Annotated in this window: 44 protein-coding genes and 1 rRNA gene (1 of these 45 running past the window's edge); 26 read left to right on the plus strand and 19 right to left on the minus strand. The window is 33.2% G+C overall.

Annotated elements, in window-relative coordinates:
- Nucleotides 1-190 precede the first annotated feature (190 nt).
- A 5S ribosomal RNA gene (rrf, locus tag ACFFVB_RS08675) occupies nucleotides 191-298 on the plus strand.
- Between the two features lie 1,336 nt (nucleotides 299-1,634).
- Here the strand turns inward: rrf and ACFFVB_RS08680 are convergent.
- The 4 genes from ACFFVB_RS08680 to ACFFVB_RS08695 form a co-directional block, all read right to left on the minus strand.
- Nucleotides 1,635-3,863, minus strand: a complete 2,229-nt coding sequence (locus ACFFVB_RS08680) for a TonB-dependent receptor (protein ID WP_382382330.1) — start codon at nucleotides 3,861-3,863, stop codon at nucleotides 1,635-1,637.
- A gap of 469 nt (nucleotides 3,864-4,332) precedes the next feature.
- Nucleotides 4,333-5,262, minus strand: a complete 930-nt coding sequence (locus ACFFVB_RS08685) for a YeiH family protein (protein ID WP_382382331.1) — start codon at nucleotides 5,260-5,262, stop codon at nucleotides 4,333-4,335.
- 75 nt (nucleotides 5,263-5,337) lie between these two features.
- Complete coding sequence (locus ACFFVB_RS08690; RefSeq protein ID WP_382382332.1) at nucleotides 5,338-6,219, minus strand: LysR family transcriptional regulator; 882 nt, start codon at nucleotides 6,217-6,219, stop codon at nucleotides 5,338-5,340.
- Between the two features lie 117 nt (nucleotides 6,220-6,336).
- Nucleotides 6,337-6,834 carry a hypothetical protein gene (locus ACFFVB_RS08695; protein WP_382382333.1) on the minus strand — a complete coding sequence of 166 codons (498 nt, stop codon included), beginning with the start codon at nucleotides 6,832-6,834 and terminating at the stop codon, nucleotides 6,337-6,339.
- A 622-nt stretch (nucleotides 6,835-7,456) separates the two neighbouring features.
- On the opposite strand from ACFFVB_RS08695, the gene ACFFVB_RS08700 reads away from it, so the two are divergent.
- The 4 genes from ACFFVB_RS08700 (at nucleotide 7,457) to ACFFVB_RS08715 (ending at nucleotide 10,233) form a co-directional block, all read left to right on the plus strand.
- Nucleotides 7,457-7,966, plus strand: a complete 510-nt coding sequence (locus ACFFVB_RS08700) for a hypothetical protein (protein ID WP_382382334.1) — start codon at nucleotides 7,457-7,459, stop codon at nucleotides 7,964-7,966.
- Nucleotides 7,963-8,496: a nuclear transport factor 2 family protein gene (locus ACFFVB_RS08705; protein ID WP_382382335.1), complete on the plus strand. Its 534-nt coding sequence runs from the start codon at nucleotides 7,963-7,965 to the stop codon at nucleotides 8,494-8,496. The genes ACFFVB_RS08700 and ACFFVB_RS08705 overlap by 4 nt, the downstream gene beginning before the upstream one ends.
- 24 nt (nucleotides 8,497-8,520) lie before the next feature.
- On the plus strand, nucleotides 8,521-9,639 hold the full coding sequence (locus ACFFVB_RS08710) for a BamA/TamA family outer membrane protein (protein WP_382382336.1): 1,119 nt from the start codon (nucleotides 8,521-8,523) through the stop codon (nucleotides 9,637-9,639).
- A 126-nt stretch (nucleotides 9,640-9,765) separates the two neighbouring features.
- Nucleotides 9,766-10,233 (plus strand): CBS domain-containing protein, encoded by a 468-nt coding sequence (locus tag ACFFVB_RS08715; RefSeq protein WP_382382337.1) that lies wholly within the window; start codon nucleotides 9,766-9,768, stop codon nucleotides 10,231-10,233.
- Between the two features lie 10 nt (nucleotides 10,234-10,243).
- Here ACFFVB_RS08715 and ACFFVB_RS08720 read toward each other — a convergent pair whose 3' ends face one another.
- A complete protein-coding gene (locus ACFFVB_RS08720; RefSeq protein ID WP_382382338.1) occupies nucleotides 10,244-10,594 on the minus strand; it encodes a hypothetical protein in 351 nt (116 codons plus the stop codon).
- 9 nt (nucleotides 10,595-10,603) lie between these two features.
- Nucleotides 10,604-11,176, minus strand: a complete 573-nt coding sequence (locus ACFFVB_RS08725) for a hypothetical protein (RefSeq protein ID WP_382382339.1) — start codon at nucleotides 11,174-11,176, stop codon at nucleotides 10,604-10,606.
- Nucleotides 11,177-11,418: 242 nt separating this feature from the next.
- Here ACFFVB_RS08725 and ACFFVB_RS08730 point away from each other — a divergent pair, with 242 nt between their 5' ends.
- From ACFFVB_RS08730 to ACFFVB_RS08755, 6 genes are all read left to right on the plus strand, one after another.
- Nucleotides 11,419-11,751: a single-stranded DNA-binding protein gene (locus ACFFVB_RS08730; protein WP_382382340.1), complete on the plus strand. Its 333-nt coding sequence runs from the start codon at nucleotides 11,419-11,421 to the stop codon at nucleotides 11,749-11,751.
- 569 nt (nucleotides 11,752-12,320) lie between these two features.
- Nucleotides 12,321-14,906, plus strand: coding sequence for a phosphoenolpyruvate carboxylase (locus ACFFVB_RS08735; protein WP_382382777.1), 2,586 nt, complete (start codon nucleotides 12,321-12,323; stop codon nucleotides 14,904-14,906).
- A 400-nt stretch (nucleotides 14,907-15,306) separates the two neighbouring features.
- Nucleotides 15,307-15,891, plus strand: a complete 585-nt coding sequence (locus tag ACFFVB_RS08740) for an RNA polymerase sigma-70 factor (protein ID WP_382382778.1) — start codon at nucleotides 15,307-15,309, stop codon at nucleotides 15,889-15,891.
- A 63-nt stretch (nucleotides 15,892-15,954) separates the two neighbouring features.
- Nucleotides 15,955-17,118 (plus strand): FecR family protein, encoded by a 1,164-nt coding sequence (locus ACFFVB_RS08745; protein WP_382382341.1) that lies wholly within the window; start codon nucleotides 15,955-15,957, stop codon nucleotides 17,116-17,118.
- Between the two features lie 145 nt (nucleotides 17,119-17,263).
- Nucleotides 17,264-20,794: a SusC/RagA family TonB-linked outer membrane protein gene (locus ACFFVB_RS08750; RefSeq protein WP_382382342.1), complete on the plus strand. Its 3,531-nt coding sequence runs from the start codon at nucleotides 17,264-17,266 to the stop codon at nucleotides 20,792-20,794.
- 9 nt (nucleotides 20,795-20,803) lie between these two features.
- Nucleotides 20,804-22,564: a RagB/SusD family nutrient uptake outer membrane protein gene (locus ACFFVB_RS08755; protein ID WP_382382343.1), complete on the plus strand. Its 1,761-nt coding sequence runs from the start codon at nucleotides 20,804-20,806 to the stop codon at nucleotides 22,562-22,564.
- A 77-nt stretch (nucleotides 22,565-22,641) separates the two neighbouring features.
- Here ACFFVB_RS08755 and ACFFVB_RS08760 read toward each other — a convergent pair whose 3' ends face one another.
- The 5 genes from ACFFVB_RS08760 to ACFFVB_RS08780 form a co-directional block, all read right to left on the minus strand.
- The gene (locus ACFFVB_RS08760; RefSeq protein WP_382382344.1) at nucleotides 22,642-22,857 is read right to left on the minus strand and encodes a hypothetical protein; all 216 of its coding nucleotides are present in this window, start codon (nucleotides 22,855-22,857) and stop codon (nucleotides 22,642-22,644) included.
- 45 nt (nucleotides 22,858-22,902) lie between these two features.
- Complete coding sequence (locus tag ACFFVB_RS08765; protein WP_382382345.1) at nucleotides 22,903-23,421, minus strand: ferritin; 519 nt, start codon at nucleotides 23,419-23,421, stop codon at nucleotides 22,903-22,905.
- Between the two features lie 57 nt (nucleotides 23,422-23,478).
- Nucleotides 23,479-24,366, minus strand: coding sequence for a DMT family transporter (locus ACFFVB_RS08770; RefSeq protein WP_382382346.1), 888 nt, complete (start codon nucleotides 24,364-24,366; stop codon nucleotides 23,479-23,481).
- Between the two features lie 201 nt (nucleotides 24,367-24,567).
- Nucleotides 24,568-25,473, minus strand: a complete 906-nt coding sequence (locus ACFFVB_RS08775) for a histone deacetylase family protein (RefSeq protein WP_382382347.1) — start codon at nucleotides 25,471-25,473, stop codon at nucleotides 24,568-24,570.
- 1 nt (nucleotide 25,474) lies between these two features.
- Nucleotides 25,475-27,598, minus strand: a complete 2,124-nt coding sequence (locus ACFFVB_RS08780; protein ID WP_382382348.1) for a Tex family protein — start codon at nucleotides 27,596-27,598, stop codon at nucleotides 25,475-25,477.
- A 341-nt stretch (nucleotides 27,599-27,939) separates the two neighbouring features.
- Here ACFFVB_RS08780 and ACFFVB_RS08785 point away from each other — a divergent pair, with 341 nt between their 5' ends.
- A complete protein-coding gene (locus ACFFVB_RS08785; protein ID WP_382382349.1) occupies nucleotides 27,940-28,410 on the plus strand; it encodes a hypothetical protein in 471 nt (156 codons plus the stop codon).
- Nucleotides 28,411-28,603: 193 nt separating this feature from the next.
- On the opposite strand, the gene ACFFVB_RS08790 is transcribed toward ACFFVB_RS08785, so the two are convergent.
- Nucleotides 28,604-29,362: a copper resistance protein NlpE N-terminal domain-containing protein gene (locus ACFFVB_RS08790; protein ID WP_382382350.1), complete on the minus strand. Its 759-nt coding sequence runs from the start codon at nucleotides 29,360-29,362 to the stop codon at nucleotides 28,604-28,606.
- Between the two features lie 37 nt (nucleotides 29,363-29,399).
- Complete coding sequence (gene metG / locus ACFFVB_RS08795; RefSeq protein ID WP_382382351.1) at nucleotides 29,400-31,499, minus strand: methionine--tRNA ligase; 2,100 nt, start codon at nucleotides 31,497-31,499, stop codon at nucleotides 29,400-29,402.
- A gap of 103 nt (nucleotides 31,500-31,602) precedes the next feature.
- Here metG and ACFFVB_RS08800 point away from each other — a divergent pair, with 103 nt between their 5' ends.
- Nucleotides 31,603-32,565, plus strand: a complete 963-nt coding sequence (locus tag ACFFVB_RS08800; protein ID WP_382382352.1) for a S66 peptidase family protein — start codon at nucleotides 31,603-31,605, stop codon at nucleotides 32,563-32,565.
- Nucleotides 32,566-32,584: 19 nt separating this feature from the next.
- Here the strand turns inward: ACFFVB_RS08800 and ACFFVB_RS08805 are convergent, their stop codons facing one another.
- The 3 genes from ACFFVB_RS08805 to ACFFVB_RS08815 all read right to left on the minus strand — a co-directional run bounded on the left by ACFFVB_RS08805 (nucleotide 32,585) and on the right by ACFFVB_RS08815 (nucleotide 35,243).
- The gene (locus tag ACFFVB_RS08805) at nucleotides 32,585-32,938 is read right to left on the minus strand and encodes a hypothetical protein (protein ID WP_382382353.1); all 354 of its coding nucleotides are present in this window, start codon (nucleotides 32,936-32,938) and stop codon (nucleotides 32,585-32,587) included.
- Entirely contained in the window at nucleotides 32,935-33,243 is a 309-nt protein-coding gene (locus tag ACFFVB_RS08810; RefSeq protein ID WP_382382354.1) for a hypothetical protein, read from the minus strand. The genes ACFFVB_RS08805 and ACFFVB_RS08810 overlap by 4 nt, the downstream gene beginning before the upstream one ends.
- 92 nt (nucleotides 33,244-33,335) lie before the next feature.
- On the minus strand, nucleotides 33,336-35,243 hold the full coding sequence (locus ACFFVB_RS08815) for a dipeptidyl-peptidase 5 (protein WP_382382355.1): 1,908 nt from the start codon (nucleotides 35,241-35,243) through the stop codon (nucleotides 33,336-33,338).
- A 193-nt stretch (nucleotides 35,244-35,436) separates the two neighbouring features.
- Here ACFFVB_RS08815 and ACFFVB_RS08820 point away from each other — a divergent pair, with 193 nt between their 5' ends.
- The 9 genes from ACFFVB_RS08820 to ACFFVB_RS08860 all read left to right on the plus strand — a co-directional run bounded on the left by ACFFVB_RS08820 (nucleotide 35,437) and on the right by ACFFVB_RS08860 (nucleotide 48,891).
- Complete coding sequence (locus ACFFVB_RS08820) at nucleotides 35,437-35,796, plus strand: YraN family protein (protein WP_382382356.1); 360 nt, start codon at nucleotides 35,437-35,439, stop codon at nucleotides 35,794-35,796.
- Nucleotides 35,797-35,867: 71 nt separating this feature from the next.
- Nucleotides 35,868-36,830: a D-2-hydroxyacid dehydrogenase gene (locus tag ACFFVB_RS08825; protein WP_382382357.1), complete on the plus strand. Its 963-nt coding sequence runs from the start codon at nucleotides 35,868-35,870 to the stop codon at nucleotides 36,828-36,830.
- Between the two features lie 337 nt (nucleotides 36,831-37,167).
- Complete coding sequence (locus ACFFVB_RS08830) at nucleotides 37,168-38,058, plus strand: BPSS1187 family protein (protein WP_382382358.1); 891 nt, start codon at nucleotides 37,168-37,170, stop codon at nucleotides 38,056-38,058.
- 134 nt (nucleotides 38,059-38,192) lie between these two features.
- Complete coding sequence (locus ACFFVB_RS08835; protein ID WP_382382359.1) at nucleotides 38,193-39,626, plus strand: transcriptional regulator; 1,434 nt, start codon at nucleotides 38,193-38,195, stop codon at nucleotides 39,624-39,626.
- A gap of 326 nt (nucleotides 39,627-39,952) precedes the next feature.
- Nucleotides 39,953-43,108, plus strand: coding sequence for a SusC/RagA family TonB-linked outer membrane protein (locus tag ACFFVB_RS08840; protein ID WP_382382360.1), 3,156 nt, complete (start codon nucleotides 39,953-39,955; stop codon nucleotides 43,106-43,108).
- A gap of 11 nt (nucleotides 43,109-43,119) precedes the next feature.
- Nucleotides 43,120-44,559 carry a SusD/RagB family nutrient-binding outer membrane lipoprotein gene (locus ACFFVB_RS08845; RefSeq protein WP_382382361.1) on the plus strand — a complete coding sequence of 480 codons (1,440 nt, stop codon included), beginning with the start codon at nucleotides 43,120-43,122 and terminating at the stop codon, nucleotides 44,557-44,559.
- Nucleotides 44,560-44,898: 339 nt separating this feature from the next.
- Nucleotides 44,899-46,491 (plus strand): sulfatase, encoded by a 1,593-nt coding sequence (locus ACFFVB_RS08850; protein WP_382382362.1) that lies wholly within the window; start codon nucleotides 44,899-44,901, stop codon nucleotides 46,489-46,491.
- Nucleotides 46,492-46,500: 9 nt separating this feature from the next.
- Nucleotides 46,501-48,075 (plus strand): sulfatase, encoded by a 1,575-nt coding sequence (locus tag ACFFVB_RS08855; protein ID WP_382382363.1) that lies wholly within the window; start codon nucleotides 46,501-46,503, stop codon nucleotides 48,073-48,075.
- Nucleotides 48,076-48,087: 12 nt separating this feature from the next.
- Nucleotides 48,088-48,891: an aspartate/glutamate racemase family protein gene (locus tag ACFFVB_RS08860; protein WP_382382364.1), complete on the plus strand. Its 804-nt coding sequence runs from the start codon at nucleotides 48,088-48,090 to the stop codon at nucleotides 48,889-48,891.
- Between the two features lie 92 nt (nucleotides 48,892-48,983).
- Here ACFFVB_RS08860 and ACFFVB_RS08865 read toward each other — a convergent pair whose 3' ends face one another.
- Together ACFFVB_RS08865 and mfd are read right to left on the minus strand one after the other, a co-directional pair.
- Nucleotides 48,984-50,282 (minus strand): TlpA family protein disulfide reductase, encoded by a 1,299-nt coding sequence (locus ACFFVB_RS08865; protein WP_382382365.1) that lies wholly within the window; start codon nucleotides 50,280-50,282, stop codon nucleotides 48,984-48,986.
- Between the two features lie 5 nt (nucleotides 50,283-50,287).
- Nucleotides 50,288-53,635, minus strand: a complete 3,348-nt coding sequence (gene mfd, locus ACFFVB_RS08870; protein WP_382382366.1) for a transcription-repair coupling factor — start codon at nucleotides 53,633-53,635, stop codon at nucleotides 50,288-50,290.
- Nucleotides 53,636-53,813: 178 nt separating this feature from the next.
- Between mfd and ACFFVB_RS08875 the strand changes: the two genes are divergently transcribed.
- Nucleotides 53,814-54,236: a tellurite resistance TerB family protein gene (locus tag ACFFVB_RS08875; protein ID WP_382382367.1), complete on the plus strand. Its 423-nt coding sequence runs from the start codon at nucleotides 53,814-53,816 to the stop codon at nucleotides 54,234-54,236.
- A gap of 68 nt (nucleotides 54,237-54,304) precedes the next feature.
- Here the strand turns inward: ACFFVB_RS08875 and fbp are convergent, their stop codons facing one another.
- Complete coding sequence (fbp, locus tag ACFFVB_RS08880; RefSeq protein WP_382382368.1) at nucleotides 54,305-55,318, minus strand: class 1 fructose-bisphosphatase; 1,014 nt, start codon at nucleotides 55,316-55,318, stop codon at nucleotides 54,305-54,307.
- A 112-nt stretch (nucleotides 55,319-55,430) separates the two neighbouring features.
- On the opposite strand from fbp, the gene ACFFVB_RS08885 reads away from it, so the two are divergent.
- The 3 genes in view from ACFFVB_RS08885 to ACFFVB_RS08895 are tightly spaced (at most 22 nt apart) and all read left to right on the plus strand, a layout consistent with a single transcriptional unit that may run on beyond the window.
- Nucleotides 55,431-55,910: a GNAT family N-acetyltransferase gene (locus ACFFVB_RS08885; protein ID WP_382382369.1), complete on the plus strand. Its 480-nt coding sequence runs from the start codon at nucleotides 55,431-55,433 to the stop codon at nucleotides 55,908-55,910.
- On the plus strand, nucleotides 55,911-57,158 hold the full coding sequence (locus ACFFVB_RS08890) for an aspartate kinase (RefSeq protein ID WP_382382370.1): 1,248 nt from the start codon (nucleotides 55,911-55,913) through the stop codon (nucleotides 57,156-57,158).
- 22 nt (nucleotides 57,159-57,180) lie between these two features.
- On the plus strand, nucleotides 57,181-57,671 hold the 5' portion of the coding sequence (locus ACFFVB_RS08895) for a lysophospholipid acyltransferase family protein (protein ID WP_382382371.1). It continues 1,366 nt past the right edge of the window; only the first 491 of its 1,857 coding nucleotides appear in the window; its start codon is at nucleotides 57,181-57,183; its stop codon lies off the right edge, out of view.

Raw genomic sequence — 57,671 nt, forward strand, 5'->3', positions numbered from 1 at the left:
TTATAGTAATATAGAGGACATGTACTTGCAAAAGTACCGAGGGGAGCATTGTTTTTTTATTAAGTTAAAAAGAGTTATTATAAAAGTATTTATGTAGAAGACCATCAGGGTCCTTTTTCAATATGTTAAGATATTTGCGCAGTTGCGCGGTTGATTAGACTGTATTAATTACATCTAACGATCAACAATTTAAGGTGATTATTGCGATAGGGCTCACCTCTTACCATTCCGAACAGAGAAGTTAAGCCTATTAGCGCCGATGGTACTGCATTTGTGGGAGAGTAGGACGTTGCCTTTTTTAAATCTAAATCCTCAATACTTTTGTATTGAGGATTTTTTTTGCTTTATACTTTTTTGAGAGTATAATACAGCTAAATCTCAGTGGAATTATACAGGTTGACAATTGAAATAGAATTTAACGTTTGTTAAAAAAGAAATGCCTTGAATTTATCATTAGAACTTCCTTTCTGTATTTTTTGTAAAATGCTAAATAAATACGTTTTTGTAGGATGTTCGAGCGGATTCTAGAACAGCACGGTATTTTGTTATCCCCATTTTGTTTCTACGTATTATCTTAATGCCTTTATCAACCTTCAATTTGTAGTCTTCTTAGTTGTCTTCGATTTGTTTCTTTTATAAACCAAGAACATCATTGTAGAATGATAAATTACTATTCCTGGATTTTTTGACTTCACATTAAGGTGTTTAATCACCGTTCTACTAAAAGTAATATACTAGTGTATTTTATTGGTTTTAATTAAAATAAACGCATTTAAAAGTGTTTGTTTTTTGTATACCATTTTATTCTTTTTATATGGTACAATCTTAACCTTCTATCCGTTCTTCAATAAAGCGAATTGTAATGATTTGGCGAAATAGTTTTATGGTAATGATAACGATAAAAAGAATTTTACATTTATTTTCATAAGCTAACAAATGTCATATAAAGTAAAGCGAGTAAGATATATCTTTGAAATGTGTTTTTTAGGAATCGATTAACCTAAAATAATTGACAATTTTTTGATTACTATTTTTTTTTAACCTTCAGCTTGTTAATTGTATTAAGCTGAAGGTTTTTTTGTGCCTTTAATTCATCTTAATTAAACTACAGTATAAGAATCATTTAGTAGGGTGGCATTCTCAATAGTTGTGTGTGAATTGATAGATAATTTGATCTTTGTAAAATAGAAACCCATAGAATTTATCATTAGACGTTCTTAAACTATGGCTATCAGAGTTGCTTGTAACCATTTACATTTGCAAATCACAATATGAATCAAAGCAATGTTAAATTGTTTATAGATTATCATAGGAGAGAACTTAAAAATGTAGATTTTTTCTCTTCTGAAATAAACTACATAAATGTAAAACACAATAATTTGTCTTGATCCTTAATAGGTTCATTTTACAGGGATACTATAACTAATTTAAAAGATCAAGAGCAAACTTATAAAGGGGGCAATAAAAATTTAATTGGCTTATCTAGTTGTCTTACTTTATTGACTAAGAGAAATCTCATTGCTTGCTTTATAAAGTGTATCCTGAAACTATAAATTAATTTTGAAACGTTCGATAAAAACGTAAAGGCTATCAAAAATTGATAGCCTTTATAAACAATTAAGTCAATGAAGAGATTAGAATGTAAATGCTATTTTTCCGCGAATATAAAATGGTGTTCCTGGTGTAAAGTGAATTTCATCTACTGATGCTTGTTCATCAAATAATCTGCTTTCTGTCGCAAATTGAGTTTCGTTCCATTCCGTGTCAAACAAATTTTCAACTATTATACTGTATGTCCATTTATTCCACGTGTAATTCACATTAAAATCTGTTACAAAATAACCTGATGCCACTATAGAATCATCTTCGTTTGCCGGTCTATCGTCTATATATCTGTAATTTAATCCGCCAGAAAATCTTCCTAAATTATCTACTAATAGTCCTCCTGCCGATGTTAAATCAGGTGCTAATGGTATGTAGTTTTCTCCATTAGGGTCATCTACACTTCTTCCATGCGAGTAATTTATATCGGCGTATAAATAGAGCCAATCTAAAGCTTGGTATCTTGCACCCAAATCTACACCTAAACGCTGTGTTCTTCCACTTGGTTCAACAATCGCCGCATCACCGACATACACAAATTCTTGTTCAAGAAATAAATACCATAAACTTGCATTTAAAGCTAATTTGTCTGTTGGTTTTAAAAGGGTTCCCAAATCTGCTCCGTAGGCTGCAGGTAGAATGGATTCTCCGTTGTTTGCTACTACCACTCTCGTATCATTGGAATGAAAGCCCATACCTGCTTTTAAAAATAATTGGACAGTATTGTTTACAGAATAAATAGTATTCATTTTAGGACTTATACGCATTTTTGTTTCGGCTTTATCGCTATACGTTTCAGATAGTTTGTCTTCATATTGAAACTTGAAATAATCTATTCGTGCCGAAGGATTAAATGTCCATTTTCCTGTCTTAAATTCGGTATTCAAAAATGCATAGGTATTTACCTCATCGATGTCACCTAATGCTTTGTAATCTAGAATCGTTTTTCTGTTTAAAGTATGGGATAATTCAACATCGTCTACATTATCATATCTAAATCCAACTCCCGCTTGGTACTTAAACATTGTGTTTTCTCCTAATTCTATATTTCTATGCTCGTAAACGGTATTGGCGCCAGTTGTTATTCTTTCTTCAAATTGTCTAATCTGATCTCCATTTATAGGGTCGTCTAAGAAAAATGTGAAATTAGAAAACAATTCAAAATTGTATTGCGAAATATAGGCGGTAGTTTTAAAAGACTTATCGTCGTCTATTACTTTGGTATGGTTTAATAATAAATTTGTTCTGCTGGTTTCTCCGCCTTCGGTATCGTCTATCGAACCAAACCGATCAATACTACCATTATCTATTGCACGTTGCGGAATTTGACCAGAAGCATCCCATTTGCTTTGAAAATGTGAAGCAGTTAAATTCAATTCTTGATCGCCCGCTAATTTATAATTATAACGTGCTAAAATATTTATTCGACTAAAATTTTGAGGCGAATCGAATGGGCCGTCAGTAAGTGATAATTCAGAAGCAATGTAAGCGCTACTTTTTTCCGTATCTACTACATTAAACATTCCCATAATACGGTTAGTATTAAACTGCCCAGCTTCTAAGGATATATAATTATTATCAATCGATTTTTTAAGTCCTAAACCAACATAACCCGCAGTTGCAAAATTACCTTGATCTGCATAATATGGACCTTTTCCGAAGTTAATATTATCTATGGTTTCAGGAATTACAAAGTGTAAATCTGAATACCCTTGACCATGGGCGTGAGACACCATATTTACCGGTAATCCATCGACTGTTAAATTAACATCGGTACCATGATCAATATCGAAACCTCTTAGGAATATTTGTTCTGCCTTTCCTCCACCTGCGTGCTGACCAATAATTAATCCTGGTACTTTTCTTAAAATTTCTTGAGATGATTTTACTGGACTTGATTGCACATCTACATCAACAAATTTGCTAAATGCATTTATTTCTGCTACCAATCTTACTTGATTTAATGAAATATTAGCATCTTTTAAAGTGATTGTAATTGGAGTGTTTAAATTGTCCTTAGTGACACGAATAGTTTTTGGTTCGTAACCTAAACGGGATACATATATGGTATCGTTTACTTTCGTTTTGTTTATAGAAAACCCTCCTGTTGTCGAAGAATGTGTATGTATTTGTGTCGTTTTGTTAAATATGCTTACTTCTTCTACAGGGGTGTTTTCTGTATTAATTATTTTTCCAGTGACTTGTTGTGCATAGGTTAAATACGAAAGCAGTATAACTGCTACTGTTAAAATATGTTTCATTATTTCATAATTTGGTTGTCCTCTAACTAAAGAGTAATTAATATTTGGCTGTAGTCAATATATCGGCATTTTTTAAGATTAAAACGCACCAGATTTTAGACGGTTTACAAATACTTACGCAAATTTTATCATGAAGGTTTTAAATTGAGTGAAATAAATTATGAAAATTGTTGAGCGGCATTTAAATTGTGGGTAAGTTATTATAGTAATATAAGAAAAAAGGATATTACTATTTTCAGAACGGGTAGATGTCAAGTCAAAATTTAAAGAGCATTGCGATCTTAATATATGCTTATTAGTTCCGTATTAAAGCGGAAGATGTAACATAATGCTATAACCAAAATGTAACACCGAAATAGTATTGATTTTAAGTTTTAACTGAGTTTCAAAATAAAAAGAATTCGAATATTGAAAATACCGATTAATTAGAGTTTAGATTCTTATTCTGGAGTGATAATTAATTGTCTGTTTAAACTGAAAAGTATAAAATATAGAAAAGTGATATTACCGAAACAAATATCCAAAGTGTGGTCGCAAATGCCATGGGTTTCCATCCCGTTGTTTTTAAATCTGAAACTGACATTGTAGTCCCTACTAAAAATAAAGTTACTACTAATAAATGTTTGGATATAGAAACAAAAGATGTGGTTAATGTTTCTGGTAAAAGATTGGCACTATGAATTAAAATAGCCGCAATAAACAAGATGATAAACATTGGAAATTTTATTTTCTGACCACTATTTTTGAATAAAAACATAGATACGATAGACATTGGTATAATCCATAAAGTTCTAGACAATTTTACCGTAGTTGCAATTTTTAAAGCTTCTTCTCCATAAGTAAGTGCAGCACCAACCACAGAGCTGGTATCGTGAATCGCTACGGCGCACCATAAACCAAATTGATGCTGATTTAATCCAATATAATGTCCCAAGTAAGGAAAGATAACTAGAGCAATAGCATTTAAAAAGAAGACGACCCCAAGTGCCATAGTTATGGTTTTTGTGTCTGCTTTAATAATGGGTGAGATGGCCGCAATGGCGCTACCTCCACAAATTGAAGTTCCTGAAGTTATAAGATGCCCGAGGGATTTATCTAAATGCAAATATCTTGATAAAATTAAGCCGAAACTCACGGTTAAAAACACACAAAATAAAGTCAGTCCGAAACTAGAAATACTGGTTTGTATAGTTTCTACAATAGACATTCCAAACCCCAATCCTATTACCGCTATCTTTAATAAAAAATTGATACTTTTCTGACTCTCTTGTAAAAACGGATGTTTAAAAAATAAAGTAAAAATGAATCCTAATCCGAGTGCCATCGGGCTCGAAATTTGCCCGGCTAACGCAAGTGCGATAACTGCAAAAAAATAGATTTTAGATAGATGCATTTTCATTGTGTCTTAATTTGAAACAAAGATACAATGAGGTTATGCTTTTTTAAAGATGAAAAAAGTTATAGGTAATAACTTTTAGTTATGATTAAGTTTTATAAGTTTTTCAAAAAAGTCTTTTGTTTTTGACTGAAATCCCTGGCGTGATACAAAATAAAACCATCTTTCGAAATTAAAATTCTGAATATCGATTATTTTCAATTTGTTATTTAGTAAATCGTCGCTAACAGAATGAATAGAGAGTAAAGCATAACTTTTAGAATGGTATAAATAATTTTTAATTGCAATTGTACTATGTAAAGTGACATGCGATTTTAAGTGCTTAATACCGTATTCGGTTAATTTTTTATAGATAATTTCCCGTGTTCCAGAACCATGTTCACGTTCTACCATTGGTAAGTTTTCTAAATCGCTTAGTTGTAAGACGCCGGTTTTAAATTTAGGGTTATTAACATGTGTTACTAGTACAATTTCATCTTTTATAAATTTCTCGTATTGTAATTGTTTGTTGTTACTACTTCCTTCTATAATACCAAAATCTAATTGCAAACTAGTAATTAAATGTTCAATGTGTTCGGTGTTTCCACTTATTAATTGAACGCTTGTATTGGGTGTGTTTTTTTCGGATTTAGCTAAAATTTGTGGAAGAATAAAATCTGCTAAAGTAGTACTTGCTCCAAATTTTATTAGCTTTTGTTCGTTTTGGTCTAGTGTTAAAAAATGATTGTCTAATTCGGCATGAAGCGCAAGAATTTTTTCAGTATATTCTAAGAAATCAAGTCCGTCGGGAGTCAGTTCAATATTATTTCCCAACCGAATAAAAAAGGTTTTTTTATAGGTATCCTCTAGTGTACGTATGGTTTTCGAGACGGCTGGTTGCGATAAATTTAAAATTTCGGCAGATTTTGTAAAGCTTAGATTTAAAGCGACTTCTTTGAATATTTTAAATTTAACTTTCATAAGCGTATTATAGGTTTTATAATGTAATCATTGGCATTCAAATTAGCTTGAAAAGCAAAAATCGATTTGAAATATATCCAAATCGATTTTGTATTCTTACTATTTTAGAATCTAAAATTACATGGTTTCAAGACTTTTAAAACTTTCAATTTGAGTTGCTTGAATTACGTTGTCTAGGTTGCTAGTATCTATGCCGTTAATGTAATCGGCAGGAACAATAACAACTCTAAAAAATTGATTTTGTGTATAACTACTATCCAATGTATTAAGATCGATATCAGAAGTTAAGAAAATTCTATAATCTACATCAGTAAAATCATAGTTATAAGTTAGCATTCCTCCACCAGTTAGGTATTCTGTTTGTGGAACTAGTCTCCAAATTTCTTGACCATCTACAGTCTCCCAAGATATATATACTAAAACGACGTCCGAGGACACTATGTCAAATCCATAGTCTTCTTGAATTTGGAAGGCATTAGCTGAATTAAAATCACGTTCAATTTCAAAAGCAACTCCAACGTCTCCGTCGACTCCATCGCGTCCTGCAGGTCCTTGATCTCCTTCACAAGATGTAAATACTAAAGCTAAACAAAATAGGGCTATTATATGTTTCATAAATTCAATTTTTTTGGACGATAATCTCGTCATTTTAATTTAAAATTAAGATTAATTAATCGAAAAGGCAACTAATTGTGATTTTTTGGGAATTTTTTATTTCAGTAATAAATTTTTAAAACATGAATATCTGGATCTTGGAAATTGGTAATTAAAGCTGTTGTATTAAAATAAATATTAGTTAGTATACAAGCATTTTACTTGGCATGCTGTTTGTCTTTTTAAGTTCTAATTTTACTGTTTCTAAGGTACGGATTCTGTAATAAATGTACGGCAAAGGGTCGCAGCTTTTTGGTTAATAATTCATTAAGTATGGTAGTTGTCGTTATGCGGATGTAACATGTTTACCATCTAAAAAATAGATATACTTAAAAATGAAATTGCAAATACTGTAGGTAACTTGGTCTTATTATTATATGTAAATAGTTTACAGGAAAAGGTCCGCTATAAAAGAGAAATAATAAGAATTAATTGTATTTTAATAAAGTAAAAAAAAATTAAAAGATGATTTTAATAAGCATCGACATATATTTGTTAGAATATAAATTTAATTAGGGAACTTAAGTGTCCTATATTTTTGTTTAATAATTCATTTGATTGAAATTTTATATAGTCATTACCAATGAGAAAATTTACTATTATACTATTGTGTTTAGGCCTTTGGGCATGTAATTCGTCTGAAAAAGAACAGAAACAAGTGGTCGAAGAAGAAGTGTCTCCCTTTGTTTTTAAAGACGATATTGAAAAATTAGAATATACCGATTATGTTTTAGATAATAAGGCGGAATCGGATATCGAATCTTGGGATAAGTTTAAAGAACTGGAAGGTATTATATTACAATTAAAAGCTGGAGATGTTTCTTATTTTCAAGGCACGTCTAAAGCTATCGAAACTTTATCGAAGGAGGTTTTGGAAGGTATTCCAGAAGTTGTCAATACACCATCAATACAAGCACGCTTTTTAAGTTTAGAAACTAAAATGCTTAAATTACAAAGTGTTTTAAGTTTACGCAATATTCCGAAACCGGAACAATTACAAAATGTAAAAGAAACCTTGATTGCATATTCGAATTTAAATCTTCAAATCAATAAAAAATACGAGAAAGATTCTCAAAATATAGAAAAACCATGAGCGACTTAAAACATGTTTTAGTCTCGATGATTCTGGTCTTTTTTGTGGTGGTGAATACCAATGCTCAGGATCTGAAGTCAGAAAAAATTCGTCATCAGAATAATACAGAGCAGGCCATAGGTATAAACTTAGATGCTTGGCATAAAGCAGCAGCCGAAGCTAATTTTAATTCTTATTTTAAATTAATGACTACCGATGCCGTTTTTATAGGAACAGACGCAAGTGAACATTGGGATCTTGATGCTTTTAAAGCGTATAGTAAACCGCATTTCGATAGGGGAAGTGCGTGGACTTTTACTGTTTTAGAACGACATGTTTATCAGTATAATGCAAAAGTCGCTTGGTTCGATGAGTTGTTACAGACTCAAATGGGAGTATGTCGCGGATCGGGAGTTATGAAACTTGAAGATGGAACTTGGAAAGTTGCGCATTATGTGCTTTCTGCGACCATTCCAAACGAAAAAATGAATGCTGTTATTCCTTTAAAGGAAACCGAAGATTCTATTATCATTAAATCGTTTACCGAATAATTTTTTGAACTCAACTGCAGCTCTATGAAGTATTTCTATTTTCTTTTCATCTTATTTTTTCTGTCATTCTCATCGTATGCTCAAGATTCTGAAGAGGACAAACAAGAAATGACTAGTGCAGAGAAGAACGTTAAAACTGTAATTATTCCGACCATTACATATAATAATAGTTTTGGAACCATGTTTGGTGCTATGGCATCTGGTTTTTATAAACTGAAAGCTAGCGACACAATTTCTCCTATATCTAAATCTATGGTTATAGGTACTTATAGTACAAATAAAACATGGATGGCTATTATGCCAAACACATTTTATTTTAATGAAGATAAACAGCGTGCAAAATTTGTATTGGGAGTCGGGTCTGTTAATTTTCAAACCTATTTAGATTGGGGTGATTTTTTAGAATTTTTACCTGATGATATTTTTAACTCCATAGACCCTGAGGGTAAATTTGTCGGATATAATAATGCGTTTCAATTTGCATTTGCAGAGTTCATAACCGAAGTGTATAAGAAATTATATATCGGAGGGCATTTGCTGTACTCTCATAATCTTACAGATTTTGATATCCCTTTGAAAGCAGATGAAGAAAATAATCTATTTGGTTTTGGTTTAGCATCGGTTTATGATACACGGGATAACCAAATGCGCCCTTTAAGTGGGATGAATGCAAAACTGAGCACCATGCATTTTCTAACAGGATTAGGAAGTAGTGCAAATTATTCGAATGTTAATATGGAGTACAACAAGTATTACCCAATACAGGATACAAATACCATGTTGTTAAGAGGCTATGCTCAAATAGCAATTGGAGACGTACCTTTTTCAGGACAGAATGTTGTTGGTCGGGACGATTTAAGAGGGTATTCTAATGGTAAATTTAGAGCAGATCAGGTTTACGATGTGCAAACGGAGTATAGACATGCTTTAAATAAAAAATGGGGTTATGTTGCTTTCGCCGGTGTTGCAACTGCAATTAACACAGCTAGCGATATCAGTTTAGATAATACGTTGCCCGCTATGGGGGCAGGCGTACGGTATTTGGCTATCCCAAAAGCGAATATTAATATTGGCTTCGATGCGGCGGTTGGCCGAGACGATTGGGGTGTTTATTTTAGAATTGGTGAAGCATTTACGAGATAGACTGTCCTTGTATTTCTTTTGTGATTTTATTGTCATTTAAGGTTAATATTGCTATATGTTTAAAATTAAGTTAGGTTAATTGCTTATTGTTCAGTATATTTAAGATTAATCTAAAAATTTTTCATTATGGGTATTAAGAGTTTTGTAGGAGCCAGGAAGAAACAAAATCAGGTAATAGAGCATGTTTCTGTAAGAGTTTGTGATTATATGAGCCGAGATTTAATAACATTTAAACCAGAAGAATTGGTAGAAGATGTTATTGACAAATTAATTTCAAATAGAATTTCTGGAGGTCCAGTAGTTAATGATAATTTTGAACTTATCGGAATTATTTCTGAAGGAGATTGTCTGAAACAAATTAGTGATAGCAGATATTATAATATGCCAATGGAACAACACAAAGTGGAAACACGTATGATTAGAGATGTTGAAACTATAGATGGTAATATGAATATCTTTGATGCTGCTAATAAGTTTTTAGAGTCTAAACGTCGACGTTTTCCTATAGTTATAGATGGTAAATTAGCTGGGCAAATCAGTCAGAAAGATATTTTAAAGGCAGCACTTACATTAAAAGGTCATAATTGGAAATAAATAGAGGTTTTTAACTGTCTCTTTTTACTAGTGCATAATAATCGCCTTCTAGAGGTAAATACCCTTGATTATATATAAAGTAGTACGTTGTTCCTGCTTTTGTAATATATATACTTGTAAACAAATTAAAATCGAACCCTAAATTAAGTAGCTTTAATTTAGTGGTTTTTGTTTTTTGTTCTGGATTTAAGGTTTCTAAAATCCGCCAATTTTTACGTAATTTATTATTTGTATTTCTAATTAAATTTTTAGAATCCTTGTTAATCTGGTTGTTATAGGCATTTCTGCAGTAATCGTTACAAAACTTTTTGTCCGATCTTCCTATAATTTTTTCACCACATTCTAAACAAGATTTATCCATTTTTATAATTTAAAACATTTTAGATACACCGACAGCTAATACCCAAGAGTCGTATGCATCAAAACGGACATCATAACCTACAGCGGCACCAAGCTCGAAGGCATTAGGTAATTCTAAACTGTATTCTACTTCGCCTCGTATTAAAAATAAGTCCTCTTCTTTAGCAAATTCTTCTCCTACACCCAGCATAAAGGTAAAGTGTTCTCCGGGTTTGTAAGCAGCCATTAAAGCAGGGGCAATAGGTAATTCACGCTCTAAAATTTCAATTTCCCCATCTTCACCTTCTTCATGTACTTCATAAGTTTCCAAGATAAAATCGGTGTGAAGACCAATTCCCCAGGTTTTATTTATCCAATAGTTGTAGTTTAAACTAACCATGGGAACAACAAGCCATTTTTTTCCTTCAGAATGACTGCCTTGATAAATATGGGCATGTCCAATCATGGCTCCAATTTGATGACGATGAAAGTGTTCTCCTTCTTCATGTTCTAATTCTGTAGCATGCTCTGTTTCATGTTCTTGTGCATAGCTTGTATACGTCGCTAGTTGAAGTAGAATTAAAAAAAGCAGAATGTTTTTCATGGTTGGTTTATTTTGGAATAAAGTTAAATAATAATTATATGAGTCGTTTATATTTTCAAATAATTTTTTGAAAAAATTGACTACCTATTTAATGAATTTATATCCATTTACAAACGACTACAATCGGATGTAAATGAGTTTAAATAGTTATAAACCGACTGTTATTTAAGCATCATTGCATCTTTGTAACGTCTTAAAACACTAAGGCAAATAGTAATTGTTTAACATAAAAATTTATAATTATGAGCACACTTAGAAACAAAGTACAGTTGATTGGAAACTTAGGAAACGATCCAGAAATTATTAATTTAGAATCAGGGACCATGCTAGCGAAATTCTCTATAGCAACTAACGAAAGTTATAAAAATAAAGCAGGAGAAAAAGTAACAGATACGCAATGGCACAATGTTGTCGCTTGGGGGCCAACAGCTAAATTGGTAGAGAACTATTTAACTAAAGGAAAAGAGGTGGCTATAGAAGGGAAATTAACTTCTAGAAGCTATGATACCAAAGAAGGAGATAAGCGATTTATTACAGAAGTTGTTTGTAATGAAATCGTGATGATGGGAAAATAAAAGGAATAAAACAAGAGGATGATCCCTTTAAAATCATCCTCTTGTTTTATTTTATATTGCTCTTTTTCTTTTTTTTGCGTTTTTCACGAAAAATTTGAAACAACATATATATAGTAAATAAAATAAGGATAGGTAAAATGATAACGAGGTCTATTCTTTTAAAAACATAATCTTGAGCGTTAGCCCAATTCATTACCAGTATTTCCCAAATAATAAAAAGAAGCCAACACACTCCTAATATCATTTTTGATGATTTTTTTTTCATGACTTATATTTTATATAATTCTATTTCTATTCTTTTAAAGCAATCATTCGCGTGATGCGTATTTTAATAAAAAAACCTATTACTTCACTACTTGTCTTCATTCTTAATTTCATTGTATGTCTTTAAAAACCGCAATGCCTATTGAAATAACAATGAATGTAAACCAATATAAAGAATAGAGCATTTTATATATTAAAATAGACCTATAAATTGCTTTAATTTAAATTTACACAAAATTTGTATAACTATGATAGGCTTTTGGCTAACCTTTAGTATTTTTATGAAAAATAAAGAAGTTAAAACCATGTCAGTACAACCAAAATTAACTCGATTTAACCAGAATGTATTATCTAAGTATCAGATATACAATAGTATTTTCATGACGTTGCCGTTTGATTCTATTACAAAAACGGGTGTGTTATTACCCCTTTTTCACGAAACTTGCGAAAAAGGATTTCAAAATGGTGATAATCCCTCTATGATTGTAGAATCGTTTTTTGAAAAATATCAAGCGAGACGCTCAGACGAAAGTCAAATAAATTTATTATTCAGATTTATCCAATATATAGAAAGACAAGTTGTTTTATTTGACGCTATTGAAGATGCCGCTTTCCCCGTAGTAAACAATATGGATGGAATTGGAACGCTTCGAAGCTTAAAAGAAACAGCGAATTCAGAAAATAAAACAGAACTTTTAAGACAATATCTTGAAGAGTTTAAAGTACGAATTGTACTTACGGCTCACCCAACACAGTTTTATCCAGGTTCTGTATTAGGAATTATTACCGATTTAACAGCTGCAATTCAAGAAAACGATCTATTATTAATAAACGATTTATTAGCGCAGTTAGGTAAAACGCCATTCTTTAAGCATAAAAAACCATCGCCTTACGATGAAGCTATAAGCTTAATTTGGTACCTAGAGAATGTGTTTTATTATTCTTTTGGGTCTATTTACGATTATATCCAGCAAAATATTTTTGATAATAAAGAAATCGATAACGATATTTTAAACATCGGATTCTGGCCAGGAGGAGACCGTGATGGTAACCCATTTGTAACGCCAGAAATTACGCTTAAAGTGTCTGAACGTTTAAAGCAAGCTATTTTAAAGAGTTACTATACTGATGCACGTAAATTAAAACGTAAATTAACGTTTAAAGGTGTTGAAGAACGTATTTCTTTTATCGAAGAAAAATTATACAAACAGATGATTGATACGTCAGGTGAATCTTTTATCACTTTAGACGAATTAAACTCTGAATTAGAAGCTATTATTGAAACTTTAGCTGAAAAACATCAATCGCTTTATGTGACTGAAGTTAAAAGCTTCATGAATAAAATTAAATTATTCGGATTCCATTTTGCGTCTTTAGATATCAGACAAGATAGTCGTGCGCACGATCAGGTCTTTACAGATATGGTTGAAGCTGTTATCGCTTCTGGAAGTGATATTTTCCCTAAAGATTATAATCAGCTTTCAGAAAAAGAACAAGTTGCTATTTTATCTAAAGTTGAAGGTTCAGTAGATATGTCAATTTTCGAAGGAGAAGATGTATTAAAAACCTTAAACTCTATGGTTGCGATTAAACATATCCAAGATCATAATGGAGAAAAAGCAGCGAATCGTTATATCATTAGTAACAACCAAACGACATTAAACGTTATGCAGTTGTATGCCATGTTAAAGCTTGTGGCTTTCCATGATAAATTAACTGTAGATATCGGACCGTTATTTGAGACCATTACAGATTTAGAGAATGCACATACCGTTATGGAGGAGTTATACACAAATCCTGCTTATAGTGCACATTTAAAAGCTAGAGGAAATAGACAAACCATTATGTTAGGTTTCTCTGATGGGACAAAAGATGGTGGATATTTAATGGCAAACTGGGCTATTTTTAAAGCCAAAGAACGTTTAACCGAAATCTCTAGAAAATACGATGTTACCGTATTATTCTTTGACGGACGTGGAGGACCTCCTGCTCGTGGTGGTGGAAAAACACACCAATTTTATGCCTCTTTAGGACCAACAATTGAAGACAAAGAAGTACAGCTTACAATACAAGGACAAACAATTAGTTCTAATTTCGGGACTTTAGATTCGTCTCAATATAACTTAGAACAATTAATAAGTTCAGGAATCCATAATCGATTAAACGATACAAATGCTGCGATGTCCGCAGATAATACAGTCGTGATGAATGACTTGGCCGAAATTAGTTTTAAAACATACGTAGATTTTAAAAATCATAAGATGTTTGTACCGTATTTAGAGCGTATGAGTACCTTAAAATACTATGCAAAAACAAATATTGGTAGTCGTCCATCTAAACGCGGAAAGTCGGATGCGTTAGTTTTCGAAGACTTAAGAGCCATTCCTTTTGTTGGATCTTGGAGTCAGTTAAAACAAAATGTACCAGGATTCTTCGGTGTGGGAACAGCATTAAAGAAGTATGATGATGCAGGTGAATTTGATAAAGTAAAAGCCCTTTACAATTCGTCAAGTTTCTTTAAAACTTTAATCGAAAACAGTATGATGTCATTATCTAAATCCTTTTTCGATTTAACCAAATACATGTCAGACGATCCTGAATTTGGTGAATTTTGGAACATTATTCACGACGAATACCTTATTACAAAAGAACTATTATTAAAGCTTACAGGATATAACGTATTGATGGAAGACGAGCCAGCAGGTAAGGCGTCTATCGATTTAAGAGAGTCAATGGTATTACCATTGCTAACAATCCAACAATTTGCTTTAAGAAAAATTCAAGAGTTAGAAAAAGCTGAAGTAAGAGACGAAGAACAAATTAAAATTTACGAGAATTTAGTAACACGTTCTTTATTCGGAAACATAAATGCGAGTCGAAATTCGGCTTAAAAGTAAAGATTATGCCTTCTAAAGGTATTCCAAATTAGTAAACAAAAAGGTAGCAATTTTAAATTGTTACCTTTTTTTTATTCCATGGAGTATTTTTTTAAATGGAATTTAATTGGTTTATAATCAAGTGTTTGTTTGTGGATTTAGCGGGGTTAGAAATACCAGCCAATCTCAAAGTAATCCCCTTAAAACAGCTTATTATAGCATATATGGCTATATCTAATATTTAAAATTTCCTTAAAAAATTCAGTTTATTACTTATGCTTGACATTTATAACAACTTAATGTTAAGTTTTGTTAATATAGTGTGTTTTTTTGTTAAAATAGTATATGATTTTTGAGTTTCTTAGGTGAAAAATTTAATAATTTATTTATAATTTAGAGATTCTAAATAGATGTTCTGAAATCACCAAATAAAAATAATAGTTTAAATTCCTTTGTTCTTCAATTGAAGAATGGTGAAAGAATAACTTTTGAAGTCCTTTTCAAAGTTTACCATGATAAGCTTCTACATATAGCAAAAGGATACTTAGGGTCTATTGAAGACGCGGAAGGGGTGGTTCAAAACGTGTTTTTGAAAATTTGGGAACGAAAAGAAAATCTTGATCAAATAGTTAATATTAATAACTATCTCTTCACTATGACTAAAAATGCGTGCTTTGATCAGATAAAGCACAATAAAGTTAAAAATTCATTTTCAGAAAGCTATTATCAGGAAAAAAATGATATTCAATATCATTTTATGATGGATATAGCAGCATCTGCGCTTCTAGAAAAAGAATTAGATATAAGAATCCAAGAGGCTATAAAAGCATTACCTAACAAGTGTAGACATGTTTTTGAAAAAAGCAGATTAGAAGGTATGAAACATTCAGAAATAGCTGAGGTTTTGAATATTTCGAAAAGAACAGTGGATAATCATATATCGAATGCCTTAAAACTTATGAGACTACACTTAAAGGAGTTTTTAACTCTATTTCTATAAATTTTTATTTTTTTTTTTAGGTACGATCTCTTTTTTAATCGTCTATATGGTATAACTCATACTATGGATCGCGATAAAATTCTAAAATATCTTAATAATTTGGCTTCTCAAAAAGAAATTAGAGAAGTCGAAGCTTGGATAAATTCTTCTTCAGAACATATTGAAGAGTTCAATCTTTTAAAAGCAGAACATATTATATCAAGTTTTGAGGAAACTGCAAAAATGGCCGATACCGAGGTTAGTTACAGACAGTTTAAAAATAAGATTAGGAATAATAATTCTTTAATTGAGTTAAGTCCAAATAGAAAGTGGATTGTTCCTCTAAAATACGCTGCAATATTAGTGGTAACCTTCGGCGTATTATACTCATTCTTTATAGGTTCTTTTCATAATGTTCCGACGACATCTATTGCTGAAATAAAAGAAGATGTAATCACTCTTAAATTAGAAAATGGAACATTACAAGTTCTTGAAGAGAATGGCGATGCAAAAGTTACAGATTCTAAAGGGAATATGTTAGTGAGCCAACAAGGAAATAAACTGAAATATAACAGTCAAGTCAAACTTGAGAAACTAACATATAATACACTTACAATTCCTTATGGAAAACGTTTTGATATTATTCTTTCCGATGGTAGTCATGTTGTTTTGAATTCAGGAACATCTCTTAAGTATCCTGTAAAATTTATTAAAGGGAAAAACCGAGAAGTATATTTAACCGGTGAAGCCTTTTTTGAAGTGGCTAAGAACACCGAACAACCATTTATTGTCAATGCAAATGGCTTAAGTATTAAAGTTGTTGGGACTAAGTTTAACGTGTCTGCCTATTCTGAAGAGGCTACAATAAATACAGCGTTAGTAGAAGGAGCAGTAGATCTTTATCAAGAAGATTCTTTTGGTTTCGAAAAGCCAATTAGTTTAACGCCTGGTCATCTAGCTTCATTAAATAAAACAAATAAGAATATCTCGGTTAAAGAAACAGATACTTCTATATATACAGCTTGGATTAATGGTGATATTATTTTTAAACACATTCCTTTCAAACTTATCATAAAGAAATTAGAAAGACGATACAATGTCTTAATTGTAAATAATAATAGTGCGCTTAATGATCAGTTGTTTACGGCTAGTTTCGAAAGTCAGTCACTAGAACAGATTTTAAAGACCTTCAAAGATAATTATGGAATTAATTACACCATCGAAAATGATAAAATTAATATTAATTAACCTCTAAAACAGATATATGAAATAAAACGTATTACCATACTACACCTTGATTTTATTTTTCGAATGAAAAACCGGAAAATGCTAGAACATTTCCCGATTTAAGGTGTGGTCGAATTACCTAACCACTTAAAGAACCACAAAAGTAATGAAAAAAGAAATTATTAAAAGGAAATACATTCCTAATCAATTATGCTATAATTTAAAAATAAAACTTAGTGCCATACTTCTTGTTTTATCCTTATTCCAAATTTATGCAAAGACCCCATCTGGTCCAGATACTAAGATTACTTTAAACTTTGAAAATGTAAATCTTGAAAAGGTTTTAAACCAAATTGAAAAACTTACAGAGTATAAGTTTATTTATAAAGACAACGAGGTTGGTTATAACGAGATAGTAACTATTAAAGTATCAGAAAAACCTTTATCAAAAGTTTTAGAGGATCTTCTTTCTAAAATAAATCTAGGATATAAAATATACGGTAAACAGATTGTTTTGCGAAGTAAACCACTATTACAAACCAATATATCAAAGCAGAGTAACGTTTTAACACCTCAAAGTTTTGAGATAAAAGGAACTGTTAAAGATGAAAAAGGGGTTCCGTTACCAGGAGCAAATATTGCTGAAAAGGGAACTTCTAATGGGACTCTAAGTGATTTTGATGGTAATTTTACGCTTAAGGTGACTAATTTAAATGCCACTCTAGAGTTTTATTATCTAGGGTTTGCAACCCAAAACATTACTTTAAATGGAGAAACCCAAATAAATGTAATTATGGCGGAAAGTGCTTCAGGATTAGAGGAAATTGTACTTGTGGGTTATGGAAAGCAAAAAAAAGTGACTCTTACCGGGGCCATAACCTCTATAAAAACAGAGGATTTGAACGAAATACCAACTAGTAATTTATCAAATGCTCTAGCTGGTCGAGCTCCAGGGGTAAATATAACGAATACTTCAGGTTTATCTGGTGCGTCTTCAAGCATTAGGATTAGAGGTAGTTTTGGAGAACCATTATATGTAATCGATGGTATCGTAAGAGATAAGGAAGCCTTTGATGCTCTTAATGCCAACGAAGTAGATCAATTAAGCTTTTTAAAAGATGCTGCTACAGCTTCTATATATGGTTCACAAGCGGGTAATGGTGTTGTCTTGGTTACCACAAAAAAAGGAGTCAAGCAAAAAGCAGTGTTTAATTTTCAAACCTCTTATGAAACATCACGGACAACTCAGACTCTTCTTTCAGATTTAACAACGTCTACAGATGAATTAATTTATCAAAATCGGGTAGCAGAATTTAATGGGACTACCCCTCCAAATGGACAGGAAGAATTTGATTATTTTGAAGATCGAAGTTATAATGTAAACGATTTTATTTGGCAAAACCCAACAAGTGTAGATTATTCTATGAGTGTGTCTGGGGGAAGTGAAACAGTCACGTACTACGCTTTAGCCAGCTACCGTAGTCAAGAGGGGTCATTTAAAGGTCTCGATTACGATAAGTTTAATCTTCGCTCGAATGTCTCTGCTAAAATCTCTAAAAGAATCACTTTAGATTTAAATATTGGAGCAAGTCAACAAAATCATGATCGATTTTACTGGCCATTTTCTTCGGACGATGATTATGATGTTTCCGATCTTTATCGTACGACTTTTAACTGGCCAAAAACGTATCCTTTTTATACGGATGTTAATGGTACTCCAAGTAATGAAGTTACAGACTATCCCGTTCAAACCCCTATGGGTAGCTGGTTGGCTTGGAGCGTTATCGATCAAATTATTGGAGATAGATATATAAATACGAAGAATAGACAGCTTAATTCTATACTCTCTTTAGATATTGATTTAAGTGATATATTACCAGGATTATCCACTAAAATTGTAGGAAGTTATTTGGCAGAGGATTATATGCGAAAGCATTTTTTAACTTTTCAAGATAACTATGTTTTTAATCAGGCAGATCCTGATGGAAATAGATTTATTCCAGGTGCTCCAGATCCTGATAAAATCAACACGTTTACATTCAGTCAGAATCAAGAGTTTTTAAGTTATGATATAAGTACATCTTGGGAATACCAGGCAGATTGGTTTATAAATTATAAGAATACCTTTGGAAATCACGGTGTTAATGCTATGGTTGTATTTGAACAGGCTGAAAATGGCTTATATGGCGCTTATGCAAAAGCTGAGGATCCAGTGACAACTTATGATCAAGACTTCGTTTATTCTACAGATGCTGAAAGAAGATATGGTCGAGGGTATGAAGAAATAGGTGCTAGACAATCTATAATAGGGAGAGCTAATTATAATTTTAAAGAACGATATATTGCGGAATTTTCATTTAGATACGATGGGAATACTTTATTTCCTGAAAAAGGACGTTGGGGCTTTTTTCCCTCTTTTTCTGGAGCGTGGAGAATTTCAGAAGAGTCTTTTATGACCGACACAAGTTGGATAGACGAACTTAAATTGAGGGTTTCTTACGGTACAACAGGTAACGATTTAGATGTCGATAATAATAGTATATCTCCATTTTCTTTTGCAAGTACGTATCAAAACAATGGAAGTTATATTTTTGGAAATAACTTATATAGTGGTATCGGACCTGGAGCAACGCCTAATCCTAATCTTACCTGGTCCACTTCAACAACATATAATTTAGGTTTTGATTTTGAGTTTATCAATAGAAAACTTTTAGGATCTATTGATGTTTTTAATAAAAAAGAAGTGGATATTTTGGGCTCTAGATTGGTAACCCTTCCAGATAATTATGGTCAATCTTTAGCACCAGAAAATTATGCTGAAAGATCCTGGAAAGGAGGAGAATTATCTATAATGTGGCGAGATTTTTCTGAAAACAGTAACTTTAAATATTCTATTTATGGAAATTTAGGTTATGCAAAAGATCAATGGGACAAAATTGATCAAGATCCCATATTTGAAGCAGGCGGACTTAGAGAATCAGAGTCACAAATCGGACAGTCTATAAATCGAATATTTGGTTTAAAATCTTTAGGTATAGTGCGTTCTCAAGAACAGTTGGATGAATTGCTAGCGGATGGATTTACTCAATTTGGTAGAACTCCTTATTTAGGAGGACTTTATTTTGAAGATATAAGAGGAGATGGTTATTCTTCAACTCCAGATGGTAAAATTGATGAGAATGACTATCAATTACTTTCTAATAAGGCCGCTCCAAGAATAAACTATGGTTTTGGTTTTAATTTAGCTTTAGGGAACTTTACTTTAGATGCCCATTTTCAAGGTGTAAGCGATTACGACCGTATTATAAGCAACGCAGAAGGAGCAGGGATTAGACAATATGGAGGGACTGTACGACCTTATTACCCTATTTGGGCGGATGATGTTTGGACTCCCGAAAATCCCGATGCGCAATACCCAAGAGTTGTTGGGAAAAACTGGAATGAATCAGGAACAGGATCATCTTCCTTTTGGATCTATAACGGATCCTACTTAAGACTTAAAAATCTAAATTTGGGGTATACCTTACCACAAAATCTTCTTAATAATATTGGTGTTTCTAGTGTGAAGATTTTTCTAAATGGAACCAATTTATTTGCTATTTCAGATATGACTGAATTCCACGATCCGGAACAGAAAAATTACGATTCTTATCCCGTTATGAAATCTTATTCCATTGGTATGAACTTTAAATTTTAATAGAACGAAATGAAAAAACTAATAAATATATTTTTACTTTTTATTTTATTGGCGAGTTGTTCAGAGGTACTCGACATAGAAGACATAAATAACTACAGCCCTGAAGCTGTTTGGAACGACGAAAATTTAGCTAATGCTTACATGGTAAATCTATATCCTATGTTTGGTAATTGGGATACAGGAGCAGATAGATTAAGTGGGCAATTAGCAGGAATAGAGTGGTATAAAGATAGAGTGACCATCTCAAACACAAGTTTTAAAAGTTGGGATTATTCTAATATTCGCCTCTTGAATCAGGCGATAATTGATGTTGAGAATGGAACCCTTTCGCAGTCGGTAAAAGATAATATTGCAGGACAGGCGCTCTTTATGAGAGCATATTCTTATTTCAATATGGTTACTTATCATGGAGGTGTGCCATATATCAAGGAGCCACAAGATAGATATGAAGATGATTTATATGTAGCTAGAAATTCGACTAAGGAATGTTTCGATTATATTGAAGAAGACCTCAATAAAGCTATGGAACTGCTTCCTGACCATATTTTATCAACATCGTCAGATTACGGAAAAATAGATGCAAACTTTGTACTGGCTTTTAAAGCAAAAGTACTTCTATATATGGCTTCTCCTCAGTTTAATCCTTCTAACCCTTGGGATAATGTGTATTGGGAGAAGGCTAACGCTGCAAATAAAGCGGCATATGAATCGCTACTTGGTCAAGGTTACGGACTTGTAGAAGATTATTCTAATATCGCACTGGAGGAACGAAATAATGAGGTTATATTTTCTGTTATAAATTCTTATCCAAATAAAATTGCTTCATGGGATAATGGGGTGCGCCCGGGTTCTGAAAGTAGAGGAACAGCAAATGCGTGTCCAACATGGGAATTTGTAAAAGAATTTCCTATGAAAGACGGGAGACTTTATAATGATCCGCTTAGTAACTACAATATGTCCGATGAAGATTTTCTTCAAAATTACTGGGAAAATAGAGATCCTAGATTTGAGAAATCTATAGTTTGGAATGGGAAAATTTATGAAGTTTCAGGGAAAATAGGTAAAAGACAATATACATCTTTAGGAATAGCGCATGAATTAGATGACTTTGGAATCAATCCTAATGCAAACACTAATTCGACTAATTTAGATCGTTATACCGGATTCTTTATTTTAAAGAACAGCTTACTTAATTTAACTCAATCTGAAGTAGAACAATACGATTTAGATTATGTTGTAATGCGTTTTGCGGAGGTAATGTTTAATTATGCTGAAACAGCAAATGAAACAGGAGATTCTGCTATGGCATTGAAAATTCTTAGAGAAATTAGGGAAAGAGCAGGTATAGAACCTGGTATTAATGAAAACTATGGAATTGATGCGATTAGTAGAGAAGATGTTAGAGAAGCTATATTAGCTGAAAAGAATATCGAGTTTTGTTTTGAAGGACACCGTTTTTGGGACTTAAGAAGACTTAGAAAACTAGATAGGCTTGATGGAACTATAAAAGAAGGGGTTGAAGCTATTGCTATTGAATCAGATATGAATGAAATGGAGATCGGAACGGCACAAGATTTAGCAGATACATATGACTTGAAGGAAACAAATTTTCAATATAGTATATTACAAGTTCCGCGTTCAGGTGTACAGGAAAGTTCTCTACCTGAGAGCTATTATTTCTTTCCTATTCAACAACAAGTATTAAACAGAAATGAAAAATTAGAACAGAATATTGGATGGGGTGGAGCGTTTGATCCAACACTTCCTTAATTGTTTGTGAGAAACAGTTAAAATTAATATATCAAAACAGAAAAGCCTCAAAATTTTAATTTTGAGGCTTTTTATATTTATGCAACTTTCTGAAGTAAATCGAAACATGGGCATTTGCCACAACGTTTCTTTTCAGATTTCAAATACTTATCACAACATTTTGTTTTGCATTTATCGGCGATTTTAAAACCTGCATCTAACAAAACGGATTTTGCTTTTTTAAGCTCTTTCTTCTTTAACTTAAGTTCTTTTTTCTTGCCCAAAACAAATGTTACTAATGGTTTAGGCTTCAAAAATAATTATTTTTACTTAATCTAAATAAGATTAAGTGTTAAAATTTACTCAGGACTCATGGTAGAGGCTGTGCTTACGGTAAGTTGATTAATATCTCTATCAAATAAATATAATCCACCTTTATCGTCGCCAATTAAATTAATCTTATCCAAGATTGTTCTTGCCATAGCTTCTTCTTCAATTTGCTCAGAAACATACCACTGTAAGAAATTGTGAGTCGCGTAATCTTTTTGCTCTAAAGAAATATGAACAAGTTCGTTGATGCTTTCACTAACAAAAATTTCATGTTCAAATAACATTTCAAACATTTCTTTAAACGATTTAAATGAAACATCAGGAGCTTTTAATTCCGAGATAAATGCGTGTCCACCTCGCTCGTTTATAAATTTAATCAGTTTTAGCATGTGTTCGCGCTCTTCATCAGATTGCTTATACATAAAGTTAGCAATCCCTTCTAATCCTTTTACTTCGGCCCAACAAGCCATAGCTAAATATATCTGAGAAGATTCAGCTTCAATCCTAATTTGATTATTTAATACTTCTTCTATTTTTTTTGATAACATATTTTTTGATTTTTAGTAAAGTTATAGATAATTCAATTCAATTTTAAATTAAAATTCTTAAGATTTTGCTTTTTTAGGCATTCTAAATAACGAAATTTGTTTGGTGTAAAACGTAATGCGAATACCAAAAAGTAAAATTATTCCACCTATAACCATCTGTAGCGTAATGGTTTCGTTAAGAAAAATCCAAGCTAAAATAGATGCTAAAATCGCTTGTCCTAATAAACTTACAGAAACTCGCGTTGCCCTCATGTATTTTGTAGCGTAGCTTATAAGTAACCAAGCGAGAAGCTGACATACCAAACCTTGTATCACTAAAACACCCCAACCTGTATTCGAAAATCCAGAAAATGGTTCGCCCATCGCAAAACTTAATACGCCTAAAGCTATCGCCGAAGAGACTACACTTACAGTCATAAAAGTTAAAACATCGGTTTCTTCTAAAACAAATTTACTGGTTAACATATAGACGGCATACAACATGCCAGAGAGAATGGCAAAAAAGAAAGCAAGATCGAAATCTAATTTTATAAAAAACTGAACGCCCACTAATGTTATCATTCCTATAATCGCAATGACAGTACCAATCCAGAAATTACGTAACGGTTTGTCTTTTAAAAACAGAAAGGCGCCTATTCCTACCCAAACAGGAGACAAGTTTGTTAAAAGTGTTGCTTGTGTTGCCGAAGATTCCTGAATAGCAATATTCCACACACCAACGTCTAAGCCAAAAACTACTCCACACACCGATGCTAATACTAGCATTTTTTTAGAAGGAATCTTAAGTTTGTTCGTAATTAATACATAGGGTAAAATAATAACCGAAGCGAAAAGCATGCGGTAAAATGCCGAGATTAATCCCGGAGTTAAACTTAGGCGAACCAATACGGGGAAGATAGAAATACAAATAATACCTATAACGAGTGCAATTCTAGGTTTTGTCATATCATTAAAAAATTAAGGGGCGGCAAAAGTACGCAATAACTTGATTATAAATATTCTAAATGGGATAAAATATGATAGCTCTTTGCTTATTTAAAATACAAGAGGATTACTCTGTTTAATCTAGATTTCGAAGTAAATATTTAGATTGTAATGAGGCTATTAATAAGGTCGTACACAAGTAAAATCACATTATCAAACTGATTAAAAATAAAGTTCCTGAGCCACTCTATACGTATTCGAATGTGCCTCTATAATCTTTTTAATTTCGGGAGTGTAACCTCCTCCCATACTGCACATAACTGGAATAGTAAGTGTTTTACAGGTTTCTAAAACAAACCGATCTCTGGCTTTGCAACCTGCTATGGAAAGTCCTAGTTTACCTAACTTATCTGAAGCGATAACGTCTACGCCACATTGGTAAAATATAAAATCTGGTTGGTGTTCCGTAATTAATTTGGGTAAGGTGTTTTTTAGAAGGTCTAAATAGGTTTCGTCGTTTGTATTATCATCTAATTCAATATCTAGATCACTCTGTTCTTTTTCAAACGGATAATTGTTTTTTCCATGCATAGAAAAGGTAAATACACGCGGTTCGTTTTGAAATATTTCGGCTGTTCCGTTACCTTGATGCACGTCTAAATCTATTATAAGAATACGTTTTGCTATATTTTTATTCAACAAATGCATGGCTGCAATGGCTTGGTCGTTTAGCATACAAAACCCTTCACCGTGAGAAGAGTAGGCATGATGTGTGCCTCCAGCAATATTCATGGCAATACCGTATTGTAAAGCATATTCTGTAGCCTTTAATGTGCCAGAAACGATACATATTTCTCGTGCTATTAAGCGTTCACTTAATAAAAAACCAATTTTAAGTGCCGCCTGATGGCTCAATGTTATGTTTAATAAGTCGTAAAAATATTCAGCATCATGAACAGCTAAGATGTGCTTATGGTTTTCTAGACGTTCTGGTTCGAAGAAATTTTCTTCTGTAGACGTTCCTTCGTAGATTAATTGCAATTTCAAAAGCTCATATTTTTCCATAGGAAACCGATGTCCTTTTGGAAGCGGATGATTATATATGGGATGATAAGCGATTTTTAGCATATTACTTCTCCAATTTTAGCTGAATACGCTTTCTCTTAACATCTACTTCTAATACTTTTACTGTAATGTGTTGGTGCAAACTCACATGCTCGTTCACATCTTTTACAAAACTATCCGATAAATTAGACACGTGTATGAGTCCACTTTCTTTGATTCCGATATCTACAAAACATCCGAAATTAGTAATGTTATTTACAATTCCCGGTAATACCTGTCCTTCATTAACATCGTTAATGGTTTTTATATCTTGATTAAAAGCAAAAGCTTTGGCCTGTTGCCTGATGTCTAAACCTGGTTTTTCTAATTCTTTTATAATATCCTGAAGTGTTGGCAATCCTACTGAATCTGAACAATACGATTTAAGATTTATATTTTGAAGTACTGCCGAATTACCAATTAATTCTGAAATACTTTTACCAGCATCTTTGGCTATTTTTTGAACAATAGCGTAACGTTCCGGATGCACAGCCGAATCGTCTAACGGGTTTTTAGCCTTTTTAATACGTAAGAACCCTGCACCTTGTTCAAATGCTTTTTCTCCCAAACGCGGTACTTTTTTTATAGATGCTCGAGTTGCAAATGCACCATTTTCAGTTCTGTAATTTACTATGTTTTCGGCTAATTTTGGTCCGATTCCCGACACATAACTTAATAATGAGGTACTTGCCGTATTGACGTTTACTCCTACGGCGTTTACACAATTCTCAACGACAACATCTAATTGTTTCTGAAGTTTACTTTGATCGACATCATGCTGATACTGTCCAACACCAATAGATTTGGCATCAATTTTAACCAGTTCTGCTAGCGGATCTTGTAATCGACGACCAATAGAGACTGAGCCTCTAACAGTAACATCGTAATTAGGAAATTCGTCTCGCGCTATTTTTGAGGCTGAATAAATAGATGCGCCAGCTTCACTCACTACAAAAATCTGAATATCAGTTTTAAATTCAATACTGCGAATTAATGTTTCTGTTTCTCTTGAAGCGGTTCCGTTTCCAATGGCAATGGCTTCAATATTATAGGTTTCAACCAGTGCACTTATTCTTCTTATCGCTCCCGCACTATCATTTTTGGGTTGATGCGGATAAATATTTTCGTTGTGTTTTAAATCGCCTTGGGCATCTAAACATACAATTTTACAACCTGATCTAAACCCGGGGTCGATTGCTAAGATGCGTTTTTGTCCTAAAGGCGAACCTAAAAGTAACTGTTTTAAGTTTTTTGCGAATACATGTATTGCGCCTTCATCGGCTTTGTCTTTTGCTATTTGTAAAGCTTCATTCGTTAATGCCGGAAGCAGTAAACGTTTGTAAGCATCTTGGATGGCTAAAGAAATCTGATCGGCGCATGCATTTCTGGATTTAATGATGCGATCTTCTATTTTTGCTAGAATATGGTCATTATCCACTTCAATTTTTACACGAATAAATCCTTCTTTTTCAGCTCTAAGAATGGCTAATAATCGGTGTGATGGAATACGATTTAATGCTTCAGTCCAATCGAAATAATCTTTAAACTTTTGAGCCTTTTCATCATCTGCCTTCGTTTTTACAACCTTCGTTGAAATGGTCGCATGACGTTCTAATTGAAAACGGATGTTATTTCTAACATCTGTACGTTCGTTTATCCATTCTGAAATAATATGACGTGCACCTTCCAGAGCATTATCTACTGAAGACACATCACCTTTTACATATTTAAAAGCAATCGCTTCTAAGTCGTTCGCATTCTGACTCATTATAATCTTCGCCAAAGGTTCTAAACCTAACTGACGCGCCTTTTCAGCCTTCGTCTTTCTACTCTTTTTAAAAGGTAGATATAAATCTTCTAATGTTGTTAAATTGATTGTCGTTTCAATCTTTTTCTGAAGTTCAGGAGTTAAAACGTCTTGCTCTTCAAGTGCTTTTAAAATGGTAGCTTTTCGCTTTTCTAAAGCTTCAAAAATATCTTTGTGTTTTACAATATCTGCAATCTGAACTTCATCTAAATGACCTGTTAATTCCTTTCTATAGCGAGAAATGAATGGAATGGTACAGTCTTCATTTAATAAATTTAAAGTGTTTTTAACACCTTGTTCAGGTAGCTGAGTTTGGGAAATAATATATTGTAAAATAGTCATAAATTGATTTTGAAAAGGACTGTAAATATAAGGATGTTCGTCAGAAAAAAGGAATCATAAATGTATAATTAATCATGTTATTAACGTGTTGTTTTTCTTTGTTATTTCGAAAGGGTAGTGCGTCAAGCAGTGAATAAAAGTAGAGTTAAAAAACGGGTATTAGAAAATGTCGATTGGGAATTTAAGCGAAAACGCAACGCTTAAAAACTGAAATACGGAGAAATTAAAAAACATTTTTACCTATGTGGATTTTTAGAAAATCAATTGAATTATCATTTATATTTGATTTAGTATAACACGTTAACTAATTTAAATTAATAATAAATACTATTGGGTGCGCTATGAAATATAAATTTCAATTACCTGACTTTCGAGATTCTAACTTCGAAATTGAAACATCAATTTGGACGGGTAAATCTAAATTATTCAAAGATGATGTTCAGATTGAACAATCAAAAGAAAAAGGGAGACCGTTTCTTATACCAAACGGAACGAATGACTTGGTTAAAGCCTTCCCGAAGCCATCATTTCCTGACTTTATTCCAACATTAGAAATTAATGGTGTTAAAAATCTAATAGCAGATAAACTCAAATGGTATCAATATGTTTTAGGAGGACTTCCTATTTTATTAATATTTGTGGGAGGTTTAGTTGGTGGAGTTCTTGGGGCTTTGGCTGCAATTACTAATTTTAATATTTTTAGACAAGAAGGAACGGAAGCTTCAAAATACTTGAAGGTTATAGGAATATCCATAATGACCTTTATACTTTATTTTGTTCTTGTAACATTGATTACGGAATTGATAAACTAAGTGAAATTGCGTAACGACAATAACGAAAAAATCACTTCGGCATGAAGCTAGAATTAAATAATATGTTTCTTGATGAGGTTGATTTGGGTATAAAAAGTCTCATTTTATAAAGCCAACTTGATAGAAATTAAAAGACCTCTCAAACTTTAATTTGAGAGGTCTTTTAAAATATATTTTAAGATGAAAAAAGAAGTTAGTTTACAAAGTAGTCCACTTCAAATTTTGCCATAGTCGCCATGCGACCTTTATTTAAGTTTAAAACACCATTTACTAGCGTGTAATTGTCTGCAACTTCTAGAACCTGCATAAATTCGTTTTCAATAGTCATATTCTGACAAGCCATCATGGTATGCATGATTTTAGAAAACGCAATGCGATTACCTTCTAAAAGCTTGTATTCTCCACCAAAACCATTACAACTGCTGTTTCCGCTAACACGATTGTCATCGGAACTTAATATTAAAAACGGTTGCTTCTGAGAATTTTCCACAGCTTTGCCTCTAAGTTCAACCAATTTCCATGGTGTATCTTTTAAGGCGTCTACGCTTTGTTGTTTTAAAATGTATTTGTCGGCTAAATCTCCTGTAATTTTCTTTCCGCTTGAGTCTAAACGCGCAAGGATATGTTCACCAACAAAATAATTATATGTTACGTCTGATTTTAAAGTCACCGTATTCCCTGCTTTATTCCATGTAAATGCACCATTTTCGGTGTGTACATCTGTCGATTTTCCTAAATACTGCGTTTTCTTAGTAAAGGTTAAATCGTTGTTTAAGGTAATTACGGTTTTAATGCCTTCGCAATCTGCACATGGAATTGTACCCACATAAATACCATTCCAATCTAAACTAGTCATACTATTATCTTTGTTAGCTGTTGAAGCTTCTTTATTGCTTTTACAACTTACAATCATAACAGCAATCATTAAAAAGGGTAGCACGTTCTTTATCATAATATTCTAGTTTAGATGAAGGTTTTTTGAGAGAATTCTAACTAATCTGTAATCCGTTAGTCACTCCCTTTTCATCTGGATTTACAAACACAAGTTTGCCTTCAGCAGTTTCTGTCATTAAAATCATACCTTCACTATCTACGCCACGTAACGCTCTTGGTGCTAAATTTACCAATACAGTTACGCGTTTTCCTACAATTTCTTCTGGTGTAAAACTTTCTGCAATTCCAGAAACGATTGTACGCACATCGATACCAGTATCAACTTTTAAAACCAATAGTTTTTTTGCTTTAGGCATTTTCTCTGCTTCTAAAATCGTGCCAACACGCAAGTCTAATTTAGAGAAATCGTCGAATGTAATCGTATCTTTTTGAGGCTCAACAACTTTGTTTGCAGCTTCGTTTGCTTTCTTACTAGCAATTAATTTATCTAATTGTTTCTGAATTGTTTCATCTTCAATTTTTGAAAACAATAACTCTCCTTTTTCAATTTGGTGTCCTGCAGGAAGTAAAACATCTTTTGTTGAAATGCTTTCCCAACTATTTTCGTCAGCAAGATTTAAAATACCTTTTAATTTTACTGAAGTAAATGGTAAAAAGGGTTCGCAAAGCGTGGCTAATGCTGAAGAAATTTGAAGCGCAACAAACATAATAGTTTGTGTACGAGCTTCATCAACTTTTATCATTTTCCAAGGCTCTTCATCGGCTAAATATTTGTTTCCTAGTCGTGCTAAATTCATTAATTCCTGACTTCCTTCACGGAATCTGTAACGTTCTATAGAACTTGAGATTACAGATGGATATGCTTTTAAAGCGGCTAATGTTTCTTCATCTACTTGAGAGAACTCACTTGGAGTAGGAACAATGCCGTTATAATATTTATTGGTTAATACGACAACACGGTTAATTAAGTTTCCGAAGATCGCAACCAATTCGTTGTTGTTTCTTGCTTGGAAATCCTTCCATGTAAAGTCATTATCTTTTGTTTCTGGTGCATTCGCTGTTAACGCATAACGCAGCACATCTTGCTGATTTGGAAAATCTTCTAAATATTCTGGTAACCAAACGGCCCAGTTTTTAGAGGTCGATAATTTATTTCCTTCTAAGTTTAAAAATTCGTTAGCAGGAACATTTTCTGGTAAAATATAAGAGCCTTCAGCTCTTAACATCGCAGGGAAAATAATACAGTGAAAAACAATATTATCCTTACCAATAAAATGCACTAAAGTGGTGTCTTTATCTTTCCAATATGGTTCCCAGTCTTTTCCTTCTCGAGCCGCCCATTCTTTGGTAGACGAGATGTATCCAATAGGAGCATCAAACCAAACGTAAAGTACTTTTCCGTCGGCACCTTCTACAGGAACAGGAATTCCCCAATCTAAATCACGAGTTACGGCACGCGGACGTAAACCATCGTCGATCCAAGATTTTACTTGACCGTAAACATTAGGTTTCCAGTCTTTTTTATGGCCTTTTAAAATCCATTCTCTTAAGAAATCTTCGTGCTTATCTAAAGGTAAAAACCAGTGTTTTGTTTGTTTTAAAGTCGGCACGTTTCCTGTGATTGCAGATTTAGGATTAATTAAATCTGTAGCATTTAAGCTACTTCCGCATTTTTCACATTGATCGCCATAAGCTTCTTCATAATTACATTTCGGGCAAGTCCCAACAACAAAACGATCTGCTAAAAACTGATTTGCTTCTTCGTCGTATAACTGCTCTGTCGTTTCTTCGGTAAATTCCCCTTTATCATATAAGGTGGTGAAAAACTCTGAAGCTGTATCATGATGAATTTTAGCTGAAGTTCTTGAGTAATTATCGAAAGACACACCAAAATCTTCAAACGATGTTTTTATAATCGCGTGATACTTATCTACAATATCTTGAGGTGTAACACCTTCTTTTTTCGCTTTAATAGTTATTGGAACTCCATGTTCGTCGCTTCCGCAAATAAATAGAACATCGTTTCCTGTAAGGCGTAAATATCGGGCATAAATATCGGCAGGTACGTAAACACCGGCTAAATGTCCAATGTGTATTGGACCGTTGGTGTATGGTAACGCTGCTGTAATGGTATATCTTTTAGACATGTCTCGTTTCTGTTTTAAAGGCACAAAAGTACGCAATTCATTAACCATTTAGAAAAAAAATGTACATTTACAAAAAGCACATTTTATGTCCTCTAATCGAATATATTTACCCCTATTTTTTATTGTTTTTAGTTTAAATATTAGTACCACAATGGCACAATACTCTGTAGACCAGTCTTTCGTTAATCAACAAAAAACATATATCCAACCTCCGTTTTTAAAAGCTGGAGATACCGTTGCTATTTTAGCGCCTTCTGGCGTGTTAAAAAATAGATATGATGAAGTTAATCGCGCTAAGGATTTATTAGAAAGTTGGGGGTTACATGCTGTTGTTGGCGAACATGTATTTGCTCAAAACGGACATTTTGCAGGAACAGATAAACAACGCGCTTCCGATTTTCAGAAGGCGCTAGACGATCCCAAAATAAAAGCAATTTGGTGTGCTAGAGGCGGATATGGAACAGTTAGAATGATAGATTTATTAGATTACTCTAAGTTTAAACTACAACCGAAATGGGTGATAGGGTATTCGGACATTACAGCCATTCATAATCAGATTCATAATTTAGGATACGAATCTATGCATGCGATGATGTGTGTGAGTTTACCTCAAAATTTAGCCGATATTCCTGAAACCATTTCAACCTTTAAGAGTGCCATTTTTGGAAAGGATTTGTCTTACACTTTAAAAGGATCAAGTTATAACAAAACAGGGATGGTTACAGCTCCTATTGCTGGTGGAAATTTAACGCTGTTGCATACCATGTTAGGTTCGGAAACCAGTTTGGATACGTCGGGAGAGATTCTTTTTATTGAAGAAATCGGAGAATATGCCTATCATATAGATCGTATGTTACAAAGTTTAAAACGTGCCGGATATTTTGAAAACTGTAAAGGTATTTTGGTTGGTGATATGAGTAGAGTTAGAAGAAACACCACAGATTTTGGAAGAACGATCGATGAGATTATTCTTGATATCGTTGCCGAATATGATTTTCCTGTGGCTTTTAATATGCCTGCAGGTCACGAAAAAGATAATCGCGCCATGATTCTTGGTGCAACAGTCACTTTAAAAGTAGAGAAAGGCGAGTCTACTGTGATTTTTCATGATTAGGACTCTCAAAATGAAGTAATCAATACAATTTCTTCTGATAATAATAGAACGTAGTGCTTCCCAAAGCATATAATCCAACGTCTACCCAATCTGCAGTATATCTCGGATTTGATTTTGGTAACCACCATTCAAAAAGTAACGCGTAAAATAGTGTCAATAAAACAATAGGCAGTAGCGTTAAATATAAGTTTTGGTCAGCTTTAATTAGTCTTACGCCAATTAAGCAGAACGATAATACAATGGGCATGCATAAGGCATCGTTTACATAATATGTAATCCAGTTTGGGAGTTGTAAATTGAAGATACTCGACAAGTAAATGAAACCCGCTAGAGCTAAACAAATTAAAAACACAGGATGTTTTAAAATTTTCATGCCGCCAAGAAGGTAAACAACCAAGCAAAAAAGGCGCCAATTGCCATAACTACTATAACTATTGAATTCATTATATGAGCTCCAATTCTCACTATTGGGTTGTTACTGTTTTTACTAGATTCAATCCAAGAAGGAGATGTTTTTTCTTTTGTTTCCTCGCGTTCTATGCGTTTCTTTTTCTGCTCTTCATGAGCTAATTCTCGTCTTTTTTTATAAGAAAGAAGGGTGCCACAGTTCGAACAATGATCTGCATTCGTGTTGAATAAACCACAATTAGGACATTTTATTTGAACTGTACCACCCATAAATTTATCTTGTTTTATGCCTTTTACTTATTTCATTTAAATTGTAATGTAATATAAAAAAAGTATCAAGATCGTATTAACGTAAACGCATTTTATAAGGTCTCTTTTAACCATTTAAAAAACTCATGTTGCCAAACTAAAGCGTTTTGAGGCTGTAACACCCAGTGATTTTCGTCAGGTAAATATAATAATTTACTTTTTATGTCTCTTAATTGAGCCGCTTGAAATGCTGCTAAACCTTGCTCGATAGGCACACGGTAATCTTTACCACCTTGGATAATTAAAATCGGTGTGTCCCATTTATCGACCTTCGTTATGGGGTTAAATTCATTAAATGCTTTTTGAGCTGTGGCATTAGATTTGTCCCAATAGTTACCGCCAAAATCATGATTTACAAAGAATAATTCTTCTGTTGTTCCGGCCATAGATCTCGTGTCGAAAACACCATCGTGAGCAATAAAAGATTTAAATCGCTTATTGTGAATCCCTGCTAGATAAAACACAGAATAACCACCATAACTCGCGCCAATGGCACCCAATCTGTCATTGTCTACGTAAGATTCTTTAGCGACATCGTCTATTGCAGAAAGGTAATCGTCCATCACTTGTCCGCCCCAGTCCTTACTTATCGCTTCATTCCATTCTACACCGTATCCAGGCATTCCTCTTCGGTTTGGTGCTACAATAATATAGCCTTGAGAGGCCATTAATTGAAAATTCCAACGGTAAGAGTAAAATTGAGATAAAGCAGATTGTGGTCCACCTTGAGCATATAATAAGGTTGGGTACTTTTTAGTTGCATCGAAATTAGGTGGTAAAATGACCCACACTAACATTTGTTTATTATCGGTAGTTGTAACATAGCGCTTTTCAACTTTAGGTAAATCTAATTTGTTATAGAAGTCGTCGTTTACAGTAGATAATTGTTTAAACGAGGCATCTTTCAATCGAAAAGAGAAAATTTCACTTGCGTGATTCATATCCCCGCGAGTCAGGATAAGAGTGTCGTCTAGTTCTGCAACAATACCTTGAACATCAAATTGCCCTTTAGATAATTGTTTTACTACAGGAGCAATTCGTTTTTTCCCGGGATAGTTCACCGAAAATAATTGAATGGTTCCATCTACAGCTGCAGTGAAATAGATTTTCGATCCGTCTTTACTCCATGTAAAACTGTTTACTGTGCCGTCCCATTGTTGTGTTAAGTTTTGTTTGATACCGTTTTCAAGAACAATTATATCATTTTTGTCACTTTCGTAACCATCAGTTTTCATTTGTAACCAACCTAAAACACCTGTTTTAGAAAAGGCAGGAGAGGTGTCGTAACCTTTGTTTCCTTCAGTAATATTTGTAGTGGTTTTAGTCGCAATATCGTATTTGTAAATGTCGGTATTGGTACTTGTAGCGTACGCTTTTCCTTTTAGTTTTTTGCTTACATAATAAATACTCTTACTGTCTGGAGACCAAATGTAATCTTCGTCACCACCAAATGGTCGCTGTGGTGAGTAGTATGGTTCTTCCGGCATTATATCTGTTGCAGTCTCATCTTCGGCATTTGCCTTTTTATAAAACACATGTTCGTAAGACCCGTCGCTCCAAGTATCCCAGTGGCGATTATCTAGTTCTGTAAATACATAAGCATTCGCTTTGTCTAGATTTTTATAGATGTCGTTTGCTTTTACATCTGTTAAATGCACCGATTTATGAAACACTTTTAAAGCGGCATCCGGCGATATGTTTTTGTCTGAAACAGCCACATCTTCCTTTTCAATTTTTATTGCAGTTCCGCCATCAATTGGCATCTTAAAATACGTGGTGTCGAAATCATTATTTTCAATATTCGGAATTTTAATACTATAAAATATCTGAGAAGCGTCTTCAGATATCCCCATTACTCCAATGCGTTTTACACTCCAAAGCAATTCAGGGTTCATTACTTGTTGTGCGTTTGATATATTACTTGCAATCAAGACTGTTAAGATTAAGATTAATTTTTTCATTTTTTTGCTTGTTAACTCTTCCAAAGATACTGATTTGGGGTTGTTTCGTTTATTAAAATTGTTATAAAATGTATGAGAGAGTGTTGTGGTTTTATGAGTTAGGAGATGAGGTTGAGATCCCTAGAAATAGAGATAGGAATTTTTTTAAAATGGATTAATCATTAACTTGTAATTCGTTTTGTTTTAGAAGATTATGGCGGATCACAATAAATTAGGGAAATTAGGAGAAGAAGAAGCAGTGCATTTTCTGTTGAAAAATGGCTATCAGATCATAGAGCGTAATTATCGGTATCAAAGAGCTGAGGTCGATATTTTGGCAAAGAAAGGTGATGTGTTGGCCGTTGTAGAAGTGAAAACACGTTCTAGTACAGATTTTGGGAATCCTCAAGATTTTGTGAAACCAAAACAAATTCAGCGGTTAGTCACTGCGGTGGATGCTTATGTGACGTCTAATAATTTAGATGTAGAAGTTCGTTTTGATATTATCGCCATTGTAAGTTCAAAAAAAGGATTGGAATTAGAACATTTAGAAGATGCTTTTTATCATTTTTGAATCCTTTCAACATTAATAAATTTCAATGAAATTCACTACATTGTTACCCTTATTAATATTAAACTAGAATTATGAAACTTGTTGTATTAGATGGATATACTCTGAATCCAGGAGATTTAAGTTGGGATGCTTTAAATAATCTTGCGGCTGTTACGCTTTACGATCGGACAGCTTTAGATAACGAAGCGATAGTGGCTACTATTGGAGATGCCGTAGCCGTTATTACAAATAAAGTGCCTTTGCAGCAAGCTGTACTTAAACAATTACCTCATTTAAAATATATAGGTGTAACCGCAACAGGGTTTAATATTATAGATATCGAAACGGCTAAAAAACAAGATGTGGTAGTTACTAATGTTCCGGCGTACAGCACGGCTTCGGTGGCGCAGTTAACTATGGCGTTGTTGTTAGAACTTTGTCATCATGTTGGCGATCATAATCTAGCAGTACACTCTGGGCAGTGGGAGAACTCTAAAGATTTTAGCTTTTGGAATAGTCCGCTTATTGAGTTGGAAGGAAAAACCATAGGGATTATTGGATTCGGACAAATTGGAAAAGCAACTGCTGCTTTAGCACAAGCTTTTGGTTTAAATGTTCTGATTTTTAATAGAACGGTGTATTCTGAATATGAAACGGAAACATGTCGATTTGTAGAATTAGATGAATTATTGAAAACTTCAGATGTTATTAGTTTGCATTGTCCGATGACCGATGATACTGCAGGAATTATTAATTCGGAAACGATTTCTAAAATGAAGTCGAGTGCATTCATCATTAATACGTCGCGTGGCGGATTAGTTGTTGAAGCCGATTTAGCCGAAGCTTTAAATTCTGGTAAAATTGCAGCTGCAGCAGTAGATGTGGTTTCGGAAGAGCCTATTGTATCAGATAATCCGTTGTTAGGAGCTAAAAACTGTATTATTACGCCGCATATTGCATGGGCGCCGCTAGAAGCAAGAAGTCGATGTATGCAAATTGCAGTACAGAATTTTAAAATGTTTTTAGAAGGCGAAACTCAAAATGTGGTGTCTTAAAAATTCAATTCAAGTTTTATTTTAACATTATTACCGATTTTATGTGTTTCGTATTGGGTGAAATAATTATTAAAAAATAAAGAAATGTATGTTTTTATACTCTTTTATTCCTTTTTTCATAAAAGTTGTGAAATAAGACAAGCTGTAGTATAAGTGTGCACACTTAAAACGTGTTGTTTTAATTGTTTTTTAGTTGATTTAAAGTGGATTTAAAACACAGACGGATTAATTAGAATGTTAAAATAATTCTAGAATCAGTTTTCTATCACGTGGTAATTTCAACGTTTAGATTTGTGTTTTTCTGATTTTATATTTACTAAAAATTAAGTAACATATTATGATAAATAAGCTTATTCTATTAATAGCAGTTGTGTTGTTTCACAATTATTCTTTTGGACAATCAGGATATCAGTTTCCTGAAAATTATACCATTTTAAATATCGAGCCAGCTAAAACCGACTCAAGAATTAAAGAAGCAAATACACCTCATTTAGTGGTTTATAATCAACAGGCCAAGCAGGGTAAACTTTTGTTGTTTTTACCAGGAACAGGAGGGATTGCTGCTAAAGGGCCTAAGGCTTTATTTTCTGTAGCTGTTAGTCAGGGATATCAAGTTATTAATCTGTCTTATATAAATACACCTGCAGTTGCTCAGATATGTAGAGGTGAAGTTTTGGAAAAAAATTCTAAATGCACAAGTCAATTTAGAACGATGCGTATTTACGGTAATAATAATTTTTCACTTATTGATGATCAAGAACATGATGCTATCGTTAATAGATTAACTAAATTATTAACTTATCTCGCCGAAAATGATACGAAAGGAAATTGGGGTTCTTATCTTGAAAATGGAGAACCAAAATGGAGTGAAATTGCTGTTTCGGGACAGTCTCAAGGTGGCGGAATGGCTGCTTTTATAGCAAAAGAGCATCTAGTCGCTAGAGTTATCGATTTTTCAGGAGGATGGGATTATTCTAGAAAAAAGGAAATAGCTGGATGGTATTTTAACAAAAGTGTTACACCTTCTAATTTATGGTATGGGACATATCATGTTACCGAGCCTGCTGCTAAAGTAATCGAGGCATCTTATGTTGCAATGGGTATACCTAAAGATCATATTTATCCATTTGATCTTCCTGTTCCAAAAGGGAAAAAAGGACATTCTAATGGGGTAAGAAATATAGGTTACGCAGATCAATGGATAGCGTTATTAGGGAAAGGAAATTAAAGTGGTGTAATTAATTAGTTAATCTCATAAAAAGACCTAATAATTATATTTTTATAAAAAAAAGTGTGTTGCAAAGTAATTACTTTTACTCTGTAACACACTTTTTTTTATTAAGTACCGGAGTTATTATATAAATGAAAAGCAGATATATTATTATATTATTTTTTTTAGTTTTTTCTTCAGTATATGGAGCGCAACAATCGCAAAAACCAGACTATCAATATTTGAAAAAAAAGGGAAATTCTTTAATTGAAGAAGGACTTCTTGAAGAGGCATTGCTTCTAAATTTTGATATGGTTGAAAGTGCCAAAAAAAATAATGATACTTATATTGTATCCTTTGGGTATGTTCGTATGGCTAATATCTTGTGTGCTATTGGGGAACATTCAGAAAGTTTAAGATATTTAGATTTAGCAGATGGACTAATAGATAAGAATAAAGACTTTGATTTGAGAATAAAGCTTTTGTCTAATTATGCAAGAAATTATGCTGCGTTAAAGATCAGTAATAAATCTATTGAATATTACAACAAGAGTATTGAACTCTGTAAGACACTACCTTCTGAATATCATTATTTTTTACCTTCTTTGTATATTAATAAAGGAGATGCCTTTCTAAATACTCCATATAAATTAGACTCCACTTTAGTCTACATTCACAAATCCATTAAAATTAGGGAAAATGCATTTAAGTATGCTGTTGTCGCTAATTATTATTTAAAAGAAGATAGGAATATAGATTCTGCAAGGACTTACTTAAATAAGAGTAAAAAGTTAATAGAGGTTAATGATCTTAGAGTATATCATAAATCTATAGTATTACAAGCGGAAGCTAATTATAACAAAGCCATAGGGAATTATCTAGAGGCTATAAGCTTGTATGAAGAATCTGTTGTTATTTCTAAAAGTATTAAGCGATTAAAAAATGTCAAACTAGTTTATAAATTAATTTCACAAGCCTATTCTCAATTACAAGATGAAGATCGCTCTCATGAGTATTTGCTTAAGTATGTAAATCTAACGGATAGTTTGAATACACGTTATAATGAAAATATTGGAGGAGTTATTAGTGATTTTTTAACAGAACAAGAAAGTGGTTATAAAAAGCAAGAAAAGAAATACAGTGCTCTTATTGTAACTGTTGTTTTCTTATTTGTTGGGTGTATAATTGTAATAATCTATTATTATAGAAAAAAGAAATCTATAATAATTGAAGAAAAAGAAGAACTAATAAATCAAAAGGAACTTGAAAGCGTAAAATTAAAGCAACAATTAAATGAAGCTTTCGAAGAGGTTGTTAATCTGGCTAAAGCTAACGACCCTTCTTTTCTTATCCGTTTTCAAGAAGTTTATCCTACGGTTTGTGAAAATTTATTAAAGGTTAATCCTAAATTGGTAAATACAGAGCTAATATTTTGTGCCATGATTTGGCTTAATTTTTCTTCAAAAGATATTGCAAGCTTTACACATATTCAGCCCAGAACTGTACAAACCAAAAAGTACCGTTTACGTAAAAAACTTAATATCCCTGAAGATGAAAATATATATGTTTGGATAAAGAGAATTTAATTCAATGTCTTTAATATATCTATTTGTTTTTTGATTTTTATGTTATGTTTTAACATTTATGTTGATTTATGTCTTGTCATATTTAACAGTTTACGTATGTAAAAACAAATAAATTAATGATTTGCTCTCGTTTTATTCTTTTTCTCACAAAACGTCACTGTTATTACCTGCTGTAGTATAAGTGTACACCTTCAAAACCCTTGTCTTTGTTGGTTTTTTAGTTGTTTTATATCTCATTTGTTAATGTTCTCTTAAATATTATCTAACCAAAAGTTAAGATGTGTTAGAGGCATTAAGTAGATGATTTATAATTAAAACAACGGTGTATGAAAACAAAAATCTTCAAATTATTAATCTTTATTATTACCATTCAATTCGGGACTATTCAGAATATGTATTCGCAAGAAAACGATATTACTGGTAAGGTAACAGACGAATCGAAAATTCCTGCTGTAGGAGTAACTGTTATGATAAAAGGTACCCGAACAGGAGTGCAAACAGATTTTGATGGTGCCTACTCTATTAAAGCAAATCAAGGACAAGTATTAGTGTTTTCTTATTTAGGTATGGGAGCAGTAGAAAAAACAATTGGTACGTCTAAAAAAATAGACGTTATCTTGTACGAAGATGCCGAAACCTTAAATGAAGTTGTAGTAACTGCAATGGGGATAGAGCGTGCTGAAAGAACATTAGGATATGCTGTTAGTACAGTAAAATCTGAAGATTTTGAAGAAGCAAGAGAAACCGATGTACTTCAGGCATTACAAGGTAAGGTATCTGGTGTTCAAATTACCGGTGGAGGCGGAGGCGTGGGGACGTCTACAAAGATAACAGTAAGGGGTCTTACTCGTATATTTGGAGATAATAACCCGTTATGGGTAATTGATGGGGTTCCTATATCTGATAATAATAGTTCTGACGGTGGTATATCTGGAGGTGCAAATTATGGAAACAGAGCCCAAGATATTAATCCAGATGATATTGAAACGCTAACCGTGCTTAAAGGGGCATCGGCTGCGGCTTTATATGGTTCACGAGCATCTAATGGTGTTATTGTGGTAACGACTAAAAAAGGGAAAGGAAAGGGTGCGACCATTACTTATAGCTCAACAATGCGTTTTGATACACCTTTACGACTTCCAGATTTTCAAAACAGCTACGGTCCAGGTAGTTTAGGAGTTTATAGTGAGGCTGATGGCGATAATATACAAGACGCTTCTAAAGGTTGGGGACCTGCAATTTCTAGCGGAACACCATACACAGATTATGCTGGCAATTCGCAAACCTTTACATCGAATCCAGATCTTCAAAAAGATTTTTATGATTTAGGTTCAACTAAGGTAAATAGTTTTTCAATTTCAGGAACTTCAAACGAAGGAAAAAATAATTATAGAGTTAGTACTTCTCATAGTTCAAATGAAGGGATTTTACCTGGATCATCTCTAGATAGATTGAATTTAGGACTTAAAGCAGGTTCTGAATTGTCTGATAAATTGAGTTCTGAATTCAGCGTAAATTATATTAATACAGGTATAGATGGTGCAGTGGCAACAGGAGCAAATGACCCTAATGTATTAACAAGTATTATAAATACTTTACCAAGAGTTACAAATATAGATGTTTTTAAACCATGGGTAGCCGATGATGGCGTAACACAGCTGTCTCCTGTTGATGCCGATGGAACCAATAACCCGTATTGGATTGTTAATGAAAATCAAAGAACAGCTGATACCGAACGATTTTTCGGGAATGTTGCTCTTACTTATAGTCCTGTAAAACATTTTTCTATGTTAGGAAGAGTGGGGTACGATACCTACAATACTAAATATTTTAGAAATAATCATAAAGGAACTATAGGACTTCTTGAAGGTAATTACAGACAATCTACTACGAGTAGAAATGAAATAACTATAGATTATTTAGCAACCTATGATAATTCTTTTGAAGATTTTGATGTTACCTTAAGAGGTGGGGTGCAATGGAATCAAAGAACAACTGATATTATTGGTAACACCGGCGAAACGCTTACCATCCCTGAACTTTTTGCTCCAGGTAATGTAGAAAGTAATGTTCCTTTTAACAATTATTCTCAAACACGTGTTTTTGGAGCTTTTGGAGATTTTACAATGACTTATAAAAAATGGCTTAGTTTAAATTTAACCGCTAGAAACGATTGGTCTTCGACGTTGCCAGAAGGTGCTAATAGTTATTTCTATCCATCTGTAGCGTTAAGTTTTGTTTTTTCTGATGCCTTTAATATTGACAGTAATATTTTTAGTTATGGTAAATTAAGAGCAAACTGGGCTAACGTAGGTAGTGATACAAGCGCATATCAATTAGATTATTTGTATTATCCTCAATCAAGTTGGTATGGACAATTTAGTACAACTGGAACATTTCCTTTTGGTGGTCAGCTTGCTTTTTCTGGTCCAAACTCCCTGCCAAATGCAAATTTAAAACCAGAAAATCAATTAAGTAAAGAAATTGGTATTGAATTGGGGTTTTTTAAAAACAGATTTACAGTAGATGCAACGTATTATAAGACTAATACTACTGATCAAATTATAGCATTATCTACGTCGCCTTCTACAGGGTATAGTTCTGCTTGGACTAATTTAGGAGAAATATCAAACACAGGTTTTGAATTGGAATTGGGAATAAAATTAATTAGATATAAAGGATTTAAATGGGACTTAAATTACAATTTCACAACCAATGAAACCATTATTGAAGATTTAGGGGATTTAGGTATATATACTATGGCAAGTACTTATAATGGTTTAACTGTAGCTGCCGGAGAAGGAGAAAGTATAGGTCTATATGGAAATAGATTTGCTAGAGCTGTAGATGAAAACGGAAATACGATAGAAGATCAGATATTAGTAGGAAGTACGGGTTTACGTTATGAAGGTAATACAGAGCGCTTAGGAAATATAATGCCAGACTTTACTATGGGGCTTACTTCTGTATTTAGTTATAAAGGTTGGAGACTATCCACAACTTTTGATTGGAAAGAAGGAGGCGTTTTATATTCTCAAACCGTATCTAACTTAAGAACTAGTGGTTTGGCTGCAGAAACAGCTGTAGATAGAGAAACTCTTTTTGTAGATCCAAATACCTTTGTCGATAATGGAGATGGTACGTATTCTGAAAACACAATACCAATACCAAGTGTACAATCTTATTGGTCTAATTATTCAGCCGCTAGGATTCATGAAAGTAACACGTTTGACGCCACTTATATAAAATGGAGAGAGTTAGCTTTGTCTTATTCATTGAATAAGGAACAGTTAAAAAAGACACCTTTTAGTAATTTAAGATTTAGTCTGCAAGGACGAAATATAGCCATTTTTAACACCAGTATTCCTCATATCGATCCAGAAACAAATTTGTTTGGTTCAAGTAGTAATGGAGGAGGTATTGAATATAATGGTTTGCCTTCAACAAGTAGTATTGGGTTTGGTGTTAACGTTAAATTTTAAATAATAAAAAGATGAAAAATACAATCATAAAAGCAACGTACTTATTTTTAGTATCGGTAATTATATTCAGCTTAAACGGATGTACTAAGGATATAACAGATATTAATGAAGATCCATTAGCAGTAACAACAGTGCCTCCTTATCTTTTATTTCCTGAGGTAATAGTGAATATGTCTTCCCAAAGAGTTATTGAATTTGCCGGTTCTAATATGCATGCGCAACAATGGGCAGGTAGTGCTGGTACGTGGAGAAGTAGAAGCAGATATACACTTGGTGTACCCTCAGTAAATAATGCATGGACAAATTGGTATACAACCTGTTTGAAAAATTTATCTTTAGTTGAATTATTAGTTGAAAAAGATTATCCAGATGACATTTATATTGTTGCTCAAGCAAAAATATTAGAAGGTTTTATTTATTCTAATATCACACAAGTATGGGGAGAAGTTCCATTTACCCAAGCAGGAAATCCAGCAGTTTATCCATATCCGGAGTTCGATTCTCAAGAAACTGTAATGGAAGGTATCGTAACTTTAATGGATGAAGCTATTGCTATTTTAGAAGAAGATACCGATTCAGACATTGTTGATGACTTAATTTTCGAAGGCGATAAAGAAGCTTGGATTCGTTGGGCAAATTCTATTAAGTTAAAAATGCTCATGTTTATGGCAAATAAAAAACCTACTGAAGTTTCAGACAGACTTCAGGAGGTAGCAAATAGCGCGTTAATATTTACTAACGAACAGGAAGCCAAACTACAATACAGTTCTGAAATTGGTAACGAAAACCCTAAATATACTTTTATAAATAATTTTTGGGGAGGAAATATTAATTTATGGTACGCAGGAAGCCCACTAGTAAACCTTATGAACGATTTAGACGATCCCCGTAGAGCAACCTATTTTGATCAAAATACAAATGGTGATTATGTTGGTTTAGTTCAAGGATTTACAGGTGTCGCACTTGCTTCAAAAATAAATGTAAATAATATTCTAGCAGATACACCTGATAGATACTCAACAGCATCTGAAACCTACTTTTTATTGGCAGATGCTGCTGCAAATGGGTATGTCTCAGGAGATTTAACCCAAGCGAATGCGTGGTTTCTAGAAGGCGTTACATTGTCTTTAGATTATTTTGATGGTTCTTTAGGAGCGATTTCACAAACAGATAAAGATACGTACATCGCTAGTTTACCCGATTTATCTACTTTAACAAAAGAAGCGGCTTTAGATTACATTAACGATCAACATTATATCTCTTTATTTGGTAGTGGAATTGAAGCATGGAATTTATGGAAAAGAACCAAGTCGGTTGATTTTGATATTCCTAACCTTTCTGGAGCAACAGATATTATCAGGAGATATACATATTCTAGCAATGAAGCAGCAGCTAACATAAACATACCTACAGAAGTAACTATTGAGGATCCTATGTGGTTCGAAAAATAGAATGTAATATTTTAGAATTATAGTAAGCTAGTGATGTTTCATTTTGTTGAGTTAGTCATCTTCTTATAAATTATAAGATAAATACTGAATTTTATAATTACTAGCTTACATTATTTTAATGTAATAAATGAGTCTATAAAAGGGCGTGCAAATGGCGAGGCTTGGTTTAAAATAGACAGAACGGGATTAATATTATACCTAGTCTAAATTTCATTTATATATTTGGATTATATAATGATTTGGAAAAAATTACCATTCATTATCTAACTAGGCTTTGTTTGGACACAAAACCGAGAGGCAAAATGAATAAAAACAGCATATATCAAACTTTATTTAATAATGATTATACAAAAAAAAATACTTAACTACTTTGCATTAATAGCTCTTGTAATGTTAAGTGGATGCGAGAAAAAAACAGACACTAAAGCAGTGCGCGTAGAGATCCAAAAGCCCAACATATTATTTTTGTCTATAGACGATTTAAGACCGGATCTTGGAGCATATGGCAACGTCGAAATGAAAACACCTCATATCGATGCCTTGGCGTCTACGTCTATGCTTATGTTAAATACGCATAGTCAAGCTGCAGTTTGTGCTACTTCTAGAGCAAGTACTATGCTTGGGTATAGACCAGACTCTACACGTGTATGGCACTTAGGAGATAAGTTTAGAGAGATTAATCCAGATGCTGTTACGATGCCTCAATATTTTAATAAGTCGGGATATTATACGGTGAACATCGGTAAAATCTTTCATAATTATATGCCAGATTCAATTTCTTGGGACGAGCCAGACTTAAAGCCTGCCCCATACAATACTGCTCCATATGCAAATCGAGATGCCGAAACATACTACTATACAAAAGAGGCTTTGGCAATTCAGAAAAGAGATCGAGATTTATTTAAGGCTAAGCGAAAAGGGAAAATATATGGAGACGGTTGGAATCGCGGACCTGCTTTAGAAGCTGCCGATGTACCAGACTCTTTGTATTACGATGCTATGCAAACAACATTAGCATTAGAAACTATAGATAGAATTAAAGATAAGAAACAGCCGTTTTTTATGGGCTTAGGATTTTATAGGCCACATTTGCCTTTCGTAGTGCCTAAAAAATATTGGGATTTATATCCAAAAGGTTCTGTGTCTCCAGCGCCTAATCCAAAATTACCGGAAAACGCGCCCGTGATGTCGGCGAATTCTAATTATGAATTGCGGAATTATGATAATCCATATACAATTGGAAGACCGGAAGACGAACCGGTGCCAGAAAAATATGCCGATTCTTTAAAAAGAGGCTATTATGCAAGTGTCAGTTTTATTGATGCGTGTGTAGGACGATTAGTTGAAGGCTTAAAAGAAAGAGGCTTGTACGAAAACACCATTATTGTGCTGTGGGGCGACCATGGTTGGAAATTAGGAGACCACAATGGTTGGGGTAAAATGACGAATTTTTACATCGATACCCATGTGCCTTTAATTATAAAACAAGCCAATCAAACCGAAGGAAAACGAATCGAAGCACTTTCAGAACTTGTCGATATATTCCCAACCTTATGTGATATTTCGGGAGTTGAAAAAGCAGATTATTTTCAAGGAACGAGTTTAACGCCTCTTTTTAGTAATCCTAATTTAGAATGGAAGGATGCCGTTTTTACACAATTTAGACGTCGTGCTCGCGTGTCTAAAGATGGAAATGAGTATATGGGATATTCCATGCAAACAAAGCAGTATCATTATATGGAATGGTATACATGGGATAATGACACTAAAGAAAAAGGGGATTATGCAGCTGCAGAATTATACGATCATGCTGTAGATCCAAATGAAACAATAAACATCGCAGGACAATTAGACCAAAAGCAGAATGTGGAAAAATTATCAGAGCAACTAAAACAAGGGTGGAGAGCAGCTGTGCCAAAAATTAAAGCCTAATTATTTAATATGAATATACATAAAAGAATATTTAATACGGTCGCATTTATAGCCTTTCTAGTATTGAGCGGATGTGAAACAAAGACAGAGACTAAAGTTGTAAATATAGAGGCCGATAGACCCAATATTTTATTTATTCCAATAGATGATTTAAGACCTGAATTTGGAAGCTATGGTAATAGCGACATACTATCTCCTAATATTGACAAATTAGCCTCTAATGGTGTTGTTTTTAATCGTGCCTATTGCCAACAAGCCGTTTGTACAGCGTCTAGAACGAGTCTGTTAACTGGTTTAAGACCAGACTCGACACAAGTTTGGGATTTAAAAACACATTTTAGAGACCAAATGCCCGACCTAGTTACATTACCTCAATTTTTTAAAAATAATGGGTACTACAGCGTTGGTTTAGGTAAAACGTTTCATAATACATTACAGGATTCTTTGGCTTGGAATGAGTATTTACATGTCGACGGATTTCCTTTCGATCCAGATGCCGTATACGTAAATCAGGATAATATTATAGAACAAAAAGAGCTTGAGCTTAAGCGTTTAAAAGCGGGTAAAGCTAAGTTTGATAAATATGGTTTTATTTATTCAAAAACCAAATCAAGTGAAATGGGGCTTGTAGACGACGATGATGCCTATTACGATGGTGCTCAAACGACAATGGCAATTGAAAAATTGAAAGAATTAAAATCTAAAAATCAGCCCTTCTTTTTATCTGTAGGTTATTATAAACCGCATTTACCATTTAATGCACCCAAAAAATATTGGGATATGTATAATAGAGCAGATATAAAATTAGCAGATAATCAATTTCATCCAAAAGATAGTCCGTCTTATTCGGTACATGGAGATGCAGAGCTTAGAGGTTATGTAGATGCTAAAAATAATTTGCCTTATCCTAATGAAGGCAATTGGGATGAAGAAAAACAAAGAGAACTAAAACATGCCTATTATGCTTGTGTGTCTTATATTGATGCACAAATAGGTAGAATTATGGACGAATTAGAGCGATTGGGACTTAAAGATAATACTATTGTTGTACTTTGGGGGGACCATGGATGGAAACTTGGAGAGCATAATGGTTGGGGTAAACAAACCAATTATGAAATTGATGCTAGAGTACCGTTAATTATTAGTGGAGCTAAAGTAGAGGCGAAAGGTAAAACAAGCAATGCATTAACAGAATTTGTTGATGTCTATCCAACACTTTGCGATGTGGCAGGTTTTAGCGTTCCCGAATATTTACAAGGCACAAGTTTAAAGCCGCTTCTAAAGGATACAGATTCAAAAGTAAAAGATGCTGCTTATAGTCAGTTTTTATTAGGAAGATACGGTACGGTAAAAGAAAGAGAAGAGGAAAAAATGGGATATACTGTGAGAACAAATCGCTACCGTTATGTTGAATGGTACACATGGCAGGCAGATAAAAAAGAGAAAGGAGAGTTAATTGGGAGAGAGCTTTTTGATCACGAGAATGATTCCCAAGAGAATATAAATGTTGTAGACCAAGCTATAAATAAGGAATTAGTAGTTAGATTGTCTGAAGAATTAAAAAAAGGATTTACAACATTATAAGTTGAAAAACATATGAAGAAATATATTTATGGATTACTTTTTTTAGGGCTGACCTCTTATGTTAGTCCAAATGAAAAAGAGTTAGTCAAACCAGTTAAATTAGAAATAAAAGTGCAAAAAATGCATACATTAGGCCTTATCGGTGGAACGTCGTGGCATTCTACTTTAGATTATTATAGTACCATTAACCAAGCTGTAAACGATCATTTTGGAAATAATACAAATCCACCATTATTAGTATATACCCTTAATCAAGCTGAGGTTCACCGTTTTCAAACAGAAGACAAATGGGATTCTATTGCTAATATGCTAACAAATGCGGCTTTAAATCTTAATAAAGCAGGAGCAGAATCTGTAATGTTTTGTGCCAATACACCGCATAAAGTTTATAATCTGGTTCAAGAAAAATTAGACTTCCCTATCATACATATTGCAGATGCTACAGCTAAAGCGATTAAGAAAAAAGGCTTGAAAAAGGTCTGCTTTATTGGAACAAAATATAGCATGGAGGAAGATTTTATCACCAAAAGAATCGAAGAAAATGGATTAGAAGTTCTAGTGCCAGAAGACGAAAAAGTGATAAATGAATTGCATAGAATTATCATCGAGGAGCTGACTTACGGAACAGTTAATCCTGATTCTAAAGCCTATGTTTTGGGTGTTTTAAACGATTTAATTAATGATGGTGCCGAAGGTGTGATTTTAGGTTGTACCGAGTTTCCGTTAATGATTTTTCAAGAAGACCTTGACGTTCCTGCTTTCGATACAACAAAAATTCATTCGCTATCGGCAGTGGATTATATTTTAAACGAGTAATTCATTTTATATCGAAACTTAAAAAAAGCGAAAGCATCACAATAATTACATTGTGATGCTTTCGCTTTTTAATGACTTTCTATAGGGCTTGATTAAAGTGAATCCATAAACGTTATTAGTTTTTCAACATCGTTTGGTTTTGCAATAATTTTTTTGTCTTTATCTAATACAAAAAACGATGGTGTTCCCGAAATACCATACGCAATTGGAATAGGATTATCCCATTTGTTTATTCCGTAAATCTGAGTGAATTCAGGGTAATTTGCTATCGTTTTTTCCCAATTCGGACGTTCGTCTTCTAGTCCGATAGCAAGTACTTGTATGTTAGATTTATCGTGTATGTATGCTTTTAAAACAGGTAATTCTTCTAAACAATGAGAACAGGTACTGCTCCAAAAGGTAACAATGTAATATGCTTTTCCAGAAAGCGTGCTTAGCTTACTACTTCCTAATTTAGAAGGCCAAGAGAAATCTGGAGCTACGGCACCAATTGCAGTATTACGAAAAGCTCTCATGTCTGATATTAGCATTTCGTCTTTTACAGGGTCTAATAGTTTTTCTAAATATGTTGAAGAAATATAATTGGCAACTTCTTCGTTTTTACGTTCCTTAAACTGATTCCATAATACTTCTAAAATCGATTTCTGAACGCCCCTTGCAGCTGAAGTCTCGCGAACAACATCATCTATATTATTTTTATACGACCTGTTTTCATTTTGCCTATCCACAAAAATAAAGACATAGCTTAAAGCTGAGTCCATTAAAAAACTAGAATTTTGTAATACGGGATTATTAAAATCAATAGGTTTAAAATAATTAGTTTTATAATTATTAAAATACGTTGGAGCATCTTCAAAAGCTATTGGAATGTATGGTCTTTCAGCTTTAATAAAATCATGAACCAACATTCCTTTTGATGCCGTTTCGGCTTGATTTTGAATATCTTTCATTTCAGAAATGCAAGTCATATAATCTGCTTTATTTTGTTCGGATGTGCCATAAAAGGTGTTAATCTTACTTTTAACAATATACATGTCGTTTTTGTAGGCCGTTAATAGCTTATTTTCTTTTGATAGCTGAAATGAAACACCATTGTCTTGCTGGAATTGAAATACAATATCTTCATTATTATAAATAAAATCGAAACTATATTGTTCTTGTGGTAAGGCGTAAACTATGCGATACATTCCTGCTTTTAGAGAGGCTTCTAAGTCTAATTCGAAATTACCATTTACAATATCTGCATTGCTAATATATACATGGTTAGAAGGTTCTAATTTGTATAAAATAGCAGTTTTAAAACTTGCTGCAGGTGAAAAAGTCCCTGAGATTTTATGTTGTGCAAATACTAAAGTGGGTAGTAATAAAAGGGCTAAAATTAATTTTTTCATGTATCTTAATTTAAAATAGGTTGTAAAGCAAGTAAGGCTTGTTTTACAGTTTTAATATGGTCGAATGTTAATAATAAACGTAATCCTGCACGTGTTTGTTTTTCTTTCATTTTACATGCTCTTGGATTAGACTGTACAAACTTTAATACGTTTGTGAAATTAGTACTTTGGTAGAATGAGCTTTGTTGATCACTAACAAAATACCCAACCATTTTGCCTTGTTTCATCACTAATTTTTCTAATCCAATGGTGGTCGCTAACCATTTTACGCGAACACTATTAAGTAAATCGACAACTTGTGTTGGAAGCTCTCCAAAACGATCGGCTAATTGGTTTTCGAAGACTTTTAATTCGTCTTCGGTTTTTAACTGATTAAGTTGCGTATATAAGTTTAAGCGCTCGGCAATATTATTTACATAATCGTCTGGGAATAGCAATTCGAAATCTGTATCTATAGTGATGTCTTTAACGTATTCCTTAGGCTTACCTTCTTTATCTGGATATAAATCTTTAAACTCGTTTTCTTTTAATTCCTCAATAGCTTCATTTAAAATTTTCTGATAGGTATCAAATCCAATATCATTTATAAATCCGCTTTGTTCTCCTCCTAATAAATCTCCAGCACCACGAATTTCTAAATCTTTCATGGCGATGTTAAATCCGCTTCCCAATTCTGTAAATTGTTCCAGAGCCGTAATACGTTTTCTCGCATCGGCAGTCATTGCAGAATATTCTGGCGTAATAAAATAACAGAATGCTTTTTTATTACTTCTACCCACGCGACCACGCATTTGGTGCAAATCGCTTAGTCCGAAATTGTTGGCGTTATTTATAAAAATAGTATTGGCATTAGGGACATCTAATCCGCTTTCTACAATGGTAGTACTCACTAGAACATCGAATTCACCATTCATAAAAGCTAACATTAAATTTTCTAATTTTTTACCTTCCATTTGTCCGTGACCAATACCTACTTTGGCATCGGGAACCAGACGCTGAATTAAACCAGCAACTTCTTTAATGTTTTCAATACGGTTATGAATGAAATAAATTTGTCCGCCACGCTGAATTTCATAACTCACCGCATCACGAATGGTTTCTTCTTCAAAGCGAATCACATTACTTTCTATAGGATAACGGTTTGGTGGAGGTGTGGTAATCACCGATAAATCGCGCGCGGCCATCAAACTAAATTGAAGCGTTCTTGGGATAGGTGTAGCTGTTAATGTTAGTACATCTACATTATCTTTTAAAGTCTTTAGTTTTTCTTTAACTGCGACTCCAAATTTCTGTTCTTCATCGACAATTAATAAGCCTAAATTTTTAAAGACAACACTTTTATTGGCTAATTGGTGGGTTCCGATAATAATATCGACATGTCCTTTTTCTAAGCGCTCTAATGTGTCTCGTTTTTCTTTAGCTGTTCTAAATCGATTTACGTAATCGACCGTTACAGGGAAATCTTTTAAACGTTCGGTAAAGGTTTTATTGTGTTGGTATGCTAATATCGTGGTAGGTACTAAAACGGCTACTTGTTTACCGTTATCGACCGCTTTAAATGCTGCACGAATAGCGACTTCGGTTTTCCCGAAACCAACGTCCCCACAGACTAATCGGTCCATTGGACGCTCGCTTTCCATATCGTTTTTAATATCGGCAGTCGAGGTACTTTGGTCTGGAGTATCTTCGTAAATAAAAGATGCTTCTAGTTCATGTTGTAAATGACTATCGGGATTGTATTGGTAGCCTTTTTCAAGTTTTCTTTTGGCGTATAATTGTATCAAGTTAAAGGCAACTTCTTTAACTCTGGTTTTTGTTTTTTGTTTTAAAACTTTCCAAGCATTACTTCCAAGTTTATGAATTTTTGGAGGCTTGCCATCTTTACCATTAAACTTAGTTATTTTATGTAGTGCGTGTATACTCAAGTATAAAATATCACGTTCCCCGTAAATCAGTTTTATAGCTTCTTGTTTTTTACCTTCTACATCTATTTTTTGTAGCCCGCCAAAACGTCCAACTCCATGATCGATATGTGTTACATAATCGCCAATTTCCAGATTTGTAAGTTCTTTTAAAGTTATAGATTGCTTTTTAGCATAACCGTTTTTAAGGCTGAATTTATGGTAGCGCTCAAAAATTTGGTGATCGGTATAACACAGCACTTTATTATCGTGATCTATAAAACCTTGATGTAGAGAAAGCACTATGGCTTGGTAAGAGACACCTTGCTCTGTGTCTTTAAATATATCGTGAAAACGTTTGGCTTGTTGTTCGCTAACGCACGCAATATAATTGGTAAATCCTTTGTTGTGATTACTGTTTAAATCGTCTATTAAAAGATCGAATTGTTTATTAAAAGAAGGTTGAGGTGTGGTGTTAAAAATAATAGGCTCTTCTGCCTTATTCTGAAAATAATAACCGCTGCCAAATTCTACTACAGTGAAGTTTAAAAGTTGCTTTTTAAGCAATTCAGAATTACAAAATAATTCGCTTGGCGCGTTGTGTTTTATTTCTGAGTTTAGATTTTTAAAGGCCTCTTCGGCTTTGCCAAAAAGCACATCACTTCCGGAAAATAACAATTGACTATTTTTAGAAAACACCACTGTTTTTCCTGACATGTATTTTACAAAACTTTCACGGCTTTCGTCTAAAAGTTTATTCTCAACATTAGGTATAATACTGATCTTCTTAATCTGTTCTGTCGAGAGTTGTGTTTCTACATCGAAGGTTCTTATGCTATCTACATCGTCTCCAAAAAACTCAATTCTGTAAGGCTCATCGTGAGAAAATGAGAACACATCAACAATACCACCACGAACAGAAAATTCGCCAGGTTCGGTAACAAAATCGACCCGTTTAAACTTGTATTCGAATAAAATTTCGTTTACAAAATCTATAGATAAATTATCGTTTATAGCTATTTTTAAAGTATTACGTTCGAGTTCTTTCTTCGTGACTACTTTTTCAAATAATGCATCGGTATACGTAACAATTATAGCTGGTTTTTTTCGCGAATTAATGCGGTTTAAAACTTCGGCACGTAATAAGACGTTGGCGTTATCGGTTTCTTCAATCTGATAAGGTCTGCGGTAGCTCCCAGGATAAAATAAAACATCTTTGGTGTTTAAAAGTTGCTCTAAATCGTTTAAATAATAAGCGGCTTCTTCTTTATCATTAAAAATAAGTAGAAAAGGTTTTTCTGCATATTTAAAAACTTCGGCAATGACCAAAGAAAATGATGATCCTACAAGACCTTTTAAAACCGTTTTACTTTCACTTTGGGAAATAGCAAGTTGCAAATTTTGCGTTTGCAAAGTTTGTGCAAATGTTTGCAAGAGGTTGTTTTTACTCAAGGCAATTTATTTTGTGCAAATATAAGCGTATGTACTTATAAATTATGTTAACGATTTATGAATTTAAAAATTACTGATAATTGAATTTTTATTAAATTTAGAAGTAAAAAATACTGATATTTAAATTAATTAACGATTAAACTTTGATTATATTAGTCGCCTTAAAAAAATAATAGATATGTCTTATTCAAAATTGTTTGATAACGGGTTTAAAGAACGTAATAAAGATCATTTTGCTGCAATTGTACGCGTAGCAATGGATGATGGTGTTATTTCTGAAGATGAAAAAGCGTTTTTAGATCGATTAGCCCGGAGTTTACAAATAAATGAACACGATTACGAGCAGATTTTATTGGATTATAAATCACACCCAATTAACCCTCCCCATGAAAATACACGTCGTTTAGAGCGTTTATACGATTTAGCGCGTATGGTAAATTTAGATCATATAAATGGTGATAGTGAAATTACGTTACTAAGAAAAATAAGTTTAGGTTTAGGATTCTCATCAGAGAACTTAAAGCAGATTGTAGATAAGGCCTTAGCTTTGGTTTCTGAAGGCGCAGATTTAGATACTTTCGTAATAGAGATGAAAAAGTAATTCTTTTTTACAACTAGAAAGAAAAAAAGCGATCATTTTAAAATGATCGCTTTTTTTATATATTGAATTTATTTTTTGGCTGCGTTTCTTTCGAATTCTTCAGCTTTTTCTACCATGTTTTTACTTCCACATATAAAAGGAACACGTTCGTGTAATTCTGTAGGCTTAATATCCATAATACGTGTAAAACCATCACTAGCTTTTCCGTTAGCTTGTTCTGCTAAAAATGCCATTGGATTACATTCGTATAATAAACGTAATTTCCCTTTAGAGTTTTTAGAGCTTTTTGGATATAAATAAATACCTCCTTTAATCATGTTTCTATGGAAGTCTGAAACTAAAGATCCAATATATCGAGATGTATATGGTCTGTCGCCTTCTTCCATTTGGCAATACTTAATATAATCTTTTATTCCTTGTGGGAAATGAATATAGTTCCCCTCGTTACATGAGTAAATATTTCCATCTTCAGGAAAAGACATGTCTGGGTGCGATAAGTAAAAAGTTCCAATTGCAGGGTTTAATGTAAATCCGTTTACACCAGCACCAGTAGTATATACTAACATGGTTGAAGTACCATAAACGATATACCCAGCGGCTACTTGTTGGTGACCTTCTTGTAAGAAATCTTCGATTGTTACAGGCGATCCAACAGGAGTAATACGTCTATATACAGAGAAAATAGTTCCTACAGATACATTTACATCGATATTAGAAGATCCATCTAAAGGATCGATTAATACCACATATTTATTCTGATGATTAGAATCTTGACTGTTAATTGAAATAAAATCATCTTCTTCTTCACTTGCGATACCACAAACAATGTTTCGCTTTTTAAGCGTCTGTATGAAGATGTCGTTAGCGTAAACGTCTAATTTTTGTTGGTCTTCACCTTGAATGTTTACATCCCCAGCGGCACCAATAATGTCTACCAATCCAGCTTTGTTTACTTCGTGATTTACAACTTTAGCTGCTAAACGGATAGAATTTAATAATCTTGTTAACTCTCCTGTGGTGTATTTAAAAGCGGTTTGATTTTCGATTATAAATTCACCTAATGTTTTGTTTTGTCCTGACATTTAATGGTAACGTTTGTTTTTACAAATATCGTACTTTTTGTTAAACTATAACGTTTGAGTCAAAATTATAATCCATCGATTTTCCATATATTTGGATTCTTAAAAAATTATTATGGATATTAAAATTAGAGCAGCTAAAATTGAAGATATGTCAGCCGTACTGGAGCTGATTTATGAATTAGCTATTTTTGAAAAGGAACCAGAAGCTGTGGAAGTTACGGTGAGTGACCTAGAACGCGATGGTTTTGGAGTATCCCCATTATTTAAGTGTTTTGTTGCCGAAATCGATAACGATATTAAAGGTATTGCCTTGGTTTATAATAGATATTCGACATGGAAAGGTCCAATTATTCATCTTGAAGATTTAATTGTAAATAAAGCATATCGCGGTACTGGAGTTGGTACAGCTCTACTAGATGAGGTTATTAAATATGGTTACAGTAAAGGAGCAAAGCGTATTAATTGGGAAGTTATAGATTGGAACGAACCTGCTATTGCTTTTTACGAAAGTAAAGGTGCAAATGTATTACGCGACTGGGATGTGGTGCAATTAGATGAAGCAGGGATAAAAAACTATATCGATAAGTTATAAATGAAAGTATTTAAATTCGGAGGTGCTTCGGTAAAGGATGCCGAGGGTGTTATAAATTTAGCAAAAATTGTAAAGCAATTTTCAGATAAGGATACAGTCGTTATTGTTTCTGCTATGGGGAAAATGACGAATGCTTTTGAAGTGATCGTTCATAATCTGCTTAACGAAACATCCGAATTAGAGGCGTCTCTTAACTATGTCGAAGATTATCATTCTGCAATTGTTTCAGCGTTATTTTTAGATAAAAATCATTCTGTTTTTAATGCCGTTGAAACACTTTTTCAAGATTTAAAACTCCTTTTAAAAACAAATACGTCTACCAATTATAATTTTGTATACGACCAGGTAATCGGTTTTGGCGAATTGCTTTCGACAACTATTGTCAGTCAGTATTTAAATGATATTGGAGTCCATAATACGTGGTTGGATGTCCGTAATTATATTAAAACCGATTCTAATTTTAGACGTGCAAATGTAGATTGGGATATGACGTGTCAATTAATATCACCTTTAAAGCAACAGAATTCTATATGTGTTACTCAAGGTTTTTTAGCGAGCGATTCTGAAAATACAACAACGCTTGGGCGAGAGGGAAGTGATTATACTTCTGCTATTTTTGCTTACGCTTTAGACGCCGAAAGTGTGACGATCTGGAAAGATGTCCCTGGGGTTTTAAATGCAGATCCCCGTTATTTTCCAAATACGCAATTGTTGGATCAATTGTCGTACAGGGAAGCCATCGAATTGGCATTTTACGGCGCTAGTGTTATTCATCCTAAAACGTTACAACCACTTCAACAAAAAGAGATTACGTTGTTTGTAAAATCGTTTTTAAATCCGCTAGAAAAAGGCACTAAAATTAGTCAGAATCAGGATGTTGTTCCTAAGGTTCCGTGTTATATCGTCAAGAAAAACCAGATTTTAATCTGTATATCTTCCTTAGATTTTTCTTACATTGTAGAAGAGAATATTAGTGATATTTTTAATATACTGCACGTCGCTAAGATGAAAGTTAACCTTATTCAGAATTCTGCCATTAGTTTTTCTATTTGTGTAGAAGATACGTTTACCAATTTAAAATACGTTTTAGAACAATTTCAAGTTAAATACAAGATTTCTTATACATCTAACGTTTCATTATATACGGTTAGACATTATAATGATGCAGCTATAGCTATAATAGAAAGCAACAAACATATATTGGTACAACAACGTACTCAAGATACCTTACAAATAGTAACTAAATAAACAATTCACTACATTTGTGACCATGGCGAAACAGGAAGAAAAGGGATTAGTAACACCCAATGAAGTAGCAAGTGCTATAAATTTAGAAAAATTAGGTTTTTTAGGCACATTTGTGGGCTGGAGCTTAATGAAGCTTTTAAAAATTTCTAAAATAAACGACTTCTATTTAAAAAATAAACATTTATCAGATATTGATTTTTTAAATCGCATTTTAGACGAGTACGAGATTAAATTTGAAATTCCAGAAGAAGATTTAAAACGACTTCCAAAAAGTGGTGCCTTTATTACGGTATCCAATCATCCGTTAGGAGGAATTGATGGTGTGTTGTTATTAAAATTGATGATAGAAAAACGCGATGATTATAAAATCATGGCTAATTTTTTATTGAATCGTATCGAACCTTTACAGCCATATATTATGCCTGTAAATCCGTTTGAAGACAGAAAAAATGTTAAATCTAGTGTTGCAGCTTTTAAAAATGCCTTACTACATTTAAAAGCAGGTCATCCGCT

This window comes from Formosa undariae (assembly GCF_042427615.1).
GTDB lineage: Bacteria > Bacteroidota > Bacteroidia > Flavobacteriales > Flavobacteriaceae > Formosa > Formosa undariae.

Coding starts and splice junctions, on each gene's coding strand:
- ACFFVB_RS08680 (WP_382382330.1), bottom strand. CDS start 3,863: ATGAAACATATTTTAACAGTAGCAGTTATACTGCTTTCGTATTTAACC.
- ACFFVB_RS08685 (WP_382382331.1), bottom strand. CDS start 5,262: ATGAAAATGCATCTATCTAAAATCTATTTTTTTGCAGTTATCGCACTT.
- ACFFVB_RS08690 (WP_382382332.1), bottom strand. CDS start 6,219: ATGAAAGTTAAATTTAAAATATTCAAAGAAGTCGCTTTAAATCTAAGC.
- ACFFVB_RS08695 (WP_382382333.1), bottom strand. CDS start 6,834: ATGAAACATATAATAGCCCTATTTTGTTTAGCTTTAGTATTTACATCT.
- ACFFVB_RS08700 (WP_382382334.1), top strand. CDS start 7,457: ATGAGAAAATTTACTATTATACTATTGTGTTTAGGCCTTTGGGCATGT.
- ACFFVB_RS08705 (WP_382382335.1), top strand. CDS start 7,963: ATGAGCGACTTAAAACATGTTTTAGTCTCGATGATTCTGGTCTTTTTT.
- ACFFVB_RS08710 (WP_382382336.1), top strand. CDS start 8,521: ATGAAGTATTTCTATTTTCTTTTCATCTTATTTTTTCTGTCATTCTCA.
- ACFFVB_RS08715 (WP_382382337.1), top strand. CDS start 9,766: ATGGGTATTAAGAGTTTTGTAGGAGCCAGGAAGAAACAAAATCAGGTA.
- ACFFVB_RS08720 (WP_382382338.1), bottom strand. CDS start 10,594: ATGGATAAATCTTGTTTAGAATGTGGTGAAAAAATTATAGGAAGATCG.
- ACFFVB_RS08725 (WP_382382339.1), bottom strand. CDS start 11,176: ATGAAAAACATTCTGCTTTTTTTAATTCTACTTCAACTAGCGACGTAT.
- ACFFVB_RS08730 (WP_382382340.1), top strand. CDS start 11,419: ATGAGCACACTTAGAAACAAAGTACAGTTGATTGGAAACTTAGGAAAC.
- ACFFVB_RS08735 (WP_382382777.1), top strand. CDS start 12,321: ATGTCAGTACAACCAAAATTAACTCGATTTAACCAGAATGTATTATCT.
- ACFFVB_RS08745 (WP_382382341.1), top strand. CDS start 15,955: ATGGATCGCGATAAAATTCTAAAATATCTTAATAATTTGGCTTCTCAA.
- ACFFVB_RS08750 (WP_382382342.1), top strand. CDS start 17,264: ATGAAAAAAGAAATTATTAAAAGGAAATACATTCCTAATCAATTATGC.
- ACFFVB_RS08755 (WP_382382343.1), top strand. CDS start 20,804: ATGAAAAAACTAATAAATATATTTTTACTTTTTATTTTATTGGCGAGT.
- ACFFVB_RS08765 (WP_382382345.1), bottom strand. CDS start 23,421: ATGTTATCAAAAAAAATAGAAGAAGTATTAAATAATCAAATTAGGATT.
- ACFFVB_RS08770 (WP_382382346.1), bottom strand. CDS start 24,366: ATGACAAAACCTAGAATTGCACTCGTTATAGGTATTATTTGTATTTCT.
- ACFFVB_RS08775 (WP_382382347.1), bottom strand. CDS start 25,473: ATGCTAAAAATCGCTTATCATCCCATATATAATCATCCGCTTCCAAAA.
- ACFFVB_RS08780 (WP_382382348.1), bottom strand. CDS start 27,598: ATGACTATTTTACAATATATTATTTCCCAAACTCAGCTACCTGAACAA.
- ACFFVB_RS08785 (WP_382382349.1), top strand. CDS start 27,940: ATGAAATATAAATTTCAATTACCTGACTTTCGAGATTCTAACTTCGAA.
- ACFFVB_RS08790 (WP_382382350.1), bottom strand. CDS start 29,362: ATGATAAAGAACGTGCTACCCTTTTTAATGATTGCTGTTATGATTGTA.
- metG (WP_382382351.1), bottom strand. CDS start 31,499: ATGGTTAATGAATTGCGTACTTTTGTGCCTTTAAAACAGAAACGAGAC.
- ACFFVB_RS08800 (WP_382382352.1), top strand. CDS start 31,603: ATGGCACAATACTCTGTAGACCAGTCTTTCGTTAATCAACAAAAAACA.
- ACFFVB_RS08805 (WP_382382353.1), bottom strand. CDS start 32,938: ATGAAAATTTTAAAACATCCTGTGTTTTTAATTTGTTTAGCTCTAGCG.
- ACFFVB_RS08810 (WP_382382354.1), bottom strand. CDS start 33,243: ATGGGTGGTACAGTTCAAATAAAATGTCCTAATTGTGGTTTATTCAAC.
- ACFFVB_RS08815 (WP_382382355.1), bottom strand. CDS start 35,243: ATGAAAAAATTAATCTTAATCTTAACAGTCTTGATTGCAAGTAATATA.
- ACFFVB_RS08820 (WP_382382356.1), top strand. CDS start 35,437: ATGGCGGATCACAATAAATTAGGGAAATTAGGAGAAGAAGAAGCAGTG.
- ACFFVB_RS08825 (WP_382382357.1), top strand. CDS start 35,868: ATGAAACTTGTTGTATTAGATGGATATACTCTGAATCCAGGAGATTTA.
- ACFFVB_RS08830 (WP_382382358.1), top strand. CDS start 37,168: ATGATAAATAAGCTTATTCTATTAATAGCAGTTGTGTTGTTTCACAAT.
- ACFFVB_RS08835 (WP_382382359.1), top strand. CDS start 38,193: ATGAAAAGCAGATATATTATTATATTATTTTTTTTAGTTTTTTCTTCA.
- ACFFVB_RS08840 (WP_382382360.1), top strand. CDS start 39,953: ATGAAAACAAAAATCTTCAAATTATTAATCTTTATTATTACCATTCAA.
- ACFFVB_RS08845 (WP_382382361.1), top strand. CDS start 43,120: ATGAAAAATACAATCATAAAAGCAACGTACTTATTTTTAGTATCGGTA.
- ACFFVB_RS08850 (WP_382382362.1), top strand. CDS start 44,899: ATGATTATACAAAAAAAAATACTTAACTACTTTGCATTAATAGCTCTT.
- ACFFVB_RS08855 (WP_382382363.1), top strand. CDS start 46,501: ATGAATATACATAAAAGAATATTTAATACGGTCGCATTTATAGCCTTT.
- ACFFVB_RS08860 (WP_382382364.1), top strand. CDS start 48,088: ATGAAGAAATATATTTATGGATTACTTTTTTTAGGGCTGACCTCTTAT.
- ACFFVB_RS08865 (WP_382382365.1), bottom strand. CDS start 50,282: ATGAAAAAATTAATTTTAGCCCTTTTATTACTACCCACTTTAGTATTT.
- ACFFVB_RS08875 (WP_382382367.1), top strand. CDS start 53,814: ATGTCTTATTCAAAATTGTTTGATAACGGGTTTAAAGAACGTAATAAA.
- fbp (WP_382382368.1), bottom strand. CDS start 55,318: ATGTCAGGACAAAACAAAACATTAGGTGAATTTATAATCGAAAATCAA.
- ACFFVB_RS08885 (WP_382382369.1), top strand. CDS start 55,431: ATGGATATTAAAATTAGAGCAGCTAAAATTGAAGATATGTCAGCCGTA.
- ACFFVB_RS08890 (WP_382382370.1), top strand. CDS start 55,911: ATGAAAGTATTTAAATTCGGAGGTGCTTCGGTAAAGGATGCCGAGGGT.